This is a genomic window from Streptomyces sp. NPDC059169, from assembly GCF_042755225.1.
Lineage (GTDB): Bacteria > Actinomycetota > Actinomycetes > Streptomycetales > Streptomycetaceae > Streptomyces.
In genome coordinates this window covers 57672-114340 of the sequence record NZ_JBHZCF010000010.1, presented here as the reverse complement: position 1 = coordinate 114340, position 56669 = coordinate 57672, and the positions used below count along the sequence as shown (strand labels likewise).

Annotated in this window: 53 protein-coding genes and 1 tRNA gene (1 of these 54 only partly in view); 29 read left to right on the top strand and 25 right to left on the bottom strand. The window is 71.7% G+C overall.

The features are described from left to right. Window positions 1-221, bottom strand: partial view of a molybdopterin-dependent oxidoreductase gene (locus ACFXOM_RS19990; RefSeq protein ID WP_384945810.1) — the start only. 925 nt of this gene lie to the left of the window's left edge; the window shows 221 of its 1146 coding nt (coding positions 1-221); its start codon is at window positions 219-221; the stop codon falls past the left edge of the window. 114 nt (window positions 222-335) lie between these two features. On the opposite strand from ACFXOM_RS19990, the gene ACFXOM_RS19985 reads away from it, so the two are divergent. Together ACFXOM_RS19985 and ACFXOM_RS19980 are read left to right on the top strand one after the other, a co-directional pair. Then, window positions 336-1757, top strand: a complete 1422-nt coding sequence (locus tag ACFXOM_RS19985; protein WP_384945812.1) for a glycosyltransferase 87 family protein — start codon at window positions 336-338, stop codon at window positions 1755-1757. Between the two features lie 74 nt (window positions 1758-1831). Continuing rightward, a complete protein-coding gene (locus tag ACFXOM_RS19980) occupies window positions 1832-3730 on the top strand; it encodes a M64 family metallopeptidase (RefSeq protein ID WP_384945813.1) in 1899 nt (632 codons plus the stop codon). Here ACFXOM_RS19980 and ACFXOM_RS19975 read toward each other — a convergent pair whose 3' ends face one another. From ACFXOM_RS19975 to ACFXOM_RS19965, 3 genes are all read right to left on the bottom strand, one after another. Further along, a complete protein-coding gene (locus tag ACFXOM_RS19975; RefSeq protein WP_384930774.1) occupies window positions 3731-4540 on the bottom strand; it encodes an SAM-dependent methyltransferase in 810 nt (269 codons plus the stop codon). Between the two features lie 97 nt (window positions 4541-4637). Further along, window positions 4638-4874, bottom strand: a complete 237-nt coding sequence (locus ACFXOM_RS19970) for a DUF397 domain-containing protein (RefSeq protein WP_384930777.1) — start codon at window positions 4872-4874, stop codon at window positions 4638-4640. Next, window positions 4875-5735: a helix-turn-helix domain-containing protein gene (locus tag ACFXOM_RS19965; RefSeq protein ID WP_385038641.1), complete on the bottom strand. Its 861-nt coding sequence runs from the start codon at window positions 5733-5735 to the stop codon at window positions 4875-4877. It abuts the gene before it with no gap. Window positions 5736-5946: 211 nt separating this feature from the next. On the opposite strand from ACFXOM_RS19965, the gene ACFXOM_RS19960 reads away from it, so the two are divergent. Both ACFXOM_RS19960 and ACFXOM_RS19955 read left to right on the top strand, forming a co-directional pair. After that, window positions 5947-6405 (top strand): ATP-binding protein, encoded by a 459-nt coding sequence (locus ACFXOM_RS19960; protein ID WP_384930782.1) that lies wholly within the window; start codon window positions 5947-5949, stop codon window positions 6403-6405. Continuing rightward, entirely contained in the window at window positions 6399-6935 is a 537-nt protein-coding gene (locus tag ACFXOM_RS19955) for a hypothetical protein (protein WP_384930783.1), read from the top strand. The genes ACFXOM_RS19960 and ACFXOM_RS19955 overlap by 7 nt, the downstream gene beginning before the upstream one ends. A gap of 138 nt (window positions 6936-7073) precedes the next feature. Here ACFXOM_RS19955 and ACFXOM_RS19950 read toward each other — a convergent pair whose 3' ends face one another. Then, window positions 7074-7844: a VOC family protein gene (locus ACFXOM_RS19950; RefSeq protein WP_384930786.1), complete on the bottom strand. Its 771-nt coding sequence runs from the start codon at window positions 7842-7844 to the stop codon at window positions 7074-7076. Between the two features lie 134 nt (window positions 7845-7978). Here ACFXOM_RS19950 and ACFXOM_RS19945 point away from each other — a divergent pair, with 134 nt between their 5' ends. Together ACFXOM_RS19945 and ACFXOM_RS19940 are read left to right on the top strand one after the other, a co-directional pair. Continuing rightward, window positions 7979-8557, top strand: a complete 579-nt coding sequence (locus ACFXOM_RS19945) for an NUDIX hydrolase (RefSeq protein ID WP_384945815.1) — start codon at window positions 7979-7981, stop codon at window positions 8555-8557. 85 nt (window positions 8558-8642) lie between these two features. After that, window positions 8643-10274: a sigma-70 family RNA polymerase sigma factor gene (locus ACFXOM_RS19940; protein ID WP_384945817.1), complete on the top strand. Its 1632-nt coding sequence runs from the start codon at window positions 8643-8645 to the stop codon at window positions 10272-10274. A 315-nt stretch (window positions 10275-10589) separates the two neighbouring features. Here the strand turns inward: ACFXOM_RS19940 and ACFXOM_RS19935 are convergent, their stop codons facing one another. Then, on the bottom strand, window positions 10590-11279 hold the full coding sequence (locus ACFXOM_RS19935) for a TetR/AcrR family transcriptional regulator (RefSeq protein ID WP_384930795.1): 690 nt from the start codon (window positions 11277-11279) through the stop codon (window positions 10590-10592). A gap of 58 nt (window positions 11280-11337) precedes the next feature. Between ACFXOM_RS19935 and ACFXOM_RS19930 the strand changes: the two genes are divergently transcribed. From ACFXOM_RS19930 to ACFXOM_RS19915, 4 genes are all read left to right on the top strand, one after another. After that, on the top strand, window positions 11338-12966 hold the full coding sequence (locus ACFXOM_RS19930) for an FAD-binding oxidoreductase (protein WP_384945819.1): 1629 nt from the start codon (window positions 11338-11340) through the stop codon (window positions 12964-12966). Between the two features lie 249 nt (window positions 12967-13215). After that, window positions 13216-14490: a VWA domain-containing protein gene (locus ACFXOM_RS19925; protein WP_384930801.1), complete on the top strand. Its 1275-nt coding sequence runs from the start codon at window positions 13216-13218 to the stop codon at window positions 14488-14490. Next, window positions 14490-15260 (top strand): hypothetical protein, encoded by a 771-nt coding sequence (locus ACFXOM_RS19920; protein ID WP_384930804.1) that lies wholly within the window; start codon window positions 14490-14492, stop codon window positions 15258-15260. The genes ACFXOM_RS19925 and ACFXOM_RS19920 overlap by 1 nt, the downstream gene beginning before the upstream one ends. Before the next feature lie 531 nt (window positions 15261-15791). Then, window positions 15792-16604 (top strand): N-formylglutamate amidohydrolase, encoded by an 813-nt coding sequence (locus ACFXOM_RS19915; protein WP_384930806.1) that lies wholly within the window; start codon window positions 15792-15794, stop codon window positions 16602-16604. Between the two features lie 253 nt (window positions 16605-16857). Here ACFXOM_RS19915 and ACFXOM_RS19910 read toward each other — a convergent pair whose 3' ends face one another. After that, window positions 16858-18165: a DUF2254 domain-containing protein gene (locus ACFXOM_RS19910; RefSeq protein WP_384930808.1), complete on the bottom strand. Its 1308-nt coding sequence runs from the start codon at window positions 18163-18165 to the stop codon at window positions 16858-16860. Between the two features lie 211 nt (window positions 18166-18376). Between ACFXOM_RS19910 and ACFXOM_RS19905 the strand changes: the two genes are divergently transcribed. Then, window positions 18377-18461 (top strand) — tRNA-Leu (locus ACFXOM_RS19905). A gap of 507 nt (window positions 18462-18968) precedes the next feature. Here the strand turns inward: ACFXOM_RS19905 and ACFXOM_RS19900 are convergent. Further along, window positions 18969-19319, bottom strand: a complete 351-nt coding sequence (locus ACFXOM_RS19900) for an ArsR/SmtB family transcription factor (protein ID WP_384930811.1) — start codon at window positions 19317-19319, stop codon at window positions 18969-18971. Between the two features lie 394 nt (window positions 19320-19713). Here ACFXOM_RS19900 and ACFXOM_RS19895 point away from each other — a divergent pair, with 394 nt between their 5' ends. Beyond that, window positions 19714-20061, top strand: a complete 348-nt coding sequence (locus ACFXOM_RS19895; RefSeq protein WP_384930815.1) for an anti-sigma factor antagonist — start codon at window positions 19714-19716, stop codon at window positions 20059-20061. Between the two features lie 180 nt (window positions 20062-20241). Here the strand turns inward: ACFXOM_RS19895 and ACFXOM_RS19890 are convergent, their stop codons facing one another. The 4 genes from ACFXOM_RS19890 to ACFXOM_RS19875 are packed head-to-tail and all read right to left on the bottom strand — an operon-like array spanning window position 20242 to window position 23142. After that, window positions 20242-20664 carry an ATP-binding protein gene (locus ACFXOM_RS19890; RefSeq protein WP_384930818.1) on the bottom strand — a complete coding sequence of 141 codons (423 nt, stop codon included), beginning with the start codon at window positions 20662-20664 and terminating at the stop codon, window positions 20242-20244. Next, window positions 20664-21050, bottom strand: coding sequence for a pyridoxamine 5'-phosphate oxidase family protein (locus ACFXOM_RS19885; protein ID WP_384930966.1), 387 nt, complete (start codon window positions 21048-21050; stop codon window positions 20664-20666). Before ACFXOM_RS19885 ends, ACFXOM_RS19890 begins: the two co-directional genes overlap by 1 nt. Window positions 21051-21070: 20 nt before the next feature. Beyond that, a complete protein-coding gene (locus tag ACFXOM_RS19880; RefSeq protein WP_385038638.1) occupies window positions 21071-22804 on the bottom strand; it encodes a SulP family inorganic anion transporter in 1734 nt (577 codons plus the stop codon). Continuing rightward, window positions 22801-23142, bottom strand: coding sequence for an ArsR/SmtB family transcription factor (locus ACFXOM_RS19875; RefSeq protein WP_384930820.1), 342 nt, complete (start codon window positions 23140-23142; stop codon window positions 22801-22803). Before ACFXOM_RS19875 ends, ACFXOM_RS19880 begins: the two co-directional genes overlap by 4 nt. 465 nt (window positions 23143-23607) lie before the next feature. Here ACFXOM_RS19875 and ACFXOM_RS19870 point away from each other — a divergent pair, with 465 nt between their 5' ends. The 5 genes from ACFXOM_RS19870 (at window position 23608) to ACFXOM_RS19850 (ending at window position 29009) form a co-directional block, all read left to right on the top strand. Then, window positions 23608-23982 (top strand): hypothetical protein, encoded by a 375-nt coding sequence (locus ACFXOM_RS19870; RefSeq protein ID WP_384930823.1) that lies wholly within the window; start codon window positions 23608-23610, stop codon window positions 23980-23982. A gap of 772 nt (window positions 23983-24754) precedes the next feature. Continuing rightward, window positions 24755-26011: an NAD(P)/FAD-dependent oxidoreductase gene (locus ACFXOM_RS19865; RefSeq protein ID WP_384930825.1), complete on the top strand. Its 1257-nt coding sequence runs from the start codon at window positions 24755-24757 to the stop codon at window positions 26009-26011. Between the two features lie 56 nt (window positions 26012-26067). Then, entirely contained in the window at window positions 26068-26772 is a 705-nt protein-coding gene (locus ACFXOM_RS19860) for a DUF1365 domain-containing protein (RefSeq protein ID WP_384930828.1), read from the top strand. Beyond that, the gene (locus ACFXOM_RS19855; protein WP_384930831.1) at window positions 26769-28046 is read left to right on the top strand and encodes a class I SAM-dependent methyltransferase; all 1278 of its coding nucleotides are present in this window, start codon (window positions 26769-26771) and stop codon (window positions 28044-28046) included. Before ACFXOM_RS19860 ends, ACFXOM_RS19855 begins: the two co-directional genes overlap by 4 nt. A gap of 120 nt (window positions 28047-28166) precedes the next feature. Continuing rightward, window positions 28167-29009, top strand: a complete 843-nt coding sequence (locus ACFXOM_RS19850) for a DUF1295 domain-containing protein (RefSeq protein ID WP_384930834.1) — start codon at window positions 28167-28169, stop codon at window positions 29007-29009. Between the two features lie 140 nt (window positions 29010-29149). On the opposite strand, the gene ACFXOM_RS19845 is transcribed toward ACFXOM_RS19850, so the two are convergent. The 4 genes from ACFXOM_RS19845 to ACFXOM_RS19830 form a co-directional block, all read right to left on the bottom strand. Next, window positions 29150-29332, bottom strand: coding sequence for a DUF6381 family protein (locus tag ACFXOM_RS19845; protein WP_384930837.1), 183 nt, complete (start codon window positions 29330-29332; stop codon window positions 29150-29152). Window positions 29333-29827: 495 nt separating this feature from the next. Then, window positions 29828-32377 carry a SpoIIE family protein phosphatase gene (locus ACFXOM_RS19840; protein WP_384945841.1) on the bottom strand — a complete coding sequence of 850 codons (2550 nt, stop codon included), beginning with the start codon at window positions 32375-32377 and terminating at the stop codon, window positions 29828-29830. 65 nt (window positions 32378-32442) lie between these two features. Continuing rightward, on the bottom strand, window positions 32443-33387 hold the full coding sequence (locus ACFXOM_RS19835) for a beta-ketoacyl-ACP synthase III (RefSeq protein ID WP_385038634.1): 945 nt from the start codon (window positions 33385-33387) through the stop codon (window positions 32443-32445). A gap of 117 nt (window positions 33388-33504) precedes the next feature. Next, a complete protein-coding gene (locus ACFXOM_RS19830) occupies window positions 33505-33861 on the bottom strand; it encodes a VOC family protein (protein WP_384930846.1) in 357 nt (118 codons plus the stop codon). Window positions 33862-34130: 269 nt separating this feature from the next. Between ACFXOM_RS19830 and fdhD the strand changes: the two genes are divergently transcribed. Continuing rightward, complete coding sequence (fdhD, locus tag ACFXOM_RS19825; protein WP_384930849.1) at window positions 34131-34970, top strand: formate dehydrogenase accessory sulfurtransferase FdhD; 840 nt, start codon at window positions 34131-34133, stop codon at window positions 34968-34970. 105 nt (window positions 34971-35075) lie between these two features. Here fdhD and ACFXOM_RS19820 read toward each other — a convergent pair whose 3' ends face one another. Together ACFXOM_RS19820 and ACFXOM_RS19815 are read right to left on the bottom strand one after the other, a co-directional pair. After that, complete coding sequence (locus tag ACFXOM_RS19820; protein WP_384945882.1) at window positions 35076-35447, bottom strand: (2Fe-2S) ferredoxin domain-containing protein; 372 nt, start codon at window positions 35445-35447, stop codon at window positions 35076-35078. A 253-nt stretch (window positions 35448-35700) separates the two neighbouring features. After that, window positions 35701-36729 (bottom strand): bile acid:sodium symporter family protein, encoded by a 1029-nt coding sequence (locus tag ACFXOM_RS19815; protein ID WP_384930851.1) that lies wholly within the window; start codon window positions 36727-36729, stop codon window positions 35701-35703. Window positions 36730-36846: 117 nt separating this feature from the next. On the opposite strand from ACFXOM_RS19815, the gene ACFXOM_RS19810 reads away from it, so the two are divergent. The 7 genes from ACFXOM_RS19810 (at window position 36847) to ACFXOM_RS19780 (ending at window position 45011) form a co-directional block, all read left to right on the top strand. After that, window positions 36847-37734, top strand: coding sequence for a LysR substrate-binding domain-containing protein (locus tag ACFXOM_RS19810; protein ID WP_385038632.1), 888 nt, complete (start codon window positions 36847-36849; stop codon window positions 37732-37734). A 221-nt stretch (window positions 37735-37955) separates the two neighbouring features. Then, complete coding sequence (locus tag ACFXOM_RS19805) at window positions 37956-39779, top strand: AMP-dependent synthetase/ligase (protein WP_385038630.1); 1824 nt, start codon at window positions 37956-37958, stop codon at window positions 39777-39779. An 89-nt stretch (window positions 39780-39868) separates the two neighbouring features. After that, on the top strand, window positions 39869-40702 hold the full coding sequence (locus ACFXOM_RS19800) for an aldo/keto reductase (protein WP_384930860.1): 834 nt from the start codon (window positions 39869-39871) through the stop codon (window positions 40700-40702). A gap of 188 nt (window positions 40703-40890) precedes the next feature. Then, window positions 40891-42261, top strand: coding sequence for an FAD-dependent oxidoreductase (locus ACFXOM_RS19795; RefSeq protein WP_385038627.1), 1371 nt, complete (start codon window positions 40891-40893; stop codon window positions 42259-42261). 120 nt (window positions 42262-42381) lie between these two features. Beyond that, window positions 42382-43287, top strand: a complete 906-nt coding sequence (locus ACFXOM_RS19790; protein ID WP_384930866.1) for a LysR family transcriptional regulator — start codon at window positions 42382-42384, stop codon at window positions 43285-43287. 105 nt (window positions 43288-43392) lie between these two features. Beyond that, complete coding sequence (locus tag ACFXOM_RS19785) at window positions 43393-43959, top strand: cysteine dioxygenase (protein ID WP_385038625.1); 567 nt, start codon at window positions 43393-43395, stop codon at window positions 43957-43959. Then, window positions 43959-45011 (top strand): YeiH family protein, encoded by a 1053-nt coding sequence (locus ACFXOM_RS19780; RefSeq protein WP_385038622.1) that lies wholly within the window; start codon window positions 43959-43961, stop codon window positions 45009-45011. The genes ACFXOM_RS19785 and ACFXOM_RS19780 overlap by 1 nt, the downstream gene beginning before the upstream one ends. Window positions 45012-45126: 115 nt before the next feature. Here ACFXOM_RS19780 and ACFXOM_RS19775 read toward each other — a convergent pair whose 3' ends face one another. The 3 genes from ACFXOM_RS19775 to ACFXOM_RS19765 form a co-directional block, all read right to left on the bottom strand. Beyond that, window positions 45127-46008 (bottom strand): class I SAM-dependent methyltransferase, encoded by an 882-nt coding sequence (locus ACFXOM_RS19775; protein ID WP_384930874.1) that lies wholly within the window; start codon window positions 46006-46008, stop codon window positions 45127-45129. Between the two features lie 647 nt (window positions 46009-46655). After that, on the bottom strand, window positions 46656-47402 hold the full coding sequence (locus ACFXOM_RS19770) for a class I SAM-dependent methyltransferase (RefSeq protein WP_384945884.1): 747 nt from the start codon (window positions 47400-47402) through the stop codon (window positions 46656-46658). 62 nt (window positions 47403-47464) lie between these two features. Then, window positions 47465-47770 (bottom strand): 4a-hydroxytetrahydrobiopterin dehydratase, encoded by a 306-nt coding sequence (locus ACFXOM_RS19765; protein ID WP_384930877.1) that lies wholly within the window; start codon window positions 47768-47770, stop codon window positions 47465-47467. 49 nt (window positions 47771-47819) lie between these two features. On the opposite strand from ACFXOM_RS19765, the gene ACFXOM_RS19760 reads away from it, so the two are divergent. Together ACFXOM_RS19760 and ACFXOM_RS19755 are read left to right on the top strand one after the other, a co-directional pair. After that, a complete protein-coding gene (locus tag ACFXOM_RS19760) occupies window positions 47820-48665 on the top strand; it encodes a helix-turn-helix domain-containing protein (protein ID WP_384945850.1) in 846 nt (281 codons plus the stop codon). Between the two features lie 123 nt (window positions 48666-48788). After that, window positions 48789-49736 (top strand): GNAT family N-acetyltransferase, encoded by a 948-nt coding sequence (locus ACFXOM_RS19755; protein WP_384930882.1) that lies wholly within the window; start codon window positions 48789-48791, stop codon window positions 49734-49736. Between the two features lie 133 nt (window positions 49737-49869). On the opposite strand, the gene ACFXOM_RS19750 is transcribed toward ACFXOM_RS19755, so the two are convergent. Continuing rightward, the gene (locus ACFXOM_RS19750; RefSeq protein WP_384930885.1) at window positions 49870-51957 is read right to left on the bottom strand and encodes an alkaline phosphatase family protein; all 2088 of its coding nucleotides are present in this window, start codon (window positions 51955-51957) and stop codon (window positions 49870-49872) included. 284 nt (window positions 51958-52241) lie between these two features. Then, window positions 52242-52646 carry a hypothetical protein gene (locus tag ACFXOM_RS19745; protein WP_384945858.1) on the bottom strand — a complete coding sequence of 135 codons (405 nt, stop codon included), beginning with the start codon at window positions 52644-52646 and terminating at the stop codon, window positions 52242-52244. A 172-nt stretch (window positions 52647-52818) separates the two neighbouring features. On the opposite strand from ACFXOM_RS19745, the gene ACFXOM_RS19740 reads away from it, so the two are divergent. Then, a complete protein-coding gene (locus ACFXOM_RS19740; protein WP_384930891.1) occupies window positions 52819-53592 on the top strand; it encodes an MBL fold metallo-hydrolase in 774 nt (257 codons plus the stop codon). Continuing rightward, window positions 53589-54227: a DedA family protein gene (locus tag ACFXOM_RS19735; protein WP_384930894.1), complete on the top strand. Its 639-nt coding sequence runs from the start codon at window positions 53589-53591 to the stop codon at window positions 54225-54227. Before ACFXOM_RS19740 ends, ACFXOM_RS19735 begins: the two co-directional genes overlap by 4 nt. Here ACFXOM_RS19735 and ACFXOM_RS19730 read toward each other — a convergent pair. Beyond that, a complete protein-coding gene (locus ACFXOM_RS19730) occupies window positions 54204-55355 on the bottom strand; it encodes an MBL fold metallo-hydrolase (RefSeq protein ID WP_384930897.1) in 1152 nt (383 codons plus the stop codon). The two genes, ACFXOM_RS19735 and ACFXOM_RS19730, sit on opposite strands and share 24 nt — an antisense overlap. A gap of 47 nt (window positions 55356-55402) precedes the next feature. After that, entirely contained in the window at window positions 55403-56617 is a 1215-nt protein-coding gene (locus tag ACFXOM_RS19725) for an aminotransferase class I/II-fold pyridoxal phosphate-dependent enzyme (RefSeq protein ID WP_384930900.1), read from the bottom strand. Window positions 56618-56669: the final 52 nt, after the last annotated feature.

Sequence of the window (56669 nt, the reverse complement as noted above, 5' to 3'; positions counted from 1 at the left end):
TGGAGCCCCTGGCTCAGCCGGTAGCCCCAGGCCGGGCGGCTGGGCAGCAGGGGCACGAGCGCCTCGGGCGGGTGCTGCAGCACGTGGCTGATCAGCCCGGTCACGAAGCACACGGCGACGGCGATGCCCAGCCACCGACCGATGACCGTGGCCGTGCGGGGATCGTGCAACCGTGCTGTGAAGGACGGCACGGGAACGCGGGGCGGTGATGGGAGCCTCATGGCTCCATCACACCCCCGGACGGCCGCCCGGTGGCCGTTCTGGCACCTTACGGATCTCTGACATCGAGGGCGCGTTGCGGTCCCGGGACCGCCGGTGCTGCCAGGCTGGGTCGCGTGTTCAGCCTCCGCACCCTCGTCTCCGGACTGCTGTTGGCAGCCCTCGCCACCACGCTCGCCCTCACCGTCCGCCAGGACACCTATTTCGCCGATTCGCCCGTACTGGCCTGGTGGTACGCCGCGTGCTGGCTGCTCTTCGCCGCAGCCGCGTTCTGCCTACGGAAGGCACCCGTGCGCCACTCCGTGGCACTGGTCCTCGGCGGTTCCGTCGTGATCGCCGCGACCGGCCTGCTCGCTCCCCCGCGCACCAGCAGCGACGCCTACCGCTACGCCTGGGACGGCCGGGTCCAGGCAGCCGGGATCTCCCCGTACGACCACACGCCGAAGGACCCGGCCCTGGCCCCGCTGCGGGATCCGTGGCTCTTCCCCACGGGTGCGGATTGTGCGGCTGCCGAACGTGCACGCATCCCCGGGCCGCCGGGACAGGTGCACTGCACCCGCATCAACCGGCCCGGCGTCCACACCATCTACCCGCCGGTCGCGGAGGGCTACTTCCTCCTGGTCCACGGCCTCTCCCCGGACGGAGCACGACTGCGCCCGCTGCAGATCGGCGGCGCCGCACTCTCCGTGGGCGTGACGGGAGCGCTGCTGATGGTGCTGCGTCGCCGGGGTGACCCGCGCGACGCGGCCTACTGGGCCTGGTGTCCGGCGGTTCCCCTCGAAGCGGTGAACAATGCTCACGCCGATGTGCTCGGGGTGCTGCTCGGCGTGGCCGGTCTCGCCGTCGTGGTGCGGCGCCGCGCGGCCGGCGGTGCGCTCCTCGGCGCGGCCACCGCCACGAAGCTGCTGCCCGCCCTGCTGGTGCCGGGGGCGCTCTCCGGGGTGCGCCGGGTCCGTGATGCAGCCGCCGTGGTGCTGCCCGCGGCCGCCGTCGTCGTGCTCAGCTACGTGCCCTACCTCCTGGTGTCCGACGGCTCCGTCCTCGGCTATCTGAGTGGTTACGTCGACGAGGAGGGATACGGCGATGCCTCCGCCCGCAACCGCTACGCCCTGCTGCGGCTGGTACTGCCCGACGACTGGTCGGTGGCCGCGGTCGCCGTCGGGATGTTGTGCGTCGTCACCTACGTGGTGGTGCGCGGGGACCCGGAGCGCCCCTGGCACGGATCGCTGCAGGTGACCGGGACGGCGTTCCTGCTGCTCACACCCGGGTACTCGTGGTACGCACTGCTCCTCGTCGCGTTGGTGGCGCTGGACGGACGACCGGAGTGGCTGACGGTGGCCGCAGCCGGCGCCGCCAAGTACGTCACGGCGCAGTCGGGCGGTGACGGGGACGTCATCGGGACCACTGCCTACGCGGTCGCGGCTTGTGCGGTGCTGGCCGGATGTGCCGTACGGAGCCGGCGCAGCTCCGGCCGGCGCAGGCACCGTACCGGCGCGGGTAGCACCGAACCGGCGCTGCCCGCGGCACCGTCCCGCTGACTGTCATCCGATGGAGCGATGGCCAACTCTGCTGTCTTTACGGCGATTTGGCCACGGCCCTACGCTCCGGCCGCATGGACACATCCGGCACACGTCTCCCCAGAGCGGTGGCGCTCGGCATCGCGGGCGCCCTCCTCTCGTCCGGTTTCCTCGGCGCGACCCCGTCCGCTTCGGCGGCCGTCGCCGAGCCGGTGAACGAGCACGCCAGGGTCGTACCCGTGCAGACCACGGGGCCGACCGACAAGCGCTTCAACCTCGTCTTCCTCGGCGACGGCTACACCGTCGACGAGCTGGGCGAGTTCCGCGCCGACGTCGGAAGGCACCTCGGCATGCTCTGGAGCATCGAACCGTTCGCGTCGTACCGCAGTTACGTCAACGTCTGGGCGGTGGAGGTACCGTCTCCCGAGTCAGGAGTCGACTGCGACCCCTCCCTGGACGCCCCGCGCCGCAACACCCCCCTGGACATGGGGTTCTGGGGTGGCTGCGACCAGGACGGGGTGCAGCGGCTGCTCACCGTCGACTCCCGCGCCGCCACGGCGCTCGCCGACCTCGTCCCCGGCACCACGAGCACCAACCGCCAGGTCGTGGCACTCGCGAACAGCGACACTTACGGCGGCGCGGGAGGTACGTACGCCACTGCGTCCGGCGGCAACGCACTGTCCTCGCTCATCACACCGCACGAGATCGGCCACTCGCTGGGCCGGCTGCAGGACGAGTACGACTACTACGCCCGCGGGATACCCGGCGACACCTACTCCGGGGACGAGCCCTCCTCGCTGCACCACACGCTCCTCACCGAGGAGCAGATGCGCGACCGCCGCGCCAAGTGGTGGCGCTGGCTGGGCGAGGAGAGCGAGTCCGGCGGTGTGATCGGCCGGTACGAGGGCGGGTTGTACAGCACCAGGGGCGTTTGGCGGCCCAGCAAGCACTCGATCATGAAGAGTCTGGGCTACGCCTTCGACCAGGTGGAGCGGGAGGTGATGGTCGGCGCGATCTCCGCCAAGGTGAACCTGGTCCAGGACCACGCCCCGAACACCGCACCGATCGGGGCCGACCGCACGGTCTGGGTCGAGACGTTGCATCCCGTGGGCGGCGAACTCAGCGTCTCCTGGCGGCTCGACGGACGCGCGCTGCCCCGCACGCACGGCGCCCGCACCCTCGATCTGCGGCGACTGGGACTGTCCCCCGGCACCCACCAGCTGACGGCCACGGTCAGCGACCCGACCCCGTTCGTCCGGGACCCGGCCCTGCGCGCCTCGGCCGCACTGACCCGAACGGTCGACTGGACGGTGGACACCTCCGTACGCACACCACGCGCGCCCGTGTCCCCGGCCTTCACCGGACACACCGCCACCGGGAGTCCGGTCGGGGCCTCGTCCGTCGTGTACGCCGACACGACGCATCCCACCGACCGCTCGCCGGCCGTCCACTGGGCGCTCGACGGACGTCCGCTCCCCCGTCCCGGAAATGATCGCGATCTGGACCTCGGCACACTGCGGATGCACCCGGGGACACACACACTGACCGCCACCGTCGGCGGCTCGCCCGGGGTGCTGCGGTGGACGGTGGACGCAACCCCGGCGGCCGGGGCGTACGAGCTGTCCCGTCCGCTGCGGACGGTGCACCGACCGGGTCGGCCACCGGAGTACGTCTACGACGGCCCCTTCACCCTGCGGCTAATCTCCCGCGATGACCAACCTGGCCCGGTCGTCTCGCAGTTCAGGGTGGACGGCGACGGCTGGTACACGTACTACGGCTGGCCCACGGACGCCGACGCGCCGTTCCTCTTCACGCCGGGCGGCACGACCGTCGACGGCCTCGTCTACGGCAAGCTCGGCACCCCCCGCGCCGTGCCCTGGGACGACGCCACGCCGCAGTTCGGTACCCATACCGTGGAGCAACGGACGATCGACACATCCGGCAACGTCAGCAGGGCGACGTCCTTCTTCGTCACCCTGCTCCCCAGCGGCTGATCAGACGACCCGGGCGACGCCCGCGTAGCCGGGGATGGGGTCATCACCCGTCACGGCGACGGCTTGGCCCAGTTCCGGGTGCCAGTCGGCGGTCAGCGACACTCCCGGGTCGACGAGCTCGAGACCGTCGAAGAACCGGGTGAACTCGGCGCGCGTGCGCGGGCGCAGGGTGAGCCCCCGGTCCCGGTACATCTCCCGGGCCGTGGCCGCCTTTTCCGGATCGAAGTCGCCCGTCGTCTGGGAGAGCACGAGGTGGCTCCCCGGGGCGAGCTGCCGGACCAACCGCTCCACCAGCTCGTACGCACCGTCCTCGTCGTCGACGAAGTGCAGCAGCGCGAGCAGCGACAGGGCGATCGGCCGCTCGAAGTCGAGGACCTTGCCGGCCGCGTCCAGGATGGCCTCGGGATCGCGGGCGTCGGCCTGGATGTACTCGGTGGCGCCTTCCGGGGTGCTGCGCAGCAGCGCCTCGGCGTGTGCGAGCACGATGGGATCGTTGTCGCAGTAGACGACGCGGGACTCGGGGGCGACGTCCTGGGCTATCTGGTGGAGGTTGGGCTCGGTCGGGATACCGGTGCCGATGTCGAGGTACTGGCGCACGCCGTTCGCGCCGAGCCACCGGGTGGCGCGGTGCATGAAGGCCCTGTTGACCCGCGCCATGTCGCGTCCGCGCGCATCGAGGGCGAGGAGTTGCCTGGCCATCTCCTCGTCGACCGGGTAGTTGTCCTTGCCCCCGAGGAACCAGTCGTACATGCGAGCCGGATGGGGCTTGCTGGTGTCGATGTGTACGGCGGTGGGCTCTTGCCCGGTCATCTGGCCTCTCCAGTGGTCTGCGACGGTGAGCGACGGGTTGACGAACGTAACAGCGTTTCTCTGTAGTGGAATTGAATCCCGATCAGTTCGGATCGCATCATGTCAGGAGGAAGTCCGCCTGCCCGGACTTGGCCCCCTGGATGAAGGCGGCGATCTCGCCGTGGGTGTAGATGAGGGCGGGGCCTTCAGGGTCGGCCGAGTGGCGCACCGCGACCCTGCCGTCAGCCAGCTTCATGGCCTCGAAGCAGTTGCCGCCGTTGCCACCGCTCCACGGCTTGTGCCAGCCCTCCGTACCGAGCTCCCGGGCGGGCATGCCGTTGTATATGCGATCCATTCACAGCTCCTTGCGGACACCCCGCAGGATGTCCTTCGTGCGTTGTGCGGTGGCGGCCTGGGCCGCCATGCGGTCCATGACCTCCAGGTGCGAGGCCACTTCAGGACGCGCGTCGAGGTAGACCGCGCCGGTCAGGTACTCGCTGTAGACCATTTCGGGCAGTTCGGCCATGGCGAACCGGAAGAGCACGAACGGTCCGTAGGTACCGGGGTGCGGACCGGTCGCGAACTCCGCGATCTGCAAGGTGACGTTGGGCAACTCCGCGGCCCGGAGCAGCTGGTCGAGCTGGGCCCGCATCACCTGCGGGCCGCCCACCGGTCGGCGCAGCACGGTCTCGTCCATGATCACCCAGAATCTGGGTGCGTCGGACCTGCCGAGCAGTCCTTGCCGTTCCATGCGCAGGGCGACGTGGCGTTCTATGTCGTCCGCGCTGGTGGCACCGAGCGCCCCGCTGCGCATGACGCCGCGCGCGTACTCCTCGGTCTGGAGGATGCCCGGAACGAAGTGCGGTTCGTACGCCCGTATGAGGCTCGCCGCGCCCTCCAGGCTTACGTACATGCTGAACCAGCCGGGCAGCACGTCGTGGAACCGCTGCCACCACCCGGGCTTGTTGGCCTCCTCGGCGAGCTGGACGAAGCGTTCGGCTTCGTCGTCCGCGACGCCGTAGGCCCTCAACAGCACCTGCACGTAAGGGATTTTCAGTGCGACCTCTGCGGTCTCCATCCGCCGGATGGTGGCCGGGGCGACCCGGAGGACCTTGGCGGCGGCTTCACGCTTCAGACCCGCGCGCTCGCGCAGGTCCTGCAGCTGCTTGCCGAGGACGACCTGCCCCACGGTGGGGGCGGACCGCGGCTCGCTCACTACAGACCTCCCCGACGCGCTGTTCTCGATGTCACCACGAGTGTGCCATGCAACCTTCCCGAGGACATGACACTCTGCAATTTCCAGAGTGCCTCTTGCCAAGTGGCGCGTTCAGGGGAAGAGTGTCCCGGTGAACCGGTTCACGAGGCTGCCGCGCCCTGCTCCCGGAGAGGCACGTCCGGCACTGCTTCCCCATCGTTAAGGATTGGTCGTGGCTCCTGGTAACACGCTCAAGCCCGTGTCCGTGGACCCGTTCCCGGTGCCCACGATCCACCGCTTCGGGTTCGAGCTGCCCGGCCGCACCGATTCGGTCGCGCGCGCCCGCCGCCTCATACGCGAGCGGATGCTGCGGTGGGGACTGGGTGGCGAGCTCCTCGACACCGTCGCCCTGGTCGCCTCGGAACTGTTCACCAACGCGGTCGTCCACACCGCGAGCGAGCGAGTGCTGTGCGAACTGCGGAGCGCACAGGACCAGTTGCGGATCGCGGTGCAGGACCAGGGCAGCCCGTCGGGCGAGCCGCGGCTGCGCCGCTTCTCCGACGACGAACACGGACGCGGACTCCTCCTGGTGGATACGGTGACCAGTGCGTGGGGTGCGCACGACGCGAACCCGGGACCCGGCCGCATCGTCTGGGCGGAGCTGGCGCTCAGCACGGGACGTCCATGCTGAGGACCGTGACCGGTCTACTCTCCCGCAGGCACGGGATGAGCAAGGAGCAGCAGCGCCTGGACGTACCCCCCGGGCTGTCGGCGACCCTCGGCTGCGATGCGGTCGGCCTCCCGGCGGGGCACGGCGTCCGCCTCCTCGCCAGGATGCCGCACACGGGCTGTGTCTACGCGGATGCGGACTGGTGGTGGTGGATCGTCCCCTCCGGCTCCGACCTGGACCTGCCCTGGCCGCTTCCCGCCCATTACTCCCGCGGCGCCTACGTACCGGTGCGGTCCGGCCACGGAACGTACGCGACGGCGCCCCGTCTGATCCACCGGCCCGACTCCGCCTTCGCCTACACCCCGCCCATTCCCCTCTACCTCATGGTCTGCCAGATCACCGGCATCGCCCCTGCGTGGGCACGGCACGGGTTCAGCAGCACACGGGAGCCCGAGGCACGCGAAAGCCCGGCCAGCCCGCGGGTACCCGGGCGGAACGCGGGCGGACCGGGCTGCCCGCTCGATGTCGAGAACCGGGCCGGGGATCGCTGAAGGAGCACGCCGAGCACCGTCCGCATCCACGCCTCCGGGCTCCGCGATCCGGGCTCGACGGGGGGCGGCGGGTCCCTCGCCGGCAGCTCGCCACCGGCGATCCACCCCCCCATTCTCCGGAAGGGACGGCCGTCCCCGTCAGGGCCGCGCGGCGGGCGGTGCGTAGATCCCGAACGCCGCGCCCTGCGGATCGTGGAGCACCGCGATGCGCAGCCCGTCCGGTATTTCCATCGGCTCCATGAGGACGCCGCCACCCGCACCCGCTGCCGTGCGGCCGGTCGCCCGCACGTCCGTCACCTCGAAGTACGGCATCCAGTGCGCCGGAGTCCCGAGTGGGAACCGCTCGTCGCCCATCGTCAGCATGCCGCCGAACTCCTCGCCGCCGATGGCCCACTCCGTGTACTGCTCGGAGCCACTCACGCTCCAGCCGAAGACCGCGGGGTAGAAACGCCCCGCCTCCGCGGGGTCACGCGTCAGCAACTCCACCCAGCCCAGCGCACCCGGCGCACGCAGCAGTTCAGCGCCGCCGAAGGCCCGACCCTGCCACAGCGAGAACACCGCCCCTTCGGGATCGGCCACGATCGCGAAACGGCCTTCCTCGAAGACCTCCATCGGGCCGGTGAGCAAACGGCCGCCGGCATCTGTGACCGCAGCCGCGGCCGCGTCCGTGTCGTTCGTCGCGAAGGACACCGTCCACGCCGCGGGCTGACCCGCCTGCAGGAGCGGGGTGAGCGCACACACGGCGAACTCACCGACGCGGGCGATGGTGTAGCCGCCGGCTTCCGCCCGCGGGTCGGTGACCGTGCGCCAGCCGAAGACCGCGCCGTAGAAGGCCTGCGCCCCCGGCATGTCCGCGGTGCCGACTTCGGCCCAGCACGGACCGCCGGTGACGGGTTTGGACGACTTCATGACGGTACCTCCGGCGGCCGGTCCCCCCGCAGAGCACGCTATGCCGGGTGGGTCACAGCGGCCACCCGTACCGGTCCGTACGATCGGTCACCACCGCGCCCGGCCGGTCGCGGCCGAACGACCGGAGGCAGACAGTGACCCGCTCCCCCAGCCACACCGCGGACGGGCGGACGTCCGAGCGCCCCGCGCGCGCCTTCCCCGCACCGAACGGGCTGACCGGGGTCGGCATGATCGTCCTCGATCCGACCGGCCGCGTCCTCCTCGGACTCGCGCACGACGGTCGCTGGGAGCTGCCGGGCGGCAAGGTCGACGCCGGTGAGAGCTTCGAGCAGGCGGGAGCCCGGGAGCTGGCGGAGGAGACGACGCTCCGGGTGCGCGCGGAGGACGTGCGGGTCTGCGCCGTGGTGTTGGACGGCGAACGGGGGCTACCTCGGGTCTCCGCGGCAGGACTGGTCACAGAGGTCGAGGGCGCTCCGGAGGTGACCGAGCCGGACAAGATCGCGCGCTGGCAGTGGCACCGGCCCGAGTCCCTCCCGTCCGACCTGTTCATGCCCTCGGCTGCGGTGCTCCACGCCTGGCGGCCGGACCTGGCGCTGCCGGACGTCCCCGCGCTCGGCTATCCGCTGGCCGCGACCGCTCCGGGGGCGGCCGGCGCGCGGGCCGCCGGAACCGGTCCCGACCTGGGTATCGGATCGGTCGTCGAATCCGACTGAGACATTCCTGTTATCGGTGCGGAGGCCCGCGCGTCTCCCAGGTGTCGGAGGACAGGCCCGAGTTCTGAGAGAGAGTGGACACAGCGTGAGCAGCGAACGCGACGCCGCGACGATCATGGCGGCCCAGGCCGGGGACCAGCAGGCGCAGGACCGCCTCATCGCCGAATACCTTCCGCTGGTCTACAACATCGTCGGCAGGGCCTTGAACGGCCACGCGGACGTGGACGACGTGGTGCAGGAAACCATGCTGCGCGTCCTCGGCGGTCTGGACGGGCTGCGCAGCCCCGACAACTTCCGAAGTTGGCTCGTCGCCATCACGATGAACCAGATACGCAGCCACTGGCGGGAGCGAACCGCCGGTGCGATACCCACCGGCGACGGCTTGGAGGACGCGTACGACGTCGTCGACCCCGGTGCGGACTTCGTGGACCTCACCATCACCCAACTCGGGCTCTCCGGCCAGCGCCGCGAAGTCGCCGAGGCCACCCGCTGGCTGGACGAGGACGACCGGGCCCTGCTCTCCCTGTGGTGGTTGGAGGCCGCCGAGGTGCTCTCGCGGGCGGAGGTCGCCAACGCGCTGGAGCTGACCCCACAGCACACCGCGGTACGGGTGCAGCGGATGAAGGCCCAGCTGGAAACGGCGCGCGTCGTGGTCCGTGCACTGTCGGCGGATCCCCGCTGCGTGCTGTTGGAGCCGATCATCGCCAGCTGGGACGGCATACCCTCGGCCCTCTGGCGCAAGCGCCTGGCCCGCCACGCCCGCGGATGCACGGTCTGTTCGGGGCACTGGTCCGGTCTGGTGCCCGCCGAGGGCCTGCTCGTCGGACTGGCGCTCGTGCCGGTGGCGGCGGCTGCCGCGCTCAGCCAGTTCGCCCAGGCACCACACCTGGTCGCAGCGGGGTCCGCACGGACCCCGGACGGGGCCACGGCCTCTGCCCCGGACGCGAGTTCCACGGCATCGGCGGCCTCCCCGACGGGCACCCGCGTGGAGGCGCGGCGAGCACGCGGCCTACGCCGTCGGCGCACGGCGTACGTGGCCGCGGCGGTCGCCGCACTCGTTTGCGGCGGCGGTGCCGTCCACCTCCTCACCGCGCCGCCGGACGTGGACAAGCCGACCCCCGTGGCGGCGGCACCGGCTTCGCCGCTGCTCCCCTCCTCCCCAAGCCCCGCACCGACGCCGTCGCCCAGCACGTCCCCGTCGCCGTCGCCGTCGCCGAAGCCCACCCCCAGCAAGTCGCCGAAGCCCGCCCCGAAACCCTCGACGGCCAAGCCGACGCCCAAGCCGACGCCCAAGCCGAAGCCGGAGCAGGCCGACCCGCCGCCCGTCACGGGCGGCAGCAGGGCGCAGCAGGTCCTCGGCCTCGTCAACACCGAGCGCTCCAAGGCCGGATGCGGTCCGCTGCGCAGCAACGACAAGCTGGCGACGGCCGCGCAGCGCCACTCCGACGACATGGCCGCGCGCGGCTTCTTCGACCACACCAACCCGGACGGATCCGACCCCGGTGACCGGATCACCGCGGCCGGCTACCAGTGGAGCACGTACGGCGAGAACATAGCGAGGGGTCAGCAGTCTCCCTCGTCGGTGATGGACTCGTGGATGAACAGCCCCGGCCATAGGGCGAACATCCTCAACTGCTCGTTCAAGGAACTCGGCGTGGGCATCCACGACGGGTCGGGCGGCCCCTGGTGGACACAGGCCTTCGGCGCGGCGATGTGACGCCCCGGCGTGGGCGGCGACGCCCACGTGTCAGAGACGAGTCCGGCGCCCGGTGCCGTGGGCGCCCCGGCGAGTGGGGGCCACGATGCCCCTGGCCCTCCTGCTCGATCAAGCGACGAACCCGAACCCGCGCCCTGACGCGCACGCCCGGCGGGTGCCCCTCAACCCCTGGGGGAAAAACGACTTCTGGCTCCTGGAGGGGTCCAACACCCCCGGCATGACTGCACCTGGGCGGGCCCGAGGCCGAGGGGCGCGCTCCGGGGCCGTCCTGCACACCCGAGGGTCGACGTCGCTCGATCAGCCGCGCACACCTGCTCAGGCACCACCGCGAACGGCCGAGAGCAGACGTTCGCAACGTGCGCTCATCTCGTCGCTCGACAGGTCCGGATGGGCGATCCACCAGCCGACCAGGGCGCTGACCGTCCCCGTCCACACGTACTTGAGCGCGTCCGCGTCGAGGGCGTCGTCATTGCCCTGGCCGCGGAGCAGCGCGGCAGTTCCGGATGCCGCCAGGTCGTCGATGGCGGCTCGATGGCGACGCGCGGCCCGCCACGGACCGGAACCGTGCGGCAGCGTCCGGTCGTACAGCACGAACCAGGCGTGCCGCTGCTCCTCCAGTGCCGCGAAGACGGCGGTGAGGACCGCGTGGGGCAGCCGGTCTCCGGACGGTCCGGACGCCATGACCCCGTCGATCGCCGCGAGGAGGCGGGTGCCGATCCGCTCGACGCAGGCCGCGTAGAGGCCGTCCTTGGAGCCGAAGTACGTGTAGAGCATCGGCTTGGTCACCCCCACGCGCCGTGCGATCGCGGCCATCGACGCGGCGGCGTATCCGCGCCTGCCGAACTCCTCCAGCGCTGCGGCCACGATCTGCTCCTCGCGGCGGGCCCGTGGGACCCCCTTGGTGCCGGCGCCGCGCCCGCCTGCCGCGGCGCTTCCCGGGGTGCCACCGGACGGCGGGGCGGGCTCGACCGGATCCGGCGTGGCAGAGGCTCTTGCAGAGGTCATGGAGAGGACTATACGTTGCAGTAACTTACCAAGAGGTAAATTACCGAGAGGTCACATCATGGCCGACCGCACCACACCCGGGCCCCCGCCCCCCTCCCCCGGCGATCGTTCCTGGTGGGGCTGGGGCACCGTGGACGAGGCGCTTCAGGACGGCGAATGCACCGCACTCGCCGGGCTCGTCCCGGGCTCCGCGGACACCCCGCTGCCGGTGCCCGACCTCTGCGCCCTCGAACTGCCCAAGGTGCGCGTCGACCCGCCGCGCGCCCTCGCCCCGCAGCTGTCGGCCACGCCGTGGGACCGGGCCTCGCACACCTATGGCAAGGCGTACCGCGACGTGGTCAGGGCACTCCACGGAGACCTCGCGGCGGCCCCCGACCAGGTGGCCTTCCCCCGCACCGAGCAGGACGTGGTCGACGTCCTGGACTGGGCGGCGGACGCGGACGTCGCCGTCGTTCCCTACGGCGCGGGCAGTTCGGTGGTCGGCGGAGTCGAATACCGCGCGGACCACCACCGCGGCGTGGTGTCGCTGGACCTCTCGCGCCTGGACCGGGTGCTGGAGGTGGACCCGATCAGCCGGGCGGCCCGGATCCAGGCAGGGACCCTCGGACCCGCACTGGAAGCACAACTGCGGCCGCACGGGCTCACCCTGCGCCACTTCCCGCAGAGCTTCCAATTCTCCACCCTCGGCGGCTGGTTGGCCACGCGCGCCGGCGGCCACTACGCCACGCTGTACACCCACGTCGACGATCTGGTGGAGTCCCTGCGCGTGGTCACCCCCATCGGGGTCAACGAATCGCTGCGGCTGCCCGGTTCGGGAGCCGGTCCATCACCCGACCGACTGTTCCTCGGCTCGGAGGGCACACTCGGCGTCATCACGGAGGCTTGGATGCGCCTGCAGGACCGCCCGCGACACAAGGCGTCCACCACGGTCCTGTTCCACGACGTCGACTCGGCGATGAACGCCGTGCGCGGCATCGCACAATCCGGCCTGCACCCGGCCAACTGCCGACTGCTCGACCCGGGCGAAGCCGCACTGGCAGGCGTGGCGCACGAGGGCGAGAGCGTACTCGTCCTCGGTGCGGAGTCGGCCCACGCCCCCGTGGACGGGCGCCTCGCCGAGCTCGTCGCCCTGACCCGCGACCACGGCGGTTCACCCGCTCCGACGTCGCCGGGCTCCGAGGACGCCGCCGCCGGCGCCTGGCGTTCCGCGTTCCTGCGCATGCCCTACTTCCGGGACGCGCTGGCGCGGATGAGCGTGGTCACCGAGACGTTCGAGACCGCCTGCACCTGGGACCGCCTGCCGGAGCTGTACCGGACGGTGCGCCGTGAACTGGGGGACGTCGTGCGGAACGTCACGGGCGCCGAGGGCACGATCAACTGCCGCTTCACCCACGTCTACCCCGACGGTACCGCCCCGTACTTCACGGTCATCGCACCGGGGCGGCGTGGTGCGGAAGTCGCCATGTGGGACGAGATCAAGGCCGCGGCCATGCAGATCCTCGCCCGCCACGGAGCGACGGTCACCCACCACCACGCCGTCGGCAGGGACCACCGGCCGGGCTACGACGGTCAGCGCCCCGAGCCGTTCGCCCACGCGCTCCGCGCGGTGAAGCAGGCACTCGACCCGGCGGGGATCCTGAACCCCGGTGTGCTCCTCGACCCTGCCACCCCGCACCCCGCTCGCTGACGAGACGTCCACGCACCACACCGGACGGTGCGTGACGCACCCTCAGCCCCAAGGGTCACACCGGCCGGCGGCTCGACCACCACGACCCTCCCGGGGAGTCCCGCGCCGCCCTGCGGCGGCCGGGACACCCGACCGATCCGGACGCTCCCGCGCGAGCGGCTCCCCCGCCGCGGCCGCCGGACCCCCCAAGCGAGTCACGCGTCGTCCGCCGAATTGGGCAGCGCTCGTTCCGCTCACTATGATCCGCCGATGATCACACGAAAGCGACTGGCGGCCGCGCTCGGCGGCGCGCTGCTGGTCACCTTGACCGGCGGCCTCCTCCCCGCGGCCGCCCTCGCCGATTCCGCCGACGAACCGGTTGCGAAGGAACCGCCCAAGGTCGAACTCGTGCTTGACGTCAGCGGTTCGATGAGGGCGCGCGACATCGACGGGCAGACCCGGATGTCCGCCGCCAAACAGGCCTTCAACGACGTCCTGGATGCCGTGCCGGGCGAGGTGCGGCTCGGCATACGCACCCTCGGCGCCAACTACCCGGGCGACGACCGGAAACAGGGCTGCAAGGACACCCGGCCGCTCTACCCCGTCGGCGAACTCGACCGTACCGACGCCAAGACCGCGGTGGCGACCCTGGTGCCGACCGGCTGGACGCCCATCGGACCCGCCCTGCTCGGCGCCGCCGACGACCTGAAAGGCGGCAACACCAACCGCCGGATCGTCCTCATCACCGACGGCGAGGACACCTGCGCTCCGCTGGACCCCTGCGAGGTCGCCCGCGAAATCGCCGCCAGGGGCATCAACATCACCATCGACACGCTCGGGCTGGTGCCCAACGCCAAGATGCGCGCCCAGTTGATGTGCATCGCGGAGGCCACGGGCGGTACGTACACCTCCGTACAGCACAAGGAGGAACTGTCCGACCGGGTCAACCAGTTGGTGGACCGGGCTGCTGAGCCGGTCGTCACACCGGTCGCCACCAAGGGCGCCGACAGCTGTGCCGCCGCCCCGCAGCTCAAGGCCGGCCTGTACAACGACCGTGAGGCCTTCGGTCAGCACCGCTGGTACCGGGTGGCGCTCGAGCCCGGTCAGGAGCTGCGGGCCTCGGTGAGCATCGCCGCCGACCGAGCCGTCAACCGTGACTACGGAGTCATGCTGCGCGCCTCCACCGTCCACGGGCGGGAGATCGTCCGCGGCGAGGCCGCCGGGGACGGCCGCACCGACGTCATCTCGACGGGGCTGCGCTATCCCAAGGCCGACACCGACGAAGCCGAACCCGTCGCCGAGACGGTCTGCCTGCGGGTGAGCAACTCCTTCTCCGCGCCCGGCAACGTCAAGGCAGCCCCGGGTCTGCCCGTCGAACTGACGCTTGATGTGGTCGGCGGACCCGACGACGCCGACGACGTCGCCTTCTACGGTCTCGGCCGCGGCTGGTGGCTGCTCGGCGTACTCGGCGTCGCCGGCTTCGCCGCCGGTCTGCTCTGGGGCTGGGCCTCACGCTGGCGCATCGCAGTCTGGAGGACCAACTGATGCGTACCGTCCGTACTTTCGCAGCAACACTGTGCGCGGCCTCGGCCCTCCTCGGTGCCCCGGCAGCAGCCGCAGCGGCGTCCCCGTCGCCGTCCACGAGCGAGGACGCCGCCGCACCCACCGAAGCGGGCACGTCCTTCCGCACGGCCACCGTCGTCCGCCCCGGACAGCGAGCCACGGCGCAGGCGTCCGCGGGAGACTACCTGTACTGGCAGTTCGCCGCCGACGCGGCACAGCAGGCGACCGTGCGGGCCACGGTGAAGCTCCCCGACACCAAGGCGCGGCACGGCAACCACACATGGCGGCTCGACGTGTACGACGGACTGCGCCGCCGCCAGGCGTGCCGCTACGGCAGCGACGCCAAGGCGGCACCCGCCGAGGCCTCGAGCATCGAGCTGTCCTGTGCGCTGCGCACCGTCCGGGCCTGGTCCGAGCCCGCGGCCAACGACCCGCTGCCAGGCGCGTACTACGTGCGCCTCACCGTCGTCGACGCGCCCGCCGAGGACCTCGGCGAGTCGGTCGACACCGCCCTGGAGGTCTCCGTGGCCGACGCGGGGAGCGCCGCGGCAGTGGACGGCTCACTCGCCACCCCGCTGGTGCCCGCCTCAGGTCCCGCTCTCGAGCCCGACGGCGGCTGGGCCTCGGGCCGGTGGTCGTCCCGCCTGCTGTGGACGGCGGGCGGCGCGGTCCTCGCCGCTCTGGCCGGCATCTGGGGCTACCACCTCACCCGCGGCAACGGCCGCCCGGGGCACATACCGCCTGGCGCCTGACTTCACCGGCGCCGCCCGCCCCGGTCGAGAGGGACCGGGGCGGGCGGCCCTTCCTCCGGCCCGCTCCGGCGCACACCCGTGGCAGGCCCCGCTGACAACGTGGTGGAGCGGCACCCTGGACGGCGGGGGCCGGATCGGCGGAGAACACCCCGCGCCGGACGGCAGAACACCAAGATCGGCCAGGAGCTCGCGTGGCGCTGGTCCCCCGACGCCCCCGACTCCGCGGACCGCTCGAGACGGTGGGTCCCACGGGGCGACCTGGCGCACCCCGTTCCCACGACAGGCCCACGCGCACGGGGGCCGGCCCGATCGTCAACCGCACCGCACCGACCAGTGCCTCGGGCACGACGCGGGCACCGTCCGCGCCGGCGAGGGGTGACGAATCGCGGTGGACCGGCTGCCGGGGTGGGCAGAGCGCCCGCATGCGCTGGTAGGCGGGAGGGCAGGCCCAAGGGGACTACCGTTCGAGTACCAACGCGGCTGCAACCACGGCCGTCCGCCGACGTACCGCCGGCCAGCACGGAGACAGCGATGAACCCCACCTTCCAACTCCTCCCCGGCGCCGCAAGCTCCCCCGTGATCCTGCACGTGCCGCACTCTTCCCGCACTCTCCCCACGGACGTGCGACGGGGCATCGTGTTGGACGACCGCGCGCTCCAAAGGGAGTTGGACCACATCACGGACGCTCACACCGAGGAGATCGCCGCCCGGGCCTCCGCCTCCTCCGGCGTCAGGCCGTGGCAGTTCGTCAACCGGCTGTCCCGGCTGGTCATCGACCCCGAACGGTTCCCCGACGAGCGCGAGGAGATGCTGGCGGTCGGCATGGGCGCCGTCTACACCCAGACCACCCACCGCGAGGAGCTCCGCCCCCTCGGCACGGACCACGAGCCGTTGCTCGAGCGCTACTTCCGCCCGTACGCGGCGGCGATGGCGGTGGCCGTCGCCGACAGGCTCTCCGCGACCGGGCGCGCCATCGTCATCGACGTGCATTCGTACCCGACCCGGCGGCTGCCGTACGAGCTCCACGGCGGCGGGTCGCGGCCGCCGATCTGCCTGGGGACGGACGCCTTCCACACGCCCGTCGCGCTCCTCGCCCAGGCCCGGCGGTCGTTCGCGGAGTTCGGCGGTACGGGGCTGGACAGCCCCTTCGCGGGGACGTACGTGCCGCTGGAGTTCTACGGCAAGGACCCCCGGGTGAGCGCTCTGATGATCGAGATCCGCCGCGACGTCTACATGGAGGAACCGGGGGGCCGCGCCGGCCCGGGGCTGGAGCGGCTGGGTGCGGCGCTCGCGGAACTGGTGGGGGCGGTGTCGGGGGGACCGGTCGCACGACCGACAGGCTGAACCGGCCGGGGCCGCTCGCGCGTCAGAGCGCGGTGAACAGCTTCGGGAAGCGGGGTGCCATCTCTCGTGATCAATACACCTAGCGGCGCCGGAGTCGACGGAGGCGGTCACGGGAGGGCGAGCGCCGCGCCCCGGTCGCCTGCTGCGGTGCCCCACCCTGGGTCTGCGGCCACCAGCCGGTGCGGGCGGGGGACGCAGGCGCACCGCTTCGGTCGCCTTCGTCGCCCCGCGGCCGATCAGGGGCTGTCGGCGGTCATCCGATGCCCTGACGGTCCGGCTCCAACGCGAACCCCCGGTCGGCGGCGTCCGGCACCGTCCGCTCCACGGCCTGGACCAGGAGGGTACGGTGCCGCAGCAATGGCTCACGCCGGTCGGGTGGCGCGAGCAGCAGCAAGTCGTCCAGACCCGCCAGTACACGGCGGGAGATCTGTGGATTGCCCGCCGCGCTCCCGCGGATTTCCGCCAACCCCAGGTCGACCAGGTGAGCCCAGTCGGGCACGTTCTGTACGAGCCGGACCCGTCCCCGTCCGTCCCTGTGGTGCACGGCTCCCAGCGGCCGGTCGGCGACCGCCGCCAGGAAGGCCACGATCCGGTCCACACACTGCACCGCGGTCGTCGGATCGTTGACGGCGGGCGACAGTGCGCGCAGCGCAATGTCGGACAGTTGCCGCAGACCGAAGCCGAGGTCCTGGTGGAACGTGCGCTCCGCCCCCACGGACACCGCGTGCCGGATCCCGGTCAGGACGGGCGCCCGCCTGCCGTGCACGGCGAGCACGGGCATCCCCGGCACCAGGTAGTCCCCGATCCTGGGGATGAGCCGCAACACCACGTCGTTGCGCCGGGCCACCCTCACGAGCCGTGCGATGTGCACGTCCCTGAGGACTCCCGCCCGCCCCTGGTGGTCCAGTCGCGCTACCTCGTCGGGCAGCGAAGCACCGTCGGCCCCGTACAGGGGCATCTTCGCCAACACCCCGAACGATTCCTTGGTGATCCGCTCGACCACCGGCCCGACCTTCATCAGCTGAAGCGTCTGCGTCACGTACGCGATGAACAGCACCACGCTGAGACCGACCATGGCGAGAGTGAGGGCACTCTGCACTAGGGGCACGGCCGTCACGTCGCGGGGGTCGGCCTCGGTCTCGTACGACGTGAGGACGAGGAGCGACAGCAAGAACGTCGCCAGGAACACCGCGAACGTCAGCTTGCTGATCCTGCTCCTGATGAAGATCCGGACGATGCGCGGCGTGAAGTTCCCGGCGGCCATCTGCACGGCGACGAGGGAGATACTGAAAACCACGCCGATGAAGGTCATCATCGCCGCACTGATCGTGGTGATGATCGTCTTTGCGTCCTCGGCGATTCCCACCAGGGCGCGGATGTCCGCGTAGTCCCCCTCCCTCCGCAGCGAGTCGACGATCCACGCATCGATCTCGTCGGCCAGGACCCACAGCACGAAGACGAGGACCAGCGCCACCGTGGGCGCGAACCAGAAGGTGTCCCGCAGGTGCTCCCGCAGCGGGGACAGGGCGCGGGGCCTGCGACGAGGGTGCTCACGGCTCACGTGGCGAGGCTAGCGATTCGGCACTACCAGTGGTCGCTCGGCCACTTTCCGTGTTCTCCGTGCGGAGGGTCGCCCCGGCGCGACCGTGCGGGGGGCATGGGCGCGCCCCACGCCACTGACCACGAGAAATGCGGTGCAAGGACGCCTCGAACCCCTGGTAGAGTTATCCGTGTCGCCGCGGGGCACAAGCCCGGGAGCGACACAACACCTCGTCCGGGTGGCGGAATGGCAGACGCGCTAGCTTGAGGTGCTAGTGCCCTTTATCGGGCGTGGGGGTTCAAGTCCCCCCTCGGACACTCGTCGTTATGACACAGAAGCGAGGGCCTCGACCTTACGGTCGCGGCCCTCGATGCATTGTCGTCGCGCGACCCTCGGTGATCCTGTCGACCTGCCGGGCGTCGACCGGCGAGGGGGCCCGGATGGCGGGGCGGACGGTGTGCCGACGTCTCCTCCTGCGCCGAGACCCAGCTGTCGATCGCCGGCATGATCTCCGACCGCTCCGCGCGGCGCCCCACTCGCCTCCGGACCAGCGCTCAACGCCCCTCGTCCGAGGCAGAGTCGGCTGACCTCGCCAGCCGAACCTCCAGGCCAACACATCCGGACCTCGCCCCCGGGATCGATTGCCCGTGCGTGATCACACATCCCCGTGCCCTCCGTTGAGGGTGGCTGTCCGACGTCATGAGTACGCGGCCGTGGACGGTGACCGAAAGCGGTGCCGGGATGATGGGGACGGGTTGGGACCGCCACCCTCGCCGCACCGAGCGCTGCTCGGGTACGCCGAAGGGCGGCCGGCGCGAGGCCGACTACGTCGGCGGCTCACCTTCCCGCCTCCCACCCTGCAGATCTGCGAGCAGCTCGGCCTGGCCTGCCAAGACTCCGGACAGAATCGACCGCGCAACCTTCAGGAGTTCTGCCACCTGAGGGTTGGCCAGCGAGTAGTACACCGCGGAGCCCTCCCGCCGGGTCGTGACCAGGTTGGCCCGTCGCAGGACTGCCAGTTGCTGCGATAGGTGGGCGGGTTCCACGCCGACCTCGGGCAACATCTCGGAGACGGCATGTTCGCGCTCGCTGAGCAGTTCCAGTACACGGATCCGGGCCGGATGTCCGAGTGTCTTGAAGAACTCCGCCTTCAGTTGATACAGCGGCGTGCTCACCGGACCGTCCCCACTCCGGGGCACGCCGGCACGAGATCGGACGGTTCCTTCCGAATCAGCACCGTGCATCGCGTCCACCCAAGATTCTTCGCCATGGGGCCATCCTCGCGCCCTCCCACCGACATGATGACCTCGGGAATTGCTAATATTAGCAATTAGGAAGGTCAAGAAGAGGGAGGTTCGGTGTGCGAATCCCACGCCTGCGTGGCGGAAGCGCCTTGCTCAAGTGCCCCGCGTGCCGCCTCAAGTGCTTGCCGGCGGCCGCCGGTACGGACGGCTCGTGTCCCCGCTGCGGACATCAGCGCCTGCTGAGCATGGACATCGACCGCGGTTGGATCCGGCCGACAACCCGCATGGGGCGCAAGCCTGCCGACGGAGAGCGCTGAGCCACCCGATGAGCATCAGTTGGAGGGTCGAGGAGCAACGCGGTGCGACGGTCATGAGTGTCGCCGGGTTCCTCGGCAGCAACGCAGTCAGCCGCTTCTCGGAGGGATTCGGATGGGTCGTGGCCCGCAGCACCGGGCCAGTGATTGTTGACCTTGCTGAACTTCTGGGGTGGAGTGCAGAAGGGGAGCTGGCCGTCCTCCGGGCAGCCACGGCGATACGGAGCAGCGGACGCTCACTGGCGTTCTGCGGTCTTGACCACCTGGAGGCCACGAACACCTGGGGCGACCATCTCGCGTCCATCGCCGTCTACCCTGACCTGGACACCGCCCTGGACGCCCAGACGCGCTCCGACTGACCCGCACGGTCTGTGCGCGGGCAGTCGCCGGGATGCGGCGGTCCCCGCCACGCCGCGCCCCGTCGACTGGGGATCTCGAAGGCGTCGTCATGACGCGCGACCGGCCACGCCCGACAGTGACGGGACGAGTCCTGCCGCTTGGAGTAGCGCCGCTCGCCGGCCGTCGTTGCTCTCTCGTTCTCACAAGGGAAGGGTGATCCAGACGCACTTGCCCCGCCCGTCCGCGTCCGCACGTACGACCGCACTGCCGCCGAGTTCGAGGGTGAGTTCGACGACGGTGGCCAGGCCCCCGCGGTGGGCGAGTCGGGCGGGCAGGAGGGCAGGCTGGTACGGATGGCGGTCGTGGACGCCGAAGGCGAAGGCGTCCGGGCCGCCTGCGTAGATCACGGTGATGTTCGGCGACAACGCCGCGGCGTGCCGCACGCTGTTGGTGACCAACTCGCTCAGGATCAGCAAGGCGGGGGCTACGGCGGGGTGCCGCCGGCTGATTCCCCACTCGACCATCACCTGTTCGGTGTTCTCGCGCGCCGTCCGGACGGCAAGCCCCATCGCGGGCAGTGTCAGCACATGCCGGTAGGGCAGCTCTCCGACCCGAGAAGCCATCAGGCTTCCTCATGGGCCAGCTGGAAGCCCGTCACCGTCTGCGGGTGGACCCGCATGAGGGTGTCATGCGGGCCGTAGATCCAACCGGGCAGCGTTCGGCGGTAGTGGGCAGCCTCATCGGGGTCGGTGATGACCTCGGCAGGCCCGCTGACGGCCACCGACCACCCGGTGCCTTCGGGCACGCGGATCTCGTCCGCCTGGTAGGTGAACACGGCCCTGCCAGAGACTGCAGCCGCCTGCGCGGGCGTACGGACGATGAGACGGCCGTACTGAAGGAGATGCACGGCAGGCCGCACGACGGGGCTCTCACGCTGGACATACACCAGCCGCCCCTGGGCGGCGCCTCCAAGCAGCCACAGAGCCTCCGTACCGGAAACCTCGACCATACGGCGCAAGACGGGGCCGCTCACCGGGAAGCCTCCTCGGTGACGCGGGCGCCGGACTGCGCGGGTGCGGACAGCAGGACTCCGGCACCCTGCAGATGGGCACGGGCCGCGCTGATCGCCTCCGGTGTGGTGGCGTACTCCCGCACCTCCGACTGCGTCCGTTCCAACACCCCGACGGACGCGAGAGCCCGTCGCTGCCCCGGTTTCACCCCGGACAGCATGACGACGATGCCACGCCGGTTGAGCATGTCGACCGCGTCCTTGAGTACCAGCGCACCGGTGGCGTCCAACGTCGTGATCCGCGACATGCGAACGATCACCACGCGGACATCGGCGACCTCGCTCAGCTCCAGCAGGAACCGGTGCGCCCCGGCGAAGAACAACGGCCCATCGATCCGGTACGCCACGATGTGCTCGGCCAGCAACGCATGCTCCTCGTCGCTGTGCTCGCCCGGCAGGTCGGGCCGGAAGTCCACTTGGTCCATGCGGGCTTGTGCAGCCACCGCACGCAGCGCCAGCGCCCCGGCCACGACCAGCCCGATGATGACCGCCAAGACGAGATCGAGCGCGAGCGTGGCGACGGCCGTCAACACCAAGACGATCCCGTCGGAACGAGTCGCGCGAGCCATCGCCCGCAGTGAGCCGACCTCTACCATCCGGATCGCGGTGGCCAGCAGCACCCCGGCCAGCGCCGCCAGCGGAATCTTCGACACCAGCGGGGCAGCTGCGAAGACGATCGCGGCGAGGACGGCGGCGTGCGTGAGCGCCGCCAGCCTGGAGCCGGCGCCCGTACGGACGTTCACCGCGGTACGCGCAATGGCGGCCGTGGCGGGAACGCCACCGAACAACGGCACAGCCAGGTTGGCAACGCCCTGCCCAAACAGCTCCCTGTCCGGATCGTGCTGCTGGCCGACCGTCATCCCGTCGGCGACCGTGGCCGACAGCAACGACTCCAGCGCGGCCAGCGCCGCCACCGCCACCGCCGGGCCCAACAGCATGCCTAGCGTGGACAGATCGAGGAATCCAAGCGAAGGGGCCGGAAGCCCGGACGGGAGATCACCAATCGGCGCGGCCGCATCCAGATGGAACAGTTGCACGGCAATCGTCGCTGCACTGACCGCGACGATCGAAAACGGAACCACAGGCCGCCACCGCGCACCGACAAGCATCGCAACGGCGACACCAGTCGCCAGCGCGACGGCCGTCCAGTTCGGTGACGCGGCAAACTCCTGGACCGCCCGCCAAGCCACCACCAGAACCCGAGCGCCGTCGGGCTTGGCCACACCGAGCGCACTCGGGACCTGCTGGAGGGCGATTACGCAGGCGATGCCCAGAGTGAAGCCCTCCACCACCGGTGCGGGTACGTAGCGCATGTACTTCCCGGCACGCAGCAGGGCGAGCACGATCAGCATCAACCCGGCCAGCAGTCCGACAGTCAGCACCCCACCGGCGCCGTACTCGGCGACGATCGGCACCAAGACGACGGTCATCGCCCCGGTCGGGCCGGTCACCTGAACGTTCGAGCCTCCGAACAGCGCCGCAAGTGCGCCCGCGACCACCGCGGTCGCCAACCCGGCCTCCGCCCCGAGCCCGGAGGACACGCCGAACCCCAGAGCCAGCGGCAGCGCCACGATGGCGACGGTGAGACCTGCCGCCAGATCGCGGCGCGGGGAGCGCGCCATGACGGCGAAGTCGGCCCGGACGGGCAAGAGGGAACGCACCCGGCCGGTAACCAGGGCAAGCAGGGAGCTCACCGCGCAGCGACCTCCGCTTCCCGCAGCTCTACCAGCAGCTCGTTCTGCCCTGCCAGCAGCTCGGTCAGAATCCGACGCGCGGCCCGCATCAAATCGGCGACGTCGCCACCCGCGAGGTCGTACATCACGGTCGCGCCCTCCCGCCTGGAGGTCACGATCCCCGACCGACGCAGCACCGCGAGTTGCTGCGACAGCGTCGATGGCTCGACCTGGATTTCCGCCAGCAGCTCCCGCACCGGCATCGGCCCACTCTGCAGCAGCTCCAGCACCCGGATGCGCACGGGGTGCCCCAGCATCCTGAAGAAATCGGCCTTGGCCTGATACAGCGGTACCGACACGGTTGGGCCTCTCCTCACGCCCCGGGCAGACGGGGCATCGTCTGTGCTGTGCCCGCGGCTACCTACGGACACAGCCATCACAGCATGTTATGAATTGCAGAATTTTGCAATTCATGGAGTCCGCTAGCCGCAGATCGCAGACCCCGATGCGCCTCTTCAGTCCGCGCAGCACGCCATGCTCACGCCAGTCACCCTCAAGGCCCCACGAGGGGCAGGGATGACCGCGTCACGGCCGGCGCACCCAGACTCTCCCATCGCCCTGACGGAGCATCAGTCGAGCGCAGGTCCAGGACGCCCGCGGCCGGAGGCTCCGGCCACCCGGCCAGGCGACGGCGGGCAGCGTACAGCGATGAGTGCGACCTTTTGCCAAAATCAGAGGATTCGCCATCACGCCTTGCACGGAACGTAACCTCTCCGTCGCGGAACTTGCCTCAAGCAAGTGTCAGCAACGAGAAGGAGAGCAAAGTGGCGAACATCGAGGTCTCCCTGAAGGAGACCATGACCTCGATCGAGGGCAGCTTGGGGGCGGCCCTCGTTGACTACACCAGCGGCATGGCACTGGGCACCCTCGGAGGTAGCAAAGATCTTGATCTGACCGTTGCGGCGGCTGGCAACACCGACGTGATCCGCTCCAAGGTCCGCACCATGGAGCTCCTCGGGCTCAACGACGAGATCGTGGACATACTGATCACACTCGGCAGCCAGTACCACCTCATCCGATTGCTCAAGGGGCGCGGAGGAAACGGGCTGTTCCTCTACCTGGTTCTGGACAAGGCCAAGTCGAACCTGGCCATGGCCCGACACCAGCTCGGCCGGATCGAAGCCCAACTAGAGCTGTAGCCGCACCCCATGACCCCGGTGCCCTCATGGCCACAAATTGAAGACTTCTTCAATTTCCTACATGCCGAATCATCTCAAGCTTCGGCGGCGCCCAACCCGGCGCCTGGGCACGAGGGGTGCATCCGTCACATGCAGCAGCCAACCTCTGGGCCACTGACGAGTGACCTGGGTGGTGAAGCCAACGACTGCTGCCAGTGATGACCCGGGACGGACACCAAGGCCCAGAGCGCGCTTCGGAGGTGGCGGCACCGGACCGGACCGGTCCCCTCCCCGGCCTGGAGTCCTGCGTGTCCTGTTCCGCCCGCGGTCGCTGTTCACTCCCACCTCGCCGAGACCCGCGCCGGCAGGCCTCGGCGAGGTGTCGAACCAGCACCTCGCGGCTCCACAGCGAGCACCTCCAGCCGATCGGCGAGGACGGGCCGACGGTCGCAGTGTCGAAACCGTCGCCGAGGAGGACTTCTGATGCGCAGCGTGAGCTACTCGACGGGCGTCTCACGTGACGGCTCCATCGTTCAAGCCAGCTCGTACACGATTGTTCCTATGGCGGTGCACGTCGTTTTCTGGTCGTTCTTGATCCCCGAGGCTGCGGAGTAGCGGCATCCGCTCCGATGGGGGGCGACCCGCGGTGGACCGGGCGGTATCCGGCGGCGGGCCGCGGGCCGTGAGCTCCCCGGGTCGGATGTGCAGTTCCCCGCATCCAATGCGCCGACGGCCGCGAAGTAAGAGGCAGAGGACCGCTTCGGGCGGTGCGTCGAGTGGCGGGAGCAAAGTTGTGGATCATCGCGCCGTGGCCGTCGTCGGCTCGGGCGTGGCAGGACTGACCGCCGCCTACGTCCTGGCCAAGTCGAACGACGTCACGCTCTACGAGGGCGACGACCGGCTCGGCGGCCACGCACACACGCACGAGCTGCCGGCACCGGGCGGCGGCACGGTGTCCGTGGACTCAGGGTTCATCGTGCACAACGAGCGCACCTACCCCTGGCTGCTCCGCCTGTTCCGGGAGCTCGGGATCGCCACCCAGGACGCGGAGATGAGCATGTCGGTCCGGTGCGACGGTTGTGGCCTCGAGTACGCCGGTGCCCGCGGGCCGGGAGGCCTGTTCACGGGGCCGGCCTCCTTCCGCGGGCGCTTCCTGCGGCTGCTCGCCGAGGTGCCGGCCTTCCACCGGCGAGCCCGCCGTCTACTGACCGACCCACCGTCCTACGCGGTGACCCTCGGCGACTTCCTTGCCGGCGGTGGATTCTCCCCCTACTTCGTCGGCCATTTCGTGATCCCCTTGGTCTCCTCGGTGTGGTCATGCCCGGCCGGGACCGCTCTGGCGTACCCCGCGGCGCACCTCTTCACGTTCCTGGAGCACCACGGCCTGCTCTCGGTCACCGGATCCCCGCAGTGGAAGACCGTCGCCGGCGGCTCCGCCACCTATGTCGAAGCCGTCGCCAAACAGGTGCAGCGGGTGCGCACCGGCAGCCCGGTCCACGGCATCAGCCGCAGCGGACGGGGGGCCGTCGTCACCGCGGCGGGCGGCGCCGAGGAGTACGACGCGGTGGTGATCGCCACCCACCCCGACCAGGCGCTGCGCCTGCTCGCCGACGCCACGTCCGACGAGCGGCGGCTGCTCGGAGCGTTCCGGTACGAGCGCAACCCCACCGTGCTCCACACCGACTCGAGCGTGCTGCCGCGGTCACGGCGCGCCCGCGCCTCGTGGAACTACCGCCTGCCCGGCTGCCGCGCACTGCCCGAAGCGGTTCACGTCAGCTACGACCTGGGACGCCTGCAGCGGCTTCCCGCCGGCGCGGAGTACCTGGTGACCCTGAACGCCGACGGCCGGGTCGACCCCGGCAAGGTGGCGGCGCGGATGGTGTACGAACACCCCGTCTACACCACTGAATCGGTCGCCGCCCAACGCCTACTCCCCCGTCTGAACACGTCGGTGACGGCGTTCGCCGGAGCCTGGCACGGATGGGGTTTCCACGAGGACGGCTGCCGCTCCGGCGTGGCCGCCGCCCGGGCCCTCGGAGCCGAGTGGTGAGCGCCCACCCGCCCCGGGCGGCACGGTCCGGCGACGCTCCGGCACTGTACGAGTGCGTGGTTGCCCACGCACGCACCGCCCCGTTGCGCCATGCCTTCCGCCACCGCACGTACCTGTGGCTGACCGACGTCGACGAGCCGCCCCTGCTTCCCCTGCCCCTGCGGGCGCTCGCCCGGTTCGACGCCCGGGACCACTTCACCGGACGAGCCGCCAGCATCCGGGCCGGCCTCGATGCCTTCCTGGCGGCACAGGGCGTCGACCTCGCAGGAGGCCGGGTCCTGATGCTGGCCCACGCCCGCGTCCTCGGCTTCGTCTTCAACCCCCTCACTCTCTTCTGGTGCCACGACCCGGCCGGACGTCTGGTGTGCGTCGTGGCCGAGGTCCACAACACCTACGGGCAACGGCACTGCTATCTGCTGCGTACCGACGCCACGGGAGTGGCGGAAACGGCCAAGGACTTCTATGTCTCGCCGTTCTTCCCCGTCGCGGGCCACTACCGCATGCGGGTACCGCTTCCCCGCGAACGCCTCGACGTCACCGTGCAGTTCGAGCTCGGCAACGGTCGTCCCTTCACCGCCACGGTCCATGGCCGGCACCGGCCCGCCACCACACGGGAACTCCTGCGCGCCGCCGGCCGGCGTCCCTGGTCGACTGCCGCGGTGTGGGCGGGCATCCGCCGCCACGGAATCCACCTGCTGTTGCGCGGACTTCCCGTCGAACCCCGCCCGCCCCACACTCCGCAGAAAGGCATGACCCCGTGACCGTCTCCGTCCGCTCAACCACCGACGCAACGCCCGCGCCACCCGAGCCGTCGGGCCACGTGGTCGACGCGGCCCGCTGGCCGGACGTCGCCCGGCGGCCCGTCGCACGCCCCGTGCGCACCGCCGCCGCCCGCCTCCTGTTGCGCCGGGCCCTGGACCGGCTTCCGTTGAGGGTCGGCTACGCAGACGGAGCGCCCACGGGGCACGGCCCGTTGCTCACCCTCCATGCACCCGACGCCTTCTTCCGGCGCGTCGGGGCCGACGGACTGATCGGGTTCGGCGAGTCCTACATGGCCGGGGAGTGGGACTGCGACGACCTCCCCGCCGTTCTGACGGTGCTGGCCTCCCACGTCGGGGAACTGGTGCCCGCGCCGTTCCAGCGGCTGCGCCCGCTGTGGACGCACGCCCGGCCGGCCGGACAGCGCAACACCCCCACGGGCGCCCGCCGGAACATCCACCGCCACTACGACCTGTCCAACGACCTCTTCGCCACGTTCCTGGACGAGACCCTCACCTACTCGTCGGCCGTCTTCGATGTGATCCCCGCCTCGTGGGACGCCCTGGCAGCCGCCCAGCACCGGAAGATCGACCGCCTCCTCGACCTCGTCCGGGCCGGGGAGGGAACCCGCCTGCTGGAGATCGGTACCGGCTGGGGCGAACTGGCCCTGCGCGCCGCGGCCCGCGGCGCAGAGGTGACAACGCTGACCCTTTCCGCACAACAGGCGGAGCTCGCCCGGCGCCGCATCCGGGCCGCCGGACTCGCCGACCGGGTCGACGTGCGGCTCTGCGACTACCGCGATGCGACGGGCCGTTACGACGCGGTCGTCAGTGTCGAGATGATCGAGGCTGTCGGCGCGGAGTACTGGTCCGTGTACTTCACCGCCCTGCGCGACGCCCTCGCTCCCGGCGGCCGCATCGCCCTGCAGGCCATCACCATGGACCACCAGCAGATGCTGAACACGGCCGCCACCCATACCTGGATCAGCAAGTACGTCTTCCCCGGGGGCCTGATCCCCTCCCGCCGGGCCCTGGAGGACCATGCGGAGAGCGCCGGCCTGCGCATCGTCTCCGACCTCGGGTACGGGGACCACTACGCACAGACACTGCACCTCTGGCGGGAACGCTTCATCGCCCACACCGACCTCGTGACCGGCCTGGGGTTCGACACCACCTTCCAGCGCATGTGGGAGCTCTACCTGGCCTACTCCGAGGCGGGTTTCCGCGCTCACCGACTCGACGTCCGCCAGATCCTCATGAAGGAGGCGCACCGGTGACGCCACCCTCCGCAGAGCCCCTTGCAGTGCGCTGCCACCGCGTCCCCACCGGAACGTCCTCCGGGCGGCCCGGTGCCCGGGGCGGCCGAGTGCCCTGCCGTACGAGGAGTCGGTGAGACCGTGGACGGAACCGACTGGAGCGCCTTGTGGGCCAATCTCGCCGCGGCCGCCGTCGCGGCGCTCACCGTCATGCTCGTGACGTTCCTGATCGCCCTGTGGCGCAAACTGCACCGGATCGTCGACGTCGCCTGGGGCGTGGCCTTCACCGCCGTCGCCGCCACCACCTGGGTGCTGTCCGCCGGATACGGGGACGGTGGCCGGCGCCTCCTCGTCGCGGTCGCGACCGCCGTGTGGGGCTCGCGACTGGCCGTGCACATCGCCCGCCGGGGACACGGCCGTGGCGAGGATCCCCGCTACACCTCACTGCTGGACAAGGCGCGCGGCAGTCGCACCCTGTACGCCCTGCGAACGGTGTACCTGCTCCAGGCGGCCCTGGTGTGGCTGGTGTCCCTGCCGGTGCAGGTCGCCTCGTACGCCCGCGAGCCCGTCGGCCTGCTCGCCGTCATCGGCGTCCTCTGCTGGGCGGCGGGCGTCACCTTCGAGGCGGTGGGTGACCACCAGCTCGCCCGCTTCACGGCCGACCCGGCCAACCGGGGCCACATCATGGACCGCGGCCTCTGGGCGTGGACCCGGCACCCCAACTACTTCGGCGACTGCCTGGTGTGGTGGGGCCTCTACCTGATGGCCTGCACCTCGTGGCCCACTGCCCTGCTGAGTCTCGTGTCCCCCGTCGTGATGACCCTGCTCCTCACGGTCGGCAGCGGCAAGCGGCTCCTGGAGAAGCACATGGCCGACCGCCCCGGATACGCTGCCTACGCGGCGCGCACCAGCGGCTTCCTCCCCCGGCCGCCCCGGACCACCGGCGATGGGGCCGGGGGTGTCCGGTGGCCTCGCCCGTGGTGAAGGCCGGTTCCACTGCACCGCCGGGTGTGGTGGCCGGTGCCGTCGGTAACGCCGGTCCGTGCCGACGGGGCACGCGGTCGACGAACCGGAGCACGCCGCCCAAGTGCTCCTCGGGTCCCCGTCGTCACCGGCCACCCCGCTCACTCGGGACCGCGGTCCTCGCCTCCCTGCCGCCGCGTACTCTGCTCCATGAGTTTGCGTGCCTGGTCCAGCAACCTCCGGCGCTCTTCCGGATCCGTTTCGTGATCCGCCGCCGTCTCCAGCTCCTGCGCCTTCTGGAACTTCCGCGCAGCCTGGTCCGCTGATTCGCCGTTCGCACCCATGACCACTCCTCGTGAGGTTCCCGTTGCCGTGGGCAGTCAAAGAGAGTCGTCCACCGGGGACGTGGCGGCTCGCCTGGTGAAGAGTCGCTCCGCACGGCACCACCAGGCGTCCATCACCCGGACTCCTAGGACAAGTCTAGGCAATATGTCGGACACATGGCGATGCGCCTCGGCCCGTCGGCACGGGGCACGAGGCACGAGGCACGAGCACGAGTGAGGCCGTGTGGTGCGGGGCAACGCCGCCTGACGGGGAGCGCGCCGGCGGATCGCACGGCGCCCGGTCCCGCGGTCCCGTACACGGCACCCGACGGCCCCGCCCCTCAGTCCGGCGCCTTCGGCCGACCGGCGCCGCGGAAGCGGAGACGGTTCAGGAGGGAGGCGGTCGCCGCGGCCGCCGCTCGGCGAACGTCCGCGACGCTCGGAGCCGACGTCGCCGCCGGCCCACCACGTCGCGCGTGCGGGGCCGGTTGCTTGAGCACGCGACGACGGCGGCACTCACCGGCCCGGCCCGGCCAGGGTGCGGTCACCGAGCGACTGCGGCCACCGCACGGTGAGCAGGAGGGCGATGTCGTCGGGACGGTCGGTGGCGTGTCGTGCCTCACGCATCAGGCGATCGGCGGTGTCGGCGATGGAGATCCCGCTGACCCGGGCAAGCGTGGAGCGCAGTTGCTCGACCCCGACGTCGATGTCGGTGCCCGGGTCCTCGATCAGTCCGTCGGTGTAGAGGGCGAGCACCGCCCCGTGTTCGAGGGTCAGTTCACTGACCGGATAGGTCTCCTCGGCGTCGACGCCGAGGACCACACCGCCGGGGAGGTCCAGCACCTCCGTGCGGCCGTCCCGTCTGCGCAGCAGGGGCTGCGGGTGCCCGGCACGCACGGCCTGGGCGGCTCCGGTCACCGGGTCCAGCCTGACGTAGAGGCAGGTGGCGAACTGTCCGGGGTCGAGGTCGATGAGCAGCCGGTTGGTGCCGCGGATAACGGCGTCGGGTCCCAGCCCGGCGAGCGCGAAGGCCCTCACCGCGCTGCGTAGTTGGCCCATCGTGGCTGCCGCGGAGACACCGTGGCCCTGGACGTCCCCGACGACAAGGGCGATGCCCTGGTCGGTCTCGATGACGTCGTACCAGTCACCACCGATGTCCAGGCCCTGGGTGCCGGGGAGGTAGCGGCCGACGGTCTCGACATTGGCGATCGACGGCAGCCGGTGCGGCAGGAGGGCGTCCTGGAGGCCGCGGGCGAGAGCGGATTCGGTGTCGTAGCGTTGGGCGCGTTCGAGAGCCTGCGCGATGAGCCCGGCGAGGGCGGTGAGAACGGTGCGTTCCTCGGGGGCGAAGCCGCGGGGCTGGTCGAAGCCGAGGATGCAGGAGCCCACGGGGCGACCGGACGCGATCAGCGGGAGGAACGCCCGGGCGCCCACGGACGCGTCGAGCGGGATCCCGGGATACGCGGAAGCCAGTTGCTCCATGGACTCGAAGAAGATGGGGCGGCCGGTGGTGAGGGTCTCCACACCGGGCAGTCGGGCGTCGAGGCCGACCCCGTCGAAGGGTTCGAGGAAACCGGCGGGGAAGCCGGTCTCCCACGCCAGGTACAGGTGGCGTTCGTGCAGGACGTAGATGGCGAGCTGGCGTCCGCCGAAGGCGGGCAGCAGCTCTTCGGTGACGACCGCCGACACCTGGCGGGCGGTGACGGCCTCGGTGAGGGCGATGGCGAGGGCGACCGGCCGGTAGAGGGCGGTGGCCCGGTCGACGGGCGAGGCGAAGGTGCCGAGACCCGGGCGCGGTCGTTGGAGGGGACCGGCCGGGTAGTCGGGCCGGTCGGCGACGTCGAGGGTTCCGGTGATTCCGTGGTGGCCCGGGTAGAGGCACACCGAGAGCCAGTCCTGCTGCCCGCGGTGGACCTGGAAGTGGACCGGGTCGTGCGAAAGCAGCGCCGCCCGGTAGTAGTCCTCGAATCCGGGGCGGTCGAACCAGGGCACCGCCTCCCAGAGAACCCGTCCGGCCAGATCGGCGCGCGCGTACCCGAGCAGTTCCTCGGCCCTTCGGTTGACGTAGGTGATCCGTGCGGCACGGTCGAGCCCGAAGACCCCGTCGGGCAACCGGTCGCCGGCCTCCGAGAGCATCGCACCGGCGCCCAGGTCGATGAGCGAACCGGCGATCCGGCGCGACCCGATCCCGTCGGACGGGTGGACGGGGCGGCCCGCGAGTTCCACCAGGGACGGCGGCCCCGTGGCGCGCTGGAGCCGCAGCCGGCGGACGACCGGCCGGCCGTCCCGGGCGGCTTCGCGGACGACGGCCCACAGCTGGTAGGCGTCCTCGGGTGCCACCTTGGCGGTGAGCGCCTCGGCTGTGCCGGGGAAGCGGGCCGGGTCGATGTCGAGGATCGCGCAGAGTTCTTCGTCTGCGGTCAGGGCGCCGGTGCCCACGTCCCAGTCGAAGGTGCCGATCCGTACGGGCCGCACGGCGGACTCGGCGGATTGGACGACCACCGGTTCGCGGTCCCACAGCACCTGGGTGCCGCCCCGCTGCAGCTCGGACAGGGCGGCTCCGAGGCGCCGGCCGGCGTCGTCCATGCGGCCGCGGTCCGCCTCGTCGACCGCGAGGCCCGGGGTGGCGGGGCGTACCGCTACGAGCACCCCGAAGCGTTCGGTGCCGCTCTTGACGGGCACGTACAGGGAGCCGAACGGGAACGGCAGGCCGGCCATCAGCTGCGGGAAGCGGCGCATGGCCTCCTCCCCGTCGGCGAGGTGGATCGGCTCGGAGCGGCGGTAGCACTCGGCCACCGGGAAGGGCCGGTTCACGTGCATGCGCCACCAGGGGCGGAACAGCTCGGCGGGCAGGCCGAGGAGGACGGCCAGGCGCAACAGGCCCGTGGCCTCGGAGCGCAGGTACACCGCTCCGACGTACCCGCCCACTGCGCCGACCGCGTTCACTGCGGCTTCTGCGAGCACCAGGCCGAACTCGTCCAGGTCGTGGACGGCGCTGTCGCTCGACCCGTGCTGTGGCCCGCTCCCGCGCTGCGGACCGGGCCTGGCCGCGCCGTACCAGGTCACATAGCAAGGATGCGTCAGGGCCGTACGGACGCGCACCTCCAGCACCACCGCGTGGGCCGGTGCGCTCAGGGGCAGCGGACGACCTGGCCCGCGTACGAGAGGTTGCCGCCGAAGCCGAAGAGCAGGGCCGGGGCGCAGGACGCCAGCTCACCGCGCTCCAGCAGTTTCGACAGGGCCATCGGGATCGAGGCCGCAGAGGTGTTGCCCGAGGTGACGACGTCGCGGGCCACCACGGCGTTCACCGCGCCGATCCGCCGCGCGACGGGTTCGATGATCCGCAGGTTCGCCTGGTGGAGGACGACGGCGGCGAGCTCTTCCGGGGCCACCCCCGCCCGGTCGCACACACTGCGGGCGATCGGGGGCAGCTGGGTGGTGGCCCACCGGTAGACGGACTGCCCCTCCTGGGCGAAGCGGGCGGGAGTGCCCTCGATCCGCACCGCGTGCCCCATCTCGGGGACCGAGCCCCAGAGCACCGGCCCGATCCCGGCGAGGTCGTCGTCGCATGCCTCGACCACTGCGGCGCCCGCGCCGTCGCCGACCAGGACGCAGGTGGTGCGGTCGGTCCAGTCGGTGACGTCGGACATCTTGTCGGCGCCGATGACCAGGGCGCGGGTGGCGGAGCCCGCGCGGACGGCGTGGTCCGCGGTGGCGAGGGCATGGGTGAAGCCCGCACAGACCACGTTGAGGTCCATGACGGCGGGACGGGGCATGCCGAGCCTGGCTGCGACGCGGGCCGCCGTGTTCGGGGAGCGGTCGGTCGCCGTGGAGGTGGCGACGAGGACCAGGTCGATGTCGGCGGGGTCGAGCCCGGCCGCGGCGAGGGCCTTGGCCGCGGCGTGGGCGGCGAGCTCGTCGACCGGCTCGTCGGGACCCGCGACGTGACGGGTCCTGATACCCACCCGACTGGTGATCCACTCGTCGCTGGTGTCGACGAGCGCGGCGAGGTCGTCGTTGGTGAGAACCCTGGCCGGCTGGTAGTGCCCGAGGGCGGCGATGCGCGTGCCTGTCATGCCCGGGGATGCCCCTCTGCTGCTGTCGACGTCAGGAGCCATCCAGTCTGGTGACCAACCGACGGGTAACCGGGCAGGTGATCCGACAGGATTCACCGACGGGTATTGGAGACTCCGTCAGCGCGCCGGAGGCTGGTGCACCCCGAAGGGCGACCCCTGGTCGTCACGGCAGAAGCGGAATCGCCCGAACCGCTTGACGCTGTCCGGGCTTTCCCGGTCCGGGCCCTCGACCGTGCCGCCCAGTTCCACCACCCGGACGAGCGCAGCGTCGAGGTCGTCGACCCGGAAGAAGACGTAGGGGCCGGCCTCTGCGTCGGCGCCGTGCACGCCACCGGGGACGGTGCGGGTGGTGATCGAGAAGCCGGTTCCCGACGGCACCTCGTCGAAGGTCCAGCCGAAGAGGCTGCCGTAGAAGGCACGGGCCTTCGTCGCGTCGTCGACGCCCAGTTCGAAAAAGGAGATCTCCCCGGCCATCGCTGGCTCCTGTCGTACGGCGGGATGTCGCCGTCCACGCTGCCACACGGGGGGCCGGCGGCAAGTCCGTGCGGGCTGCCCCGGGCTGTGCCCCGCCGTGCTCGGACCCGGTCACGGCGATGCGGCCGGCCGTTCGGCTTCTCCCGGTCGTGCAGGACACGTCGTGCAGGACAATGGGAGCGCATGCGCCGCGTCGGGGACAGCTCCGGTCCACCGGGGAGGTCCCGCATGCGCCGGCATGTAACACGTCAAAGATCGGACTGATCAGCATGGGACGGGTCACCGAGCGCCGCCGCACCATCCGGGTGAGGGGCGGCGCCGTGTCCGCGCGGCCCGACACGCTGGTCGCCGAGGAGCCCCTGGAGATCCGGCTCAACGGCCGTCCGCTCGCGGTCACCATGCGAACGCCCGGCGACGACTTCGCGCTCGCTGCGGGGTTCCTGGTGAGCGAGGGCGTGATCGCCTCGGGGGCGGATCTTCGGTCGATCGTGTACTGCGCGGGCGCCATACAGGACGGCTCCAACACCTACAACGTGGTCGACGTGCAGCTGGCACCGGACGTACCGGTGCCGGAGATCACGCTGGAGCGGCACGTGTACACGTCGTCGTCCTGCGGCCTGTGCGGCAAGGCCAGCCTGGACGCCGTACGGACCCGGTCCCGCCACCCCATCGCCGACGATCCGCCGGTACTGGTGTCGCCGGAACTGCTGTCGCACCTGCCCGACCGGTTGCGGGCGGCCCAGCGGGTGTTCGACCGCACCGGCGGGCTGCACGCCGCAGCACTCTTCTCCGAAGACGGGGAGCTCCTGGACGTCCGGGAGGACGTGGGGCGCCACAACGCGGTCGACAAGCTGGTCGGCCGGGCGGTGCGCGAGGACCTGCTGCCACTGTCACGGGCGGTCCTCCTGGTGTCGGGTCGCGCCTCGTTCGAGCTGGCGCAGAAGGCCGTCATGGCCGGGATCCCCGTGTTGGCGGCCGTGTCCGCCCCGTCGTCGCTGGCGGTGGACCTCGCAGCGGAGACCGGTCTGACCCTGGTCGGGTTCCTGCGGGGCCAGGACATGAACGTGTACGCCGGCGAGGAACGCATCGTCCTGCACTCGCAGGTGTGACGGCCGCCGCATCCGTCCGGCACCGGGCCGCCGCAGAAGTCCCGTCCGGTGCGGACGGGTGCGGTCGGCGGGCGTTGCCCACAACGGCGGGCCCGGGGCTCGAGGTCAGCGGATGGCGCCCGCCCGTGGGGGTGGCGGGATCAGCTGGAGCGAGAGCGTCGGCGACGGCTCCGCCACCCCCGGCCCTCCGGCCTCGGCCCACGCGAGCACCTCGTCGGTGGCGTCGTCGTCCAGGGCGAACCCGATCCATACCGCCCTGGCACCACGCCGCCGGGCTTCGGTGGAGGGCTGCACCACGATGACGTTCGCCTGCCCGCACGGGCCCAGGCAGTCGCTGGTGCGCACCGCGATCCGGCCGCCGGACGCCTCGGCCGCGGCGCGCAGCCGGGCGAGTTGCCCCGTGTGGTCGGGGCCCGGGTTCTTCCGGGCGTCCCCGCAACAGCAACCCCGGCAGACGACGAGGGTGCAGGGGCGCATCGCCCCGGGGCGGATCCAGGTGGGGCTCACGCGGCGGCACCCCGGGGGACGGCGGATGCGGAGCGGGCGCCGGGGCTCCGGGACGCACGCGACGGCACGGGGCCGCGGGGGGCAGCCCCGTCGGGCGCCGTACGGCCCCTTCCGGAGGTGCGGGTATCAACGGGTACGGGCATGATCGCACGCTACCCGCCCGGACGATCACCCCGGCACGGCGGGTCATTCGGGGTCGTGGTGCGACTCGCCCACCGTGGGTTCAGCTCCGCACGGCCTCGCGCGCGGAGCTCGGCACGGCCGGATCCGCGGACGGTCGTGGATCCTCGGCCCGCCGTCGGGCGATCACCGCGCACACCATCAACTGGATCTGGTGGAACAACATGAGCGGCACCACGGCGAGGCTCGCCTGGGCGCCGAACAGGACGCTCGCCATCGGCAGCCCGGCGGCGAGGCTCTTCTTGGACCCGGCGAACTGGATCGCGATGCGGTCGGCCCGGCTGAAACCCAGCCGCCCGGGCAGGTACCAGGTGAGGGTCAGCATCACGGCGAGGAGCACCACCTCGACCAGCAGCAGCGCGCCCAGCCGTGCCGGTGTGACCCGGTGCCAGGCCCCGGTCACCACGCCCGCGCTGAAGGCCGTGTAGACGACGAGGAGGATCGAGCCCCGGTCCACGCGGCCGAGCAGCTTCCTGTGGTGGGTGAGGAAGCCGCCGGTCCAGCGGCGCGAGACCTGCCCGGCCAGGAAGGGCACCAGGAGCTGCAGCACGATCTTCGGCAGCCCGTCCGTCGGGGCGCCGCCGTCGGCTCGGAGGAGGACGCCGGCCAGCAGCGGAGTGAGGACGATCCCGGCGAGGCTGGAGAAGGAGCCGGCGCAGATCGCCGCCGGTACGTTGCCGCGGGCGATCGAGGTGAAGGCGATGGACGACTGGACCGTCGACGGCACCAGGCAGAGGAACAGCAGACCGCTGTAGAGCGGTGGCGTCAGGACGTACGGGACGAGCCCCCTCGCCGCCAGGCCGAGCAGCGGGAACACCACGAACGTGGCGCCGAGCACGGTCAGGTGCAGCCGCCAGTGCCGTAGCCCGTCCATCGCCTCCCGCGTGGACAACCGCGCCCCGTAGAGGAAGAAGAGCAGGCCGATCGCCGTCGTGGTCGCCCCGTCGGCAACCGCGGCGGCCCACCCGGACACCGGAAGCAGCACGGCGAGGAGCACCGTCCCGAGGAGGGCCGGGACGAATGGGTCCACGGGCAGTCTCAGGGGCGGCCGGCGGGTGATTCTGCGGATCATGCGCTCCACGCGTGCTCTCGAAACCGGTTCGTGGGCTCCATCGTCACCGCGGACAGGGCGATCGTGAATCCCGTACACCGCTCTGACTGCCATCATGAATCGCGATAGCTTGGGTCCATGTACGAGCCCGGCCAGTTGCGGACCTTCCTCGCGGTTTCCCAGACACTGAGCTTCACGCAGGCGGCACGCCGGCTCGGCGTCCGGCAGTCCACGGTCAGCCAGCACGTCCGGCGGCTGGAGAAGGCGGCGGGGCGGCAGCTGTTCACCCGCGACACCCACAGCGTGGAGCTGACCGAGGACGGCGAAGCCATGCTGGGCTTCGCCGCGACGATCCTGGAGGCGAACGAGCGGGCAGCCGCGTTCTTCGCGGGGACCCGGCTGCGCGGCCGCCTCCGGTTCGGGGCCTCGGAGGACTTCGTGCTCACCCGGCTCCCGGAGATCCTGGAATCGTTCCGCCGCGACCACCCCGAGGTCGACCTGGAGCTGACGGTCGAACTGTCCGGCACCCTGCACGAGCACCTGGAGGCCGGCCGTCTCGACCTCGTCCTCGCCAAGCGGCCCGCGGGAGGCAGCCGCGGCGAGCTCGTCTGGCAGGACGTGCTGACCTGGATCGGCGCCCCTCGGCTGCGTCTCGACCCGGACCGGCCGGTCCCGCTGATCGCCTTCCCTCCCCCGGGCATCACCCGCGCCCGCGCCCTCTCGGCCCTGGAGGGGGCCGGCATGCCGTGGCGCGTCGCCTGTACGAGCACGAGCTTGAGTGCGCTGATCGCCGCCGCTCGGGCCGGGCTCGGCGTCATGGCCCACACCCGCGGGCTGATCCCCCCGGGACTCGTCCCCGTGGCCGCACGCTCGGGCCTGCCCGACCTGGGTGCGGTGGACTTCGTCCTGCTCCACGGCCACCGGGTCGGGGTGCCGCGCGGCACCCTCGAGGCGTCGGAGGCGCTGGCGTCGGCGATCCTCGCGGGTGGCGACCGGCTGCACCGCACCGCAGACCGCTCGCGCTGACGGGCGACACCGTGTCGACGGCGTAGGGATTCGGTGCAGATTCTCCCAGGGACCGCTCGCCCGAAGGCCAGAACTCCGTTCAAAGCCGGCCCTGTTGGCTGGATGTAGCTGGCTGACCAGCATCGATGCGAAATGTACCGACTTACCGAGGCCCCTCCCGCACGGGAGCCGGGTGGGGTACCGTCACCGGCGCTGTGCGGAGCGCCACAAGGAGCAGGTCATTGCGTGAGTTCACGGTTCCACCCCTGGCGACGCCACCCCCCGCGGGCGGGCTTGCGGATGCCGTGTTCGACCACGCCCGCACGGACCCGAACCGGGTCGCCCTCGGCCGCAAGGACGAAGGCGGCAACTGGCGCGATATCACCTCGGCGGGGTTCCGGGACGAGGTGCTGGCCCTGGCGAAGGGCCTGCTGGCCCACGGCGTGCGGTTCGGCGACCGGGTCGCGATCATGTGTCGTACCCGCTACGAGTGGACGCTCTTCGACTTCGCCCTGTGGACGGTGGGCGCGCAGCCCGTGCCCGTCTACCCCACGTCGTCGGCCGAGCAGGTCTTCTGGATGCTGCACGACGCCGAGGTGTCGGCCTGCATGGTCGAGCACGAGGACCACGCGATGACGATCGGCTCGGTCATCGACCGGTTGCCGAACCTGAGGAAGCTGTGGCAGCTCGACAAGGGAGCCGTCGCCGAGCTCATCGCGGACGGTGCGCACATCGACGAGGACGTGGTGCACAGGCACCGGCGCGCCGTCACGCCGGAGTCCGTCGCCACGGTGATCTACACATCGGGTACGACCGGCCGCCCCAAGGGGTGCGTGCTCACCCACGCCAACTTCATGTACGAGACCGACACCCTCATCGGGCGCTGGGAGCCCGTCTTCCACTCGAAGCCGGGCGACGAGCCGGCGACCCTGCTCTTCCTCCCGCTCGCGCACGTCTTCGGACGCATGGTGGAGGTCGCGGCCGTGCGGGGCCGGGTCAAGCTGGGCCACCAGCCGGCGTTGCAGGCGACGGCGCTGATCGCCGATCTGGCGGCGTTCCGTCCGACGTTCGTTCTGGCCGTCCCGTACATCTTCGAGAAGGTCTTCAACGCCGCCCGCCGCAGGGCGGAGGCGGACGGCAAGGACGGGCCGTTCGACAAGGCCGTCGACGTGGCGGTGAGGTACGCGGAGGCCAAGGAGCACCGCGCGTTCGGGCTCGGCCCCGGGCCGTCCGCGGCCCTCCGGGTGCAGCACCAGTTCTTCGAGAAGGTCGTGTACCACAAGGTCCGCGAGGCCATGGGCGGCCGGATGCGGCACGCGATGTCCGGCGGTTCCGGAATGGACCGCAGGCTCGGTCTCTTCTTCGAGGGCGCGGGCGTCACCATCTTCGAGGGCTACGGGCTGACGGAGTCGACGGCAGCCGCCACGGCGAACCCTCCGGAACGCACCAAGTACGGCACCGTCGGCCAGCCGATCCCGGGGACGACGATCCACATCGCCGAGGACGGCGAGATATGGGTGCGCGGCGGGCAGGTCTTCTCGGGCTACCTCAACGACCGCAAGGCGTCGGACGCCGTGCTGCACGACCGCTGGCTGGCCACCGGCGACCTCGGTTCGCTGGACGCCGACGGATATCTGACGATCACCGGCCGCAAGAAGGAGATCCTGGTGACCTCGGGCGGCAAGAGCGTGTCGCCCGTGGGGCTGGAGGAGCGGGTGCGGGCGCACCCCCTCGTGTCGCAGTGCATCGTGGTCGGCAACGACCGGCCGTACATCGCGGCGCTGGTCACCGTGGACCAGGAGGCGGTCGACCACTGGCTGGCGATGCGCGACATGGCTCCGCTGGCCCCGGCCGACCTGGTGCGCGACCCTGACCTGGAGATGGAGATCCGGCGGGCGGTGGTGGCCGCCAACACCCTGGTGTCGCAGGCTGAATCCATCCGTACGTTCCGCATACTGGCGCATCCGTTCAGTGAGGAGCACGGGCTGCTGACCCCGTCGCTGAAGCTGAAGCGGAAGGCGATCGAGGCGGCGTACGCGGCCGAGGTGGACGCACTCTACGGCTGAGCGGCCCCGCGGTACGGCGGCGGAATACGTCCCCCTCGGTGATCGTTGGTCGTGGAGGCACCACGCGACGACGTTAGGAACCACCGCTCGTGAGCAACGTCCCCTCCATCACCCTCAACAACGGCGTCCCCATGCCGCAGCTCGGCTTCGGCGTCTGGCAGGTCCCGGACGACGAGGCGGCGCGGGCCGTGGGCACGGCGCTGGAGGCCGGCTACCGCAGCATCGACACGGCAGCGATCTACGCGAACGAGCGGGGCACGGGCGAGGCCGTCGCCGCCTCCGGCATCCCCCGCGAAGAGCTGTTCGTCACCACCAAGCTCTGGAACAGCGAGCAGGGGTACGACTCGACGCTCCGCGCCTTCGACGCCTCCCTCACCAAACTGGGCCTCGACTACGTCGACCTCTACCTGATCCACTGGCCGCTGCCCGCGAAGGACGCGCACGTGGACACGTACAAGGCCTTCGAAGTCCTCCTCGCCGACGGTCGCGCCAGGGCCATCGGCGTGTCGAACTTCCTTCCCGAGCACCTGGAGCGCCTGCTCGGCAACACCTCGGTCGTGCCCGCGGTGAACCAGATCGAGCTGCACCCGCAGCTCCAGCAGGCGGAGTCCCGTGCCGTCCACGCCAAGCACGGCATCGCCACCGAGGCCTGGTCCCCGCTGGGCCAGGGCCGGGGGCTGCTGGAGGTCCCGGCGATCGCCGCCATCACCCGGAAGCACGGGAAGACCCCGGCGCAGGTGGTGCTGCGGTGGCACATCCAGCTGGGCAACGTGGTGATCCCCAAGTCGGTGACCCCCTCCCGGATCCGGGAGAACATCGACGTCTTCGGCTTCGAGCTGGACGCCGAGGACCTGGCGGTGCTCGCCGCTCTGGACGAGGGCAAGCGGCTCGGCCCCGACCCGGCCACCTTCTCCGCCGTCTGACCGGTGCACGTTCGGGGAGGTCACCGGCTGGCCCGGTGGCACCCCGTGCCGCACGAGAACCCACGACTCTCTTTGAGACCTCATAAGTCGAACTTATGAGGTCATAGGTGTGAGCCGGGTACCCGATCAAGCACGGCCTTGCGAGAGTCACGGGCGGGACGCCTGTCACCATGCGAAGGGAACACGTCATGCCTCGCCCCCTGCGGGTAGCCATCGTCGGAGCCGGACCCGCGGGGATCTACGCCGCCGACGCACTGCTGAAGTCGAAGGCGGCGGAGGCACCCGGTGTGTCGATCGACCTCTTCGAGCGTCTCCCGGCCCCGTTCGGATTGATCCGCTACGGCGTCGCCCCCGACCACCCGCGCATCAAGGCCATCATCACGGCCCTCCACAAGGTGCTCGACAAGCCGCAGATCCGCCTCTTCGCGAACGTCGACTACCCGCGGGACATCGGGCTGGACGACCTTCGCGCGTTCTACGACGCCGTGGTCTTCTCCACCGGTGCGAGCGCGGACAGGGATCTCGGCATACCCGGCGTCGGCCTGGACGGCTCGTACGGCGCCGCCGACTTCGTGTCCTGGTACGACGGGCACCCGGACGTGCCGCGCAGCTGGCCGCTCGGGGCGGAGAAGGTGGCAGTGCTCGGCGTCGGCAACGTCGCCCTCGACGTGGCGCGCGTCCTGGCCAAAACGGCGGAGGAGCTGCTGCCGACGGAGATACCGCCGAACGTCCACGCGGGCCTCGCGTCCAACAGGGCACGCGAGGTGCACGTATTCGGCCGGCGCGGTCCCGCCCAGGCCAGGTTCAGTCCGATGGAACTGCGCGAACTCGACCACTCGCCGAACATCGAGGTCATCGTCGACCCGGAGGACATCGACTACGACGAGGGTTCCGTCGCCACGCGCCGCGCGAACAAGCAGGCGCACATGGTCGCGCAAACCCTGGAGAACTGGGCGATCCGCGACCGAGGCACCCGGCCCCACAGACTGTTCCTGCACTTCTTCGAATCCCCGGCCGAGATCCTCGGCGAGGACGGCAGGGTCGTCGGACTGCGCACCGAGCGGACCCGGCTCGACGGCACCGGCAACGTCACCGGCACCGGTACCTTCCGCACCTGGGACGTCCAGGCGGTCTACCGGGCCGTCGGCTACCTCTCCGAGGAACTGCCCAAGCTGCCCTTCGACATCGGCACGGGCACCGTCCCGCACGAGGGCGGACGCGTCGTGGAGGCGGGCCGCCACCTGCGGTCGACGTACGTCACCGGCTGGATCAAGCGCGGCCCCGTCGGCCTCATCGGGCACACCAAGGGCGACGCCAACGAGACGGTGGCCGGACTGCTGGAGGACTACGACAACGGCCGCCTGCACACCCCGTCGGCACCCGCGCCGGAAGCCGTCGAGGGATTCCTCACCTCGAGGGGAGTCCGGTACACCAGCTGGCAGGGCTGGTACCACCTGGACGAGGCGGAACGCGCCCTCGGTGCGGCGGAGGGCCGCGAGCGGGTCAAGATCGTGGACCGAGAGGAGATGCTCCGGGCGAGCCGCGCGGGGGAGCGTTGACCGACACCTCGCTCAGAGGACGAACGGCAGCCGCGGGCACGGTGGTTGCCACACGCCGCTGTCCGAAACTCATCGCCGGGGCCGTCTTCAGGCCTCCCAATTTCTGCTTATGCTTCAGCTGTGTTCGACTCCCGGTACATCAAGACCTTCCACGAGGTGGTGAAGGCCGGTTCGTACTCGGCCGCCGCCCGCTCACTGGGATACACCCAACCGGCGGTCAGCCAACAGATGAAGGCGCTGGAGCGGGACGTCGGAACACCGCTGTTCACCCGGGTGGGTCGGGGGATCCGGCTCACCGAGGCCGGCGAGGCGCTCACCCGGTACGCCGGCACGATACTCGACAGCCTGTCGGCCGCCCAGCAACAGATCGACGCCATCGCGAGGCTCAGGTCCGGACGGGTGCGGGTGTGCGCGTTCCCCAGTGCAGGCGCCACCCTCATTCCCGAGGCCATGGCTCGGCTGGCGGCTGAACACCCGGGGATCCGGGTGGAATTGGTGGAGGGCGAGCCCCCGGAATCCCTGGCCCTGGTGGCGCGCGGGGAGTGCGACATCTCCCTGGCCTTCAGTTATCCGGGGCAGTCGACGGAGATCCCGCACGAGCTGGAGGAAGTGCGCCTGCTGGAAGACCCGTTGACGGTCCTGCTCCCCACCGGGCATCCGCTCGCGCGCCGCAGGGCCGTACGGCTCGCCGACCTCTCCGGCGAACGCTGGATCGCGGGGTGCCTGCGCTGCCGTGCCAACTTCCTGCACGCCTGTGCCGAGGAAGGATTCACCCCCGACATCGCCTGCACCACCGACGACAACCTCGTGATGCAGAGCCTCGTGGCGGCAGGCGTCGGCATCACCATGGTGCCCTCCCTCGTCCTGTCGTTCCTCTGCCACCGCAAGGTCACCGGTCGGATCGTGGAACCGCACACCCGCCGCCGGGTGTACGCGTACGCGCTCCGCGACCATCTGCGCATCCCCGCGACGGCCCTGGTGATGAACCAGATCAGGGCGGTCGCGGAGCTGAAGGTCGGCTGCTGAACCCACCGCGGGCACAGCATGCGGCCCCACCCATAAGCATCCGTTGGGGACCCGGCAAGGAAGTCTGCCTGGACGCACGGATTCTGCCGGGCGGACGCTGCCTGCATGACCCCTCCCCACGCAGCCGCCACCACCGCTCCCCCGATCACCGACCGCATGCGCGCGCTCGTCGCCGGCATCCGCGAGGTCGTGGACCGCGGGCTGCTGCCGGACCCCACCGCGCGCCTCGTGGCCGAGCGCGTCGCCCCGCACCTGTGCGCCGCCGACCTGCTCACCGACCAGCAGTGCGAAGGGGACCCCGACCGCTACCGCCAGCACGTGCTGCACGCCCAACCCGACGGCAGCTTCTCCGTCGTGGCCCTGGTCTGGCTGCCCGGTCAGGTCACACCCATCCACGACCACGTCTCCTGGTGCGTGACCGGTGTCCACGAGGGCGAGGAGCACGAGCGGCGCTACCGGTTGGTCCCGCAGGGAACCACCTCCGAGCTGGTCGCCACCGAGGACGTGGTGAACCCGCGCGGGGCGGTCTCCGCCTTCGCCCCGCCCGGCGACATCCACCTGGTCCGCAACCCCGGCCCGCAGAAGGCCGTGTCGATCCACGTGTACGGCGCCGACGTCTCCCGGCTCGGCACCAGCATCCGGCGCGTCTACGGCTCCCCGGCGGGCCGGTGATGACCCTCGCCGGCTCACGCACCCGGAGCGCGGGCCGGCCGGCCGAACGGCCTGCCGCGGCACCCGCCGGTCCCGGTCCGGGGCTCCTGCTGGCCGCCGCGGGCGTGGGTGCCGCCTGGCTGGTCCACTGGGCCGTGCCCGCGGTGCCCGTGCTCACCGCCGCCGTCGTCCTGGGCATCGCCGCCGCCCACGGCCCCTGGCTGCGCACCCGCGTCCGCGGCCGTTGCCGCCCCGGGCTCACCCTCGCCGCCAAGCGGCTGATGCGCCTCGGCGTGGTGCTGCTCGGCCTCAAGCTGAGCCTGACGGACGTGCTGGGTCTCGGCTGGACCACGGTCGCCATGGTTCTCGCCGTGGTGGCCGCCACGTTCTGGGGCACCTGGTGGCTCGGGCGCCGGCTCGGGCTTCCCGGTGACCAGCCGCTGCTCATCGCCACCGGGTACGCCATCTGCGGTGCCTCGGCGATCGGTGCGGTCAGTTCCGTACGCGACAGCGACGACGAGGACGTCGTCACCTCGGTGGCGCTCGTGACGCTGTGCGGCACGCTGGCCATCGCCGTGCTGCCCCTGCTGCACGGTCCGCTCGGTCTGACGGACCCCGAGTTCGGGCGCTGGGTGGGGGCGGGCGTCCACGACGTGGGCCAGGTGGTGGCCACCGCCCAGACGGCGGGCTCAGCGGCACTGGGCGAGGCGGTCCTGGTCAAGCTGATGCGGGTGGCTCTGTTGGCCCCGCTGGTCGCCGGCTTCGTGGTGGCAGCACGGCGACGCGGGCACCATGCCCCCACGGCGGCCGGTCGCCCCCCGTTGGTACCGCTGTTCGTGCTCGGGTTCCTCGCGATGGTGGTGCTGCGCAGCACCGGGCTGCTGCCCGGGCCCGTCCTCGCGGCGGCCGGAACGGCGCAGGAACTCCTGCTCGCCACTGCCCTGTTCGGCCTGGGGAGCGCGGTGCACCTGCCGTCCCTCACCCGGACGGGACTGCGGGTCGCCGCCCTCGGGCTCACCGCTTGGGTGCTGATTGCCGCTGCCTCGTACGCGGGCGTGCAGCTGACGGCGTAGTCGACGACCGCTGACCGGCCGACCGGGGGGTGGCGTCCGCCCCGGGACCGGGCCGGACGCCACCGGGCTACCGGGACCGGGGCCCGTTCCGCGGGCGGCGGGCCGCGCACCGGGCTCAGCCCCGGCGCGCCGTGTGCACCGTACGCGCAACCAGCAGGTAGCAGTCCTGACGGTGCATCAGACCTTCGGGATCGTTCGGGTCCAGCAACCGGTCCAGGACACCGACGTCGTCGGCGTCCAGGCGTCCCTCCAACGCCGTGCGCTGCCAGGAGAAGCCGTGCACCAGGTGCTCGCGTACGGCCGCCGTCACCGGCGCCGGGACGTCGAGGAGGAAGGACCGGGTGCCGGTCGCACCGAGGCCCGCTGCGTGGAGCAGTGCCCGCCAGTCCTCGACCTCGGGCTTGCTGTCCGGGAGGTCCGTGCGCATCCCGTCGAACCACGCGGCCTGGGCGGCGTCGATGCGGCTCTCCAGGCCGGGTCGGCCGATGCCGATGTCACGGGGCAGGTGGCGGGGCTGCAGTCCGCCCTCGAACAGGGCGAGCAGACCCCCGGTGCGCAACTGCTGCGCGAGCCCGGTGAGCGCCGCACGCTGATCCCCCAGATGGTGCACCGAGTTGCCCGCCCAGATGAGGTCGGCCTCCCCCACCTCCTCCATGCCGGACGGCAGTTCCGCGACATGGGTGCGGACCCGGTCGCCGAGGCCGCTGCGGTCGGCACGGGCGCGGGCGCGTTCGAGAAGCGCTGGCGTGGCGTCCACGGCGACGACCTCGGCGTACGGGAACGCCTCGGCCAGCAGGCAGGTGATCACGCCGGGCCCGCTGCCGATGTCGAGGACGCGGCGCACGGCTCCAGCGGGAAGTTGTTCACCGATCCAGGCCGCTGCCCGGGCGTACAGCGGTAGCTGCAGTTCGGCCCCGCGCTCGAGGAACGGGCCGAGCTCGTCCCAGTCGATGCGGGCGGTGTCATGGGCGTCGTCGTGTGCGTGGTGATGGCTCATGGCGTCAGGGTGCGTGCTCGGGGCGACGACGGCAATCATCGTTGCCGTTCCGGCAAACCGGTGGCGCGGGGCACGAGACGGTGCTCGTGCGGGCTGACGCCGTGCGACAGGTGCGGACCGGTGCGGCCGCAGCGCCGGACCGGGACGCACCGCACCCCCGCCGTGTTCGAGGACGACGATGCACGGAAGGGCGGAACCTGCGGCATCGGGCGCAGGGTCGAGCCGGCGACGGCGTCGCCCGGGTGCAGCAGCACGGGAGCCCTGCTCCCGGGAGGGACCGGGTGCCACCGAGGGCGGCGCACATCGGGCACAGCGGGGTGCGGCTTCGACTCCCAACCGTCGGGCGGGGCGGGCAGCTCCCGGAGCGGGGCGCCCCGGAGCTCCGTGGTACACGCGAAGGACGCGGCGACGCAGGAGTCGCGGACCGCCCGAGCCACCGCGCCCCTTCGGGGATGCGACGAGGGGACGACCGCGGGCAGCCCCGGGCGCACCGTCCGACGTCCCCGCGCGACGCCGCGCGGGCACCGGGTCGTACGGTGCCTCGCCATCTCGCGGGGCCCGCTCCGTCCGCGGGGGCCTTGCGCGCACCCGCCCGTACGTCCTCGGTGTCCCCGGGCGGGCACGACCCGAGGACAGCCGGTGGGCGGTCAGGAACCGTACGGGACCGGCTCGGCCCGGCACAGCGCGATGAGCCGGTAGCTGGGTTCGGGCCGCGGCTCGTCCGGGTCGGGGAGGTCGCACAACTCCGCGGCGAGCTTCTCGGCCACGGCGGCACGGGCCGAGATCCTGGACGCGTACTCGCCCCGGAGCAGGGCCTGTGCCGTCTGGCGGGGCGAGCGTCCCTGTCCGTGGCCGGTGAACCGGGTCTCACCGACCGGGACCAGACCGTGTGCCGCGCCGAAGGCCTCGATCCGGTCGGCGCGGTCGTACGCCTCCGCCGTGCGGTAGGGCGCCAGGACGGCGTCGACGTCGCTCCCCACGTCATGGCCGGCGTCCTTGTCGACGGTGGTCACGAAGACACCTCCGCGACGCAGCACCCGGGCGGCCTCGGCCACCACCGCACGGGCGTCCCGCACCAGGTGGAGCACCCACACCGCACTGACCGCGTCCACCGAACCGCCGGACAGCGGCAGTCGGCGGACGTCGGCCAGCACCACGTTCCCGATGCGGCCGGCAGCCGTCCTCGCCATGCCCGGCGACGCGTCGGCCCCGACGACCCGCAGCCCCGGGCGCACCAGCCGCTCGGTGACCAGCCCCGTGCCGCAGCCGATGTCGACGAGTGTCCCGGCGGTGGTCGGCACGAGCGACAGCACGGCCGAGGCGGCTGCGGCCGCGCGCGGCACACCGCCGCGGGTGGCGTCGTAGACCGCCGCTTCCACGTCGTAGTCGAGCAGAGCGTCCTGGCCGGCTCCCACGGATCCCGAGGTGTCGCGGGTCTCTTCGTCACGGAGCACGGTCAGCTCGCTCCGTGGTTCGGTGCGACGGCTTCCACCCGGTGCGCCAGTTCGAAGTCGCGCTCGGTGATGGCACCGCCCACGTCGTGCGAGTTCACCGTGAGCCTGACGGTGTTGTAGCCGAGGGTGAGGTCCGAGTGGTGGTTCAGGTCGTCCTGGATCCGGGCGACGTGGACGACCAGGGCGGTGGCGGCGAAGTGCGTGCCGAGCCGGTAGGTACGGGCGATCCTGTTTCCTTCCTGGGACCAGCCGGGCAGTTCGCGCAGGCGGTCCTCGATCTCCTTCTGCGACAACGGTTCTGTGGGCATCAGCCTGACTCCCTCCGAATTCGTCTGCGGGCGACGTTACGGTTTCGTCATGACAACTGTCGCCCCCGACACGGGAGTAGGGCCACTGCTGCGCGGCTGGCGCGTGCGCCGCAGGCTCAGCCAGCTGGAGCTGTCCCTGCGCGCCGGATCCTCGGCCCGCCACATCAGCTTCATCGAGACGGGCCGCGCGCGGCCAAGCGAGGACATGGTGCTGCGACTCGCCGAGCACCTGGACGTCCCGGTCAGGGAGCGGAACGCCCTGTTGTTGGCCGCCGGTTACGCACCGCAGTACGCGGAGACGCCACTGGACGACCCGTCGATGGCGTCCTTGCGCACGGGCCTCGACCGCCTGCTCCGGGGCCACGAGCCGTACCCGGCGCTCGTGGTCGACGGCACCTACACGGTGGTGGCGGCCAATCGGGGGATCACCATGCTCCTGGAGGACCTCCCCGAGCATCTGCTCGCTCCACCGCTGAACGCGATGCGGATCACGCTCCACCCGGAGGGTCTCGCCCCACGCATCCGCAATCTGCGCCAGTGGCGCGGGCACCTGCTGGACCAGATGGAGCGCCAGATCACCCTCGTCCGCTCCCGGGCACTGCGCTCACTGTACGACGAGGTCGCCGCCTATCCCCTGCCCGCGGGGTGCCGCGGGCAGAACGACCGGGACGACGGGGACCACGGGAGCGGCCGGGACCACCGGGTCCCCTACGCGTACGTCGCACTGCCCCTGCAGGTCGAACACAGAGGCAACGTACTGTCGTTCGTATCGTCGATCTCCACGTTCAACACCCCGATGGACGTCACCGTGGCCGAACTGGCCATCGAGACGTTCCTCCCGGCGGATCAGGCGACGGTGGCGCACTTGCACTCCCTGGTGCCGGGAGACCGCTGAACAACCGGTGATCCGGACGGGCAGCGCAGTCCGCCGCGCTACGACGTGGCAGACGACGGACGGACCGGCTCACCCCTCGTAATTCGTTTGCGGGCACGGGGACCTGGCCCCGACAGTGGCCTGATGCATGCCGGATCCACCATGACCGTGCGGGCCGCTTCCCTGGCGGACGCCCCGCTGATCTGCGACCTCCTCAACGCCGTCGACACGATCGAGATCGGCAGGCCGGAGACCGACCTGCACTCCGTCGAGGCCGATCTGGCCCACGCGGAGGTCGACCTCGAACGGGACAGTTGGCTGGCCTTCGAGGCAGACCGGCTCGTCGCCTACACCCTGGTGTGGGACGAGTCGGGCGCGGACCGCATCGATGCCGATCACTACGTGCTCCCCGGCCACCAGGGCGCGGGGGGAAGGCTGCTGGAGCTCGCCGAGGAGCGGGCCCGGGTGCGGGCGGGGACCAACGGCGCCGCGCAGGCCGTCGTTCACCTCAACCTCAATCAGCGTTCGACGACCGACACCTCGTTGCTGGAGGCACGCGGATGGCAGCGGGTCCGGCGCTACCACGTGATGGAACGCCCGATCTCCAGCTGGGCCGACCCCGTCCCGAAGCCGCCCGCAGGCGTGACCCTGCGGGACTGCACGGCCGAGGCCGACCGGCGGCGCGCCCACGCGCTGATCGCGGAGACGTTCGCCGCGCACTTCGACCATCAGGAGCGCACCTACGAGCAGTGGCTCGAGGACATCGACGCCGCTCGCGTGGACTGGTCGCTGGTGTGGATCGCCTCACTCGAGGGGGTCGGCGACGTGGCGGTGCTCCGGTCGCGCAACGACCGCCCCGGCACGGGCTGGGTCAGCAACCTCGGAGTGCGCGAAGGAGCACGTGGCCGGGGGCTCGGCGGATACCTGCTGCGCCACGCGTTCGGCGTGTTCGCCCAGTTGGGACGCGACGAGCTCGGCCTGGGAGTCGACACCCTCAACGAGAGCGGTGCCCTGAGACTGTACGAGGCCCACGGCATGCGCAAGCGATTCGCCGTGGACACCTGGGAAGTGACGCTCCCGGCGAAGGGCTGATGCGGCGACCCAGTGCCTCCCGGCGAGCCCGGAGGGGCGACTCCCGACGGTGTGACGGCTCAGCCGTTCCCGGGCGCGCGGCGTTGATGGCGGGCCCCACCATTCGGTGTCGTCCCGCGTGACGGTGTCCCAGTCAGCCCGTCGACCGGGGATCTTCCCCTGCGGGGCCTCCGGGATCCTGCGATGCGTCGCGGCTTTCCTCCAGCCACCGCGCCAGGACCGCGTGGACCTGCTCCGCGCCGACGAGTTCCCCGTCTCCCCCGCCGTCCGCAACGGGTGGGGAAAGCTCGCGGGGCGACAGGAGGAAGGGGTACGACTGCTCGCCGCCGAGTCCTCCGTGCGAGCCGATCTGCTGCTCGAAGGCGTGCACCCGTCCCGTCGCGGGGTCGTACATGGAGTTGACCATGATGTCGGCGACGTGCGGGAACCCATCGGCGCGGCGTACGGCGTCGGCCGCGCCCGGACCGAACACGGCCAGCGGACCGGTGCCGTCCAGCGTGTCCACCGGCAGTTCGGCTCCGTCCCCGGCGAGCACCACCGAGCCGTGCCGTTCGCTGCGCACCAGCAGGAATCCGATGCCCGGGTGGTTGGCGAGGGTGCGCAGCAGGGCGGGGTGGCGGCGGTCGATCTGCTCCCGGCTCAGCCGTCCGGGCACGCCGGGGAACGAGATCAGCCCCAGGTTCCCGGAGGCGAGGACGACTGGGTCCGACCCGGCTGCGGGCTGGTCCCAGGGTTCCTCCGCGACCGGCCGGTGCAGCGCGCCGCGCAGTGCGTCACGTGCCGCGTCCCGGGCCTCGGCACCGCTCCTCGTCCGCCCGGCGCGACGCGGGACGGCCAGCCCACAGCCCGCCCGGACCAGATCCCTGAGGCTCAGCCCGTAGACGCTCTCGAAGGTCTCCCCGTGGCTCTGGCCGTGGTCGGAGAGCAGGACGATCCGGTAGCGGCGTGGCGCGTGGGCGGCGACCTTGGCGATGAGTGCGACGGCGCGGTCGGTGCGCTCCAGCACCTTCGCCGCGTCGCGGCTGTGCGGGCCCGAGTGGTGGGCCACCTCGTCGTAGCCGACGAGGTCCGCGTAGACGGCTGTCCGTCCGGCCAGCAGGTCCCCGATCACCGCGGCGACCACCACGTCCCGCTCGACGACGGTCGCGAACGCCCTGATGAGGGGGTAGAGCCCGCCGCGCCCCGTCCGCGGCTGGTCGCCGCGCAGCCGGGAGGACGTGGACTGGACGATCTCGCGGACGACCTCGGCCACGAACGAAACGGCCGTGCGTACGGCGTTCGCCGGGTCGGAGAAGTAGACGACGTAGCCGGCGCGGGAGCGGTTGGCCCGGTCCCTGCGGGCGGCCACGGAGAGCACGAGGGCGAGTTGGTCCGCACCCCCGCTGAAGAGGTTGCCGCGGCTTGCGCCGTCGCGGCTGAGCAGTCCCGCGTGACCGGTCCGTGCAACGGCACGCCGCTGGAGCTCGGCCGCGCTCGCCGGACGGTTGCTGACCATGATCCGGCGGGAGTCCTTCTCGTACCAGCGGAATCCCGGAACGTCGTAGGTCGTGCCGTGCAGGATCCCGAGCTGGCTGGCGCCGGTCTGACTGGACCAGTCGGTACGCCAACGGGTGAGCCGGTGGGACTCCTCCCGCAAGCGCGCCACGGTCGGCATGAGCCCTTCTTCCAGGGCGCGCACCAACACGGCATGTCCCACCCCGTCGAGCTGGAGGAACACCGTGCCGTGAGGGGCGCTGTCCGCGGCCCGCTCGCCGTGCCTGCGGCGTCTGCGCTGGGCCAGTCGGGAGAGTCTGCGCCGGTAGCCGTTGTCGTCGCGGACGGCGAGCGCGGTGGAGGTGGCGGAGGCGACCGCCGACATGACGGCGGCGACCACGACGGCGGTCTGGGGGGCGGCTTCGTCGTGCGCGTCGGGTGTGAGCCGCAGGGCGAGCAGCAACAGCGAGCCGTTGAGGAAGAACACCAGCAGCCCCAGCACCAAGGCCGGCACCAACAGGAACGCACGGACGACCAGGGGCCAGACGAGAGCGCTGAGCAGGCCGAAGAGGCCGGCGCCCCAGGCCGCGGTGATCGCCGTGGCGGTGATGCTGCCGCCCTCGTCGGACTGGAGCTTGAAGTCGGGCAGGGCGGCGGCCAGCACGAGCATGGTGAGGGTGGACACCGCCCACACCACGACGACCCGGAGCAAGGTGCGGCCGGCGGTCCGCCATCCTTCCTCGGCCACGCGCCGTCACCGCCTCCCGCCTCGCCCGGAGTCCAGCGTGGCACACGACCGGGCCGGCGCCCTCCCCCGCCCCGACCCCGCGGTCTCCGTCGTTGTCCACCCGTCCTCGGCGCCCGCGCCCGACCCCGCGTCTGCATCCCGCCGTCCTGTGGTCGCGCGGTGCACGGGGGCGCGTCCGGCCACTCGCCCGCGCGGCGGCGAACGCCTCCGCCGGACGGACGGCACGGGGACCGGGGCGCGCGCCCGGTGGGCCTCGAGGTGCCCGCCACCGGTCGGTGCGACGCTCAGCAGCCGTCGTACCCCGCCGTCGGCATCGACAGCCGACGGTGGACGCTCGCCTTCCTCGCGGCGTCGTAGGCCGGTTCGTCGAAACCCGCGGTCGCCAGCCGCACGCCGCGCCGTTCGCATTCGACGGCGAAGTCCGCGACGGAGGTGATCGCGCGTCCGAGCACCCGTTCGTTGGGGGCGACGAATAAGTCGACCAGTCCCGCGTCGACATCGGTCCACAGCACGCAGTGGTCGGGACGCACCCCGTAGCAGAGCAGATGCCGGATGACGGTGTACCCCCTGTCCGCGGCCCAGCGTGCGCACATCGCATGCTGGCTGCGGGTGTCGACGAGGAAGGGGTCGCCCTCCAGTTCCTCCAACGGAGTCAGGCTGGCGATCGCCGCCACCCGTACGTCGTCCATGACCATCCCTCTGCGTCAGCCGTCGCCGCAGACCCTACTCCGGGCAGGGCCCGGTCAGGAGGCGCGCTACGGGGCGGCCGCAGGACCGACCGGCCGGTGAGCGCCTACGCTCGTACGCGAAGAAGCCGGCCGGCCGGGAGCCGGGCGGACGCCGTGGGCGAGGAGGCGGTGCGTGCCGGTGGAGGTCACCTGGTGGGGTCACGCCACCTGTACGGTCGAGGATTCCGGTGTCCGGGTGCTCACCGACCCGCTGTTCGTGCGCCGACTCGCGCACCTGCGCCGGCGGCGCGGCGAACTGCCGCCGCCCATGGCCGCGGTCGCCGAGGTCGTGCTCGTCTCGCACCTCCACTCCGACCACATGCATCCGCCGTCGCTCGCCCGGCTCGCCCCAGGCACCCGGCTGGTCGTGCCGCGGGGCGCTCAGCGGGCAGTCCCCGCACTGCGTCGGCTGGATCGGCTGCGGATCACCGAGGTGGTACCGGGTGACGAGGTTGCGGTGGAGGGCGTTGTGGTGCGGGCCGTGCCGGCGCTGCACGACGGGCGCCGGATGCCGTGGGGACCGCACCTCTCGCCGGCGCTGGGCTACGTCATCCAGGGCAGCGTACGGACGTACTTCGCCGGGGACACCGGTCTGTTCGACGGCATGGCCGCCGCAGTCGGGCCGGTCGACGTGGCGCTGCTGCCGGTGGGTGGCTGGGGCCCGTTCCTGGGGCACGGGCACCTGGACCCGGACCGCGCGGCGCACGTCCTCGCCGTGCTGGCACCACGCGCCGCGGTCCCGGTCCACTACGGCACCTACTGGCCGATCGGCATGGACGCGATCCGGCCGCACGAGTTCCACTCGCCCGGGGAGGAGTTCACCCGGAAGGCCGCACGGCTGGCGCCCGGGGTGACGGTCCACCGGCTGGCGCACGGGGAGAGCGTCCGCCCGGAGGTCGACCGGTGACGCTCCAGGAAGTGGCGGGTCAACTACCGCCGGAATCGACGCAGCAGGCCGTGGGGTACCCGGCCCTGTTCCTGCTGGTGGCAGTGGGTGCTCTGGTGCCGGTGGTGCCAACAGGGGCTGTGGTGAGTTCGGCCGCCGTGGTGGCGTTCCACCAGACGACGCCGTACGGCGTCGTGTTCGTCTTCCTGGTCGCCGCGTTGGCCGCCTTCACCGGGGACGTCACGCTGTACTGGCTGGGGCAGCGCGGGGTGCGGTCGAAGAACGGCTCCCGATGGGTCGGGGCGCTGCGCGAGCGCACGCCGCCGGACCGGCTGGCGCAGGCACAGCACGGTCTGGAGGAGAAGCGCACCGCCGTACTCGTCCTCTCCCGGCTGGTGCCCGCCGGGCGCATCCCGGTGATGCTGGCGTGCCTGCTGGCCCCCATGCGGCTGGGACGGTTCGCCCGGGCCGATGTGTTCGCGTGCGGTGCGTGGGCGGCGACGTACGCCTTGATCGGGATCCTCGGCGGCTCGCTGTTCGACCAGCCGTGGAAGGGGGTGCTCGCGGCCGTGTCGTTGGCCGTGCTGCTCAGCGGCGTGCCCGCGCTGTGGCGGAGGCTACGGCGGCGTGGCTCAACGGGCGGACAGCACCCGTGAGCCGCCGACCGCCAAGTCCCACAACTGCTGGCGGGGGCGTCCGGTGTGTTTCCAGGCGGTCAACAACCGGGTGATCGGCTCCATGACCGGCTCGGCCGACAGCAGGAAGGTCGCCCAGTGCATCGGCGCCATGTGCCGTGCACCGAGGTCCTCGAAGGCCTGCACGGCCTCCTCGGGGTCGGTGTGCACCGTGCTCAGCCACCAGCGGGGGGCGTAGGCCCCGATCGGCAGGAGGGCCACGTCGATGTCGGGGTGGCGGCGGCCGATCTCCTTGAACCAATGGCCGTAGCCGGTGTCGCCCGCGAAGTAGACCTGCCTGCCGTTCTGGTCGGAGAGGACCCAGCCGCCCCACAGGGAGCGGCAGGTGTCGGTCAGGGTCCGCTTGGACCAGTGGTGCGCGGGCACGAACTCGAAGCGGACGCTGCCCACACCGCTGCCCGCGGGGAGTTCGGCCGCCTCCCACCAGTCGAGCTCGGTCACCCGGGTGAAGCGCCTGCGCCGGAACCAGCGGCCGAGTCCGGCCGGGACGAACAGCGGGGTGCGTCTGGGGAGCCGCGCGATGGTGGGTGCGTCGAGGTGGTCGTAGTGGTTGTGGCTGATGACGACGGCGTCGACGGGCGGCAGGTCTTCCCAACGGACCCCCACCGGGGTGAGCCGGGCCGGGGTGCCGAGGATCCGCCGCGACCACACGGGATCGGTCAGCACGGTCAGCTCGCCGATCGCGATCACCCAGCTCGCGTGCCCGGCCCAGGTGACGGCGACCGTACCGGGGTCGGCCGCCGGCAGGGGTTCCGGGGCGAAGGGCAGCTGGGGAATGCTCCTCAGCCCTGCGGCGGTGGGTCGGAGGGTCCCTTCCCTGGCAAGCCGGGCCATGGCCAGCACTCCGGGCAGCGGGGCACTCAGTCGGTCGGCGAACGAACGCGGCCAGCGACGGGTCAGCCCGAGCGGGCGCAGGCCCGTAGCGGGGACGGCGTCGCGGGTGGCGGCGGGGCCCGGTGCGCCGGGACGCCCGGTGAGCGGCTCCCGGCCCGCCGTCCCGGAGCGGGCACCGGGGGCCGCTGGGCCGGGCTGCGCCGGTCGCGTGACGTCGGTGGTGTGTGGCGGCGGCTGCTCCGTCTGGTCCGTCATCTGCGGCTCCGTTCAGCGCGGTTGGCGGTCGCGGTTCGCGGGTCGGGTCACCGGAGCTCCCGGAACACCGACGTGTAGGAAGTCAACGCCTGGGCGACATGGGGCAATTCCAGCGGGTCCCCGGCACCGAGCGCCTCCAGCCGCTCGTCGGGGGTCCCGCCGAGCAGCGGGCCGGTGTCCAGCCGGACGCGGAGCGCGCCGAGTTCGTCCCCGAAGCGGTGGCCTCCCGGGACCGGTGTCCCGAGGCGGTCGCTCAGGTACTCCTCCAGTTCCATCGAGTCGGTGACACCACGGGCGGCGAGCCTTCCGCGCAGCGGACCGAGGTCGGCGTAAAGATGGCGGCCCGCTTGCGGAGGGCGGGCGAGTGCCCCTGCGGAAAGGACGGCGTGGTGGGTGGCGGACGCCACCGCGGCGTGGAGTGCGGCGGCCCGCTCGGCCCTGGTGGTGACGGGCTCCGGTTCGTCGAGCGCGTGTGCGGCGGCGGCTGCGACCGGCCCTGCGACGAACGCCCCGAGCGCGGTCAGGATGTCGAGCACCCTGGCGCGCCGGCCCGCCGCGCGTTCGGTCGTCGGGAACCGGGCGATGCCCACCGGCCAGGCGGCCGGGGCCAGGGCGCCCGAGAGGTCGCTGAGGACGGTGACGTCGTCGGGGCACATCTCGGCGGGGCTGAGCAGCACCTGGTGCGGCTGGTGCAGGGTGTCCCGCCAGGTCTCGTCGCTGATGATGTGCAGTCCTTCGTCGACGGCCGCCTCGCACGCCTCCCGCAAGAGCTCGGGCGGTGCAACGGTGGCGGTGGGGTCGTCGGCGACGGAGAGCAGCAGGACGTGCGGCGCCCCGCCTTCGGCGCGCACCCGGCGCACGGTCTCCAGCAGGGCGTACGGGTCCGGGACGCCACCGCTCTCCGCGGAGGTGGGTACGTGGTAGGCGGGTCTTCCGAGCAGCCGGGCCTGCGGTGTCCACCAAGCGGGGCACGGCCGCGGCATCAACACGTCGCCGCCGTGCGCGGCCAGCAGGGCCAGCAGCAGCGGCTGGGCGCCGGGCGCGGCGGCGGTGTCCTCGGGGCGGCAGCGCAGTCCACGCCGCCACCAATACCCGGCGGCCGCTTCCCGCAGGACGGGACCGCCGCCCGGCGGCTCCGGGGAGGTCCGTCCGGCTGCGGCCGCCAGTACCTCGGCGAGCTCGGGGAGCACCGGCAGGCCGGGGTCGGGGGCGGGCGGACCGTACCGGACCGGACCGCGCCCCTCCGGATCCGTCCGCTGCATGCGCCACCTCCCGTGCTCGCGTCCGGTACCCAAGCCCGGCCCACGAGCCCTT

Coding starts and splice junctions, on each gene's coding strand:
- ACFXOM_RS19955 (WP_384930783.1), top strand. CDS start 6,399: ATGCTGAGGACCGTGACCGGTCTACTCTCCCGCAGGCACGGGATGAGC.
- ACFXOM_RS19745 (WP_384945858.1), bottom strand. CDS start 52,646: ATGGACGACGTACGGGTGGCGGCGATCGCCAGCCTGACTCCGTTGGAG.
- ACFXOM_RS19925 (WP_384930801.1), top strand. CDS start 13,216: ATGATCACACGAAAGCGACTGGCGGCCGCGCTCGGCGGCGCGCTGCTG.
- ACFXOM_RS19830 (WP_384930846.1), bottom strand. CDS start 33,861: ATGGCCGGGGAGATCTCCTTTTTCGAACTGGGCGTCGACGACGCGACG.
- ACFXOM_RS19920 (WP_384930804.1), top strand. CDS start 14,490: ATGCGTACCGTCCGTACTTTCGCAGCAACACTGTGCGCGGCCTCGGCC.
- ACFXOM_RS19970 (WP_384930777.1), bottom strand. CDS start 4,874: ATGGATCGCATATACAACGGCATGCCCGCCCGGGAGCTCGGTACGGAG.
- ACFXOM_RS19810 (WP_385038632.1), top strand. CDS start 36,847: ATGTACGAGCCCGGCCAGTTGCGGACCTTCCTCGCGGTTTCCCAGACA.
- ACFXOM_RS19915 (WP_384930806.1), top strand. CDS start 15,792: ATGAACCCCACCTTCCAACTCCTCCCCGGCGCCGCAAGCTCCCCCGTG.
- ACFXOM_RS19935 (WP_384930795.1), bottom strand. CDS start 11,279: ATGACCTCTGCAAGAGCCTCTGCCACGCCGGATCCGGTCGAGCCCGCC.
- ACFXOM_RS19780 (WP_385038622.1), top strand. CDS start 43,959: ATGACCCTCGCCGGCTCACGCACCCGGAGCGCGGGCCGGCCGGCCGAA.
- ACFXOM_RS19765 (WP_384930877.1), bottom strand. CDS start 47,770: ATGCCCACAGAACCGTTGTCGCAGAAGGAGATCGAGGACCGCCTGCGC.
- ACFXOM_RS19760 (WP_384945850.1), top strand. CDS start 47,820: ATGACAACTGTCGCCCCCGACACGGGAGTAGGGCCACTGCTGCGCGGC.
- ACFXOM_RS19725 (WP_384930900.1), bottom strand. CDS start 56,617: ATGCAGCGGACGGATCCGGAGGGGCGCGGTCCGGTCCGGTACGGTCCG.
- ACFXOM_RS19950 (WP_384930786.1), bottom strand. CDS start 7,844: ATGAAGTCGTCCAAACCCGTCACCGGCGGTCCGTGCTGGGCCGAAGTC.
- fdhD (WP_384930849.1), top strand. CDS start 34,131: ATGGGACGGGTCACCGAGCGCCGCCGCACCATCCGGGTGAGGGGCGGC.
- ACFXOM_RS19885 (WP_384930966.1), bottom strand. CDS start 21,050: ATGGTCGAGGTTTCCGGTACGGAGGCTCTGTGGCTGCTTGGAGGCGCC.
- ACFXOM_RS19895 (WP_384930815.1), top strand. CDS start 19,714: ATGAGCATCAGTTGGAGGGTCGAGGAGCAACGCGGTGCGACGGTCATG.
- ACFXOM_RS19890 (WP_384930818.1), bottom strand. CDS start 20,664: ATGGCTTCTCGGGTCGGAGAGCTGCCCTACCGGCATGTGCTGACACTG.
- ACFXOM_RS19795 (WP_385038627.1), top strand. CDS start 40,891: ATGCCTCGCCCCCTGCGGGTAGCCATCGTCGGAGCCGGACCCGCGGGG.
- ACFXOM_RS19775 (WP_384930874.1), bottom strand. CDS start 46,008: ATGAGCCATCACCACGCACACGACGACGCCCATGACACCGCCCGCATC.
- ACFXOM_RS19815 (WP_384930851.1), bottom strand. CDS start 36,729: ATGATCCGCAGAATCACCCGCCGGCCGCCCCTGAGACTGCCCGTGGAC.
- ACFXOM_RS19785 (WP_385038625.1), top strand. CDS start 43,393: ATGACCCCTCCCCACGCAGCCGCCACCACCGCTCCCCCGATCACCGAC.
- ACFXOM_RS19755 (WP_384930882.1), top strand. CDS start 48,789: ATGCATGCCGGATCCACCATGACCGTGCGGGCCGCTTCCCTGGCGGAC.
- ACFXOM_RS19835 (WP_385038634.1), bottom strand. CDS start 33,387: ATGACAGGCACGCGCATCGCCGCCCTCGGGCACTACCAGCCGGCCAGG.
- ACFXOM_RS19980 (WP_384945813.1), top strand. CDS start 1,832: ATGGACACATCCGGCACACGTCTCCCCAGAGCGGTGGCGCTCGGCATC.
- ACFXOM_RS19845 (WP_384930837.1), bottom strand. CDS start 29,332: ATGGGTGCGAACGGCGAATCAGCGGACCAGGCTGCGCGGAAGTTCCAG.
- ACFXOM_RS19730 (WP_384930897.1), bottom strand. CDS start 55,355: ATGACGGACCAGACGGAGCAGCCGCCGCCACACACCACCGACGTCACG.
- ACFXOM_RS19820 (WP_384945882.1), bottom strand. CDS start 35,447: ATGCGCCCCTGCACCCTCGTCGTCTGCCGGGGTTGCTGTTGCGGGGAC.
- ACFXOM_RS19930 (WP_384945819.1), top strand. CDS start 11,338: ATGGCCGACCGCACCACACCCGGGCCCCCGCCCCCCTCCCCCGGCGAT.
- ACFXOM_RS19975 (WP_384930774.1), bottom strand. CDS start 4,540: ATGACCGGGCAAGAGCCCACCGCCGTACACATCGACACCAGCAAGCCC.